This is a genomic window from Kribbella sp. NPDC051620 (assembly GCF_044453825.1).
Lineage (GTDB): Bacteria > Actinomycetota > Actinomycetes > Propionibacteriales > Kribbellaceae > Kribbella.
The window spans coordinates 229,586-285,848 of record NZ_JBITDB010000003.1 but is presented as its reverse complement, the minus strand read 5'-3'; the positions used below and the strand labels follow the sequence as shown (position 1 = coordinate 285,848).

Annotated in this window: 56 protein-coding genes and 2 pseudogenes (2 of these 58 cut by a window edge); 32 read left to right on the top strand and 26 right to left on the bottom strand. The window is 61.2% G+C overall.

Annotation, left to right across the window (positions count from 1 at the left end; all coding sequences use genetic code 11):
* A protein-coding gene (locus tag ACIA12_RS14360) for a helix-turn-helix domain-containing protein (RefSeq protein ID WP_396367420.1) crosses the window boundary here: on the bottom strand, positions 1 to 375 show its 5' portion. Its footprint begins 12 nt before the window's first position; 375 of the gene's 387 nt are visible here — the first part of the coding sequence; its start codon is at positions 373 to 375; the stop codon falls past the left edge of the window.
* Between the two features lie 231 nt (positions 376 to 606).
* The gene (locus ACIA12_RS14355) at positions 607 to 1,113 is read right to left on the bottom strand and encodes a hypothetical protein (RefSeq protein WP_396367419.1); all 507 of its coding nucleotides are present in this window, start codon (positions 1,111 to 1,113) and stop codon (positions 607 to 609) included.
* A gap of 97 nt (positions 1,114 to 1,210) precedes the next feature.
* Between ACIA12_RS14355 and ACIA12_RS14350 the strand changes: the two genes are divergently transcribed.
* On the top strand, positions 1,211 to 1,528 hold the full coding sequence (locus tag ACIA12_RS14350; protein ID WP_396367418.1) for a hypothetical protein: 318 nt from the start codon (positions 1,211 to 1,213) through the stop codon (positions 1,526 to 1,528).
* 82 nt (positions 1,529 to 1,610) lie between these two features.
* Here ACIA12_RS14350 and ACIA12_RS14345 read toward each other — a convergent pair whose 3' ends face one another.
* The 9 genes and pseudogenes from ACIA12_RS14345 to ACIA12_RS14305 all read right to left on the bottom strand — a co-directional run bounded on the left by ACIA12_RS14345 (position 1,611) and on the right by ACIA12_RS14305 (position 10,483).
* On the bottom strand, positions 1,611 to 2,432 hold the full coding sequence (locus tag ACIA12_RS14345; protein WP_396367417.1) for an antirestriction protein ArdA: 822 nt from the start codon (positions 2,430 to 2,432) through the stop codon (positions 1,611 to 1,613).
* Positions 2,425 to 3,189, bottom strand: coding sequence for an antirestriction protein ArdA (locus ACIA12_RS14340; protein WP_396367416.1), 765 nt, complete (start codon positions 3,187 to 3,189; stop codon positions 2,425 to 2,427). Before ACIA12_RS14340 ends, ACIA12_RS14345 begins: the two co-directional genes overlap by 8 nt.
* A gap of 50 nt (positions 3,190 to 3,239) precedes the next feature.
* A pseudogene (locus ACIA12_RS14335) lies at positions 3,240 to 4,165 on the bottom strand (DNA-methyltransferase).
* A 77-nt stretch (positions 4,166 to 4,242) separates the two neighbouring features.
* Positions 4,243 to 5,184: pseudogene (locus tag ACIA12_RS14330) on the bottom strand (replication-relaxation family protein).
* A 14-nt stretch (positions 5,185 to 5,198) separates the two neighbouring features.
* Complete coding sequence (locus ACIA12_RS14325; RefSeq protein WP_396367415.1) at positions 5,199 to 7,352, bottom strand: hypothetical protein; 2,154 nt, start codon at positions 7,350 to 7,352, stop codon at positions 5,199 to 5,201.
* 374 nt (positions 7,353 to 7,726) lie between these two features.
* Positions 7,727 to 7,930 carry a hypothetical protein gene (locus ACIA12_RS14320; RefSeq protein ID WP_396367414.1) on the bottom strand — a complete coding sequence of 68 codons (204 nt, stop codon included), beginning with the start codon at positions 7,928 to 7,930 and terminating at the stop codon, positions 7,727 to 7,729.
* Entirely contained in the window at positions 7,927 to 8,628 is a 702-nt protein-coding gene (locus ACIA12_RS14315; protein ID WP_396367413.1) for a hypothetical protein, read from the bottom strand. Before ACIA12_RS14315 ends, ACIA12_RS14320 begins: the two co-directional genes overlap by 4 nt.
* Positions 8,625 to 9,689: a hypothetical protein gene (locus ACIA12_RS14310; protein WP_396367412.1), complete on the bottom strand. Its 1,065-nt coding sequence runs from the start codon at positions 9,687 to 9,689 to the stop codon at positions 8,625 to 8,627. Before ACIA12_RS14310 ends, ACIA12_RS14315 begins: the two co-directional genes overlap by 4 nt.
* A 5-nt stretch (positions 9,690 to 9,694) precedes the next feature.
* Positions 9,695 to 10,483, bottom strand: coding sequence for a hypothetical protein (locus tag ACIA12_RS14305; RefSeq protein WP_396367411.1), 789 nt, complete (start codon positions 10,481 to 10,483; stop codon positions 9,695 to 9,697).
* Positions 10,484 to 10,636: 153 nt separating this feature from the next.
* On the opposite strand from ACIA12_RS14305, the gene ACIA12_RS14300 reads away from it, so the two are divergent.
* The 5 genes from ACIA12_RS14300 (at position 10,637) to ACIA12_RS14280 (ending at position 15,913) form a co-directional block, all read left to right on the top strand.
* A complete protein-coding gene (locus tag ACIA12_RS14300) occupies positions 10,637 to 11,836 on the top strand; it encodes a hypothetical protein (RefSeq protein WP_396367410.1) in 1,200 nt (399 codons plus the stop codon).
* Positions 11,837 to 11,987: 151 nt separating this feature from the next.
* Positions 11,988 to 12,614, top strand: coding sequence for a hypothetical protein (locus tag ACIA12_RS14295; protein ID WP_396367409.1), 627 nt, complete (start codon positions 11,988 to 11,990; stop codon positions 12,612 to 12,614).
* A gap of 668 nt (positions 12,615 to 13,282) precedes the next feature.
* Complete coding sequence (locus ACIA12_RS14290) at positions 13,283 to 13,813, top strand: VWA domain-containing protein (RefSeq protein ID WP_396367408.1); 531 nt, start codon at positions 13,283 to 13,285, stop codon at positions 13,811 to 13,813.
* 34 nt (positions 13,814 to 13,847) lie between these two features.
* Complete coding sequence (locus ACIA12_RS14285; RefSeq protein WP_396367407.1) at positions 13,848 to 14,846, top strand: hypothetical protein; 999 nt, start codon at positions 13,848 to 13,850, stop codon at positions 14,844 to 14,846.
* Positions 14,843 to 15,913 (top strand): protein kinase, encoded by a 1,071-nt coding sequence (locus tag ACIA12_RS14280; RefSeq protein ID WP_396367406.1) that lies wholly within the window; start codon positions 14,843 to 14,845, stop codon positions 15,911 to 15,913. Before ACIA12_RS14285 ends, ACIA12_RS14280 begins: the two co-directional genes overlap by 4 nt.
* Before the next feature lie 783 nt (positions 15,914 to 16,696).
* Here ACIA12_RS14280 and ACIA12_RS14275 read toward each other — a convergent pair.
* Positions 16,697 to 17,602 carry a hypothetical protein gene (locus ACIA12_RS14275; protein ID WP_396367405.1) on the bottom strand — a complete coding sequence of 302 codons (906 nt, stop codon included), beginning with the start codon at positions 17,600 to 17,602 and terminating at the stop codon, positions 16,697 to 16,699.
* Positions 17,603 to 17,848: 246 nt separating this feature from the next.
* Between ACIA12_RS14275 and ACIA12_RS14270 the strand changes: the two genes are divergently transcribed.
* The 7 genes from ACIA12_RS14270 (at position 17,849) to ACIA12_RS14240 (ending at position 24,544) form a co-directional block, all read left to right on the top strand.
* Positions 17,849 to 20,224: a helicase-related protein gene (locus ACIA12_RS14270; RefSeq protein WP_396367404.1), complete on the top strand. Its 2,376-nt coding sequence runs from the start codon at positions 17,849 to 17,851 to the stop codon at positions 20,222 to 20,224.
* A gap of 45 nt (positions 20,225 to 20,269) precedes the next feature.
* Entirely contained in the window at positions 20,270 to 21,088 is an 819-nt protein-coding gene (locus ACIA12_RS14265; protein ID WP_396367403.1) for a hypothetical protein, read from the top strand.
* 15 nt (positions 21,089 to 21,103) lie between these two features.
* Positions 21,104 to 21,925, top strand: coding sequence for a hypothetical protein (locus tag ACIA12_RS14260; protein WP_396367402.1), 822 nt, complete (start codon positions 21,104 to 21,106; stop codon positions 21,923 to 21,925).
* A 92-nt stretch (positions 21,926 to 22,017) separates the two neighbouring features.
* The gene (locus tag ACIA12_RS14255; protein ID WP_396367401.1) at positions 22,018 to 22,350 is read left to right on the top strand and encodes an Lsr2 family protein; all 333 of its coding nucleotides are present in this window, start codon (positions 22,018 to 22,020) and stop codon (positions 22,348 to 22,350) included.
* 40 nt (positions 22,351 to 22,390) lie between these two features.
* Positions 22,391 to 22,831 carry a hypothetical protein gene (locus ACIA12_RS14250; RefSeq protein WP_396367400.1) on the top strand — a complete coding sequence of 147 codons (441 nt, stop codon included), beginning with the start codon at positions 22,391 to 22,393 and terminating at the stop codon, positions 22,829 to 22,831.
* Positions 22,832 to 22,953: 122 nt separating this feature from the next.
* On the top strand, positions 22,954 to 24,102 hold the full coding sequence (locus ACIA12_RS14245) for a hypothetical protein (RefSeq protein ID WP_396367399.1): 1,149 nt from the start codon (positions 22,954 to 22,956) through the stop codon (positions 24,100 to 24,102).
* Between the two features lie 172 nt (positions 24,103 to 24,274).
* Entirely contained in the window at positions 24,275 to 24,544 is a 270-nt protein-coding gene (locus ACIA12_RS14240) for a helix-turn-helix domain-containing protein (protein ID WP_396367398.1), read from the top strand.
* Positions 24,545 to 24,550: 6 nt separating this feature from the next.
* Here the strand turns inward: ACIA12_RS14240 and ACIA12_RS14235 are convergent, their stop codons facing one another.
* Positions 24,551 to 25,222 (bottom strand): EcsC family protein, encoded by a 672-nt coding sequence (locus tag ACIA12_RS14235; protein ID WP_396367397.1) that lies wholly within the window; start codon positions 25,220 to 25,222, stop codon positions 24,551 to 24,553.
* 441 nt (positions 25,223 to 25,663) lie between these two features.
* Between ACIA12_RS14235 and ACIA12_RS14230 the strand changes: the two genes are divergently transcribed.
* Positions 25,664 to 26,041 (top strand): hypothetical protein, encoded by a 378-nt coding sequence (locus tag ACIA12_RS14230; protein ID WP_396367396.1) that lies wholly within the window; start codon positions 25,664 to 25,666, stop codon positions 26,039 to 26,041.
* A gap of 6 nt (positions 26,042 to 26,047) precedes the next feature.
* On the opposite strand, the gene ACIA12_RS14225 is transcribed toward ACIA12_RS14230, so the two are convergent.
* Positions 26,048 to 27,763, bottom strand: coding sequence for a bis-aminopropyl spermidine synthase family protein (locus ACIA12_RS14225; RefSeq protein ID WP_396367395.1), 1,716 nt, complete (start codon positions 27,761 to 27,763; stop codon positions 26,048 to 26,050).
* 179 nt (positions 27,764 to 27,942) lie between these two features.
* On the opposite strand from ACIA12_RS14225, the gene ACIA12_RS14220 reads away from it, so the two are divergent.
* From ACIA12_RS14220 to ACIA12_RS14205, 4 genes are all read left to right on the top strand, one after another.
* A complete protein-coding gene (locus ACIA12_RS14220; protein ID WP_396367394.1) occupies positions 27,943 to 28,347 on the top strand; it encodes a GNAT family N-acetyltransferase in 405 nt (134 codons plus the stop codon).
* Between the two features lie 62 nt (positions 28,348 to 28,409).
* Positions 28,410 to 28,559 (top strand): hypothetical protein, encoded by a 150-nt coding sequence (locus ACIA12_RS14215; protein ID WP_396367392.1) that lies wholly within the window; start codon positions 28,410 to 28,412, stop codon positions 28,557 to 28,559.
* Positions 28,560 to 28,941: 382 nt separating this feature from the next.
* A complete protein-coding gene (locus ACIA12_RS14210; RefSeq protein WP_396367391.1) occupies positions 28,942 to 29,091 on the top strand; it encodes a hypothetical protein in 150 nt (49 codons plus the stop codon).
* 13 nt (positions 29,092 to 29,104) lie between these two features.
* Positions 29,105 to 30,391 (top strand): asparagine synthase-related protein, encoded by a 1,287-nt coding sequence (locus ACIA12_RS14205; protein ID WP_396367390.1) that lies wholly within the window; start codon positions 29,105 to 29,107, stop codon positions 30,389 to 30,391.
* 78 nt (positions 30,392 to 30,469) lie between these two features.
* On the opposite strand, the gene ACIA12_RS14200 is transcribed toward ACIA12_RS14205, so the two are convergent.
* From ACIA12_RS14200 to ACIA12_RS14190, 3 genes are all read right to left on the bottom strand, one after another.
* Positions 30,470 to 30,628: a hypothetical protein gene (locus ACIA12_RS14200; protein ID WP_396367389.1), complete on the bottom strand. Its 159-nt coding sequence runs from the start codon at positions 30,626 to 30,628 to the stop codon at positions 30,470 to 30,472.
* 318 nt (positions 30,629 to 30,946) lie between these two features.
* Positions 30,947 to 31,273 (bottom strand): hypothetical protein, encoded by a 327-nt coding sequence (locus ACIA12_RS14195; protein WP_396367388.1) that lies wholly within the window; start codon positions 31,271 to 31,273, stop codon positions 30,947 to 30,949.
* An 82-nt stretch (positions 31,274 to 31,355) separates the two neighbouring features.
* On the bottom strand, positions 31,356 to 31,550 hold the full coding sequence (locus tag ACIA12_RS14190; RefSeq protein ID WP_396367387.1) for a hypothetical protein: 195 nt from the start codon (positions 31,548 to 31,550) through the stop codon (positions 31,356 to 31,358).
* Between the two features lie 455 nt (positions 31,551 to 32,005).
* Here ACIA12_RS14190 and ACIA12_RS14185 point away from each other — a divergent pair, with 455 nt between their 5' ends.
* Positions 32,006 to 33,025, top strand: coding sequence for a hypothetical protein (locus ACIA12_RS14185; RefSeq protein ID WP_396367386.1), 1,020 nt, complete (start codon positions 32,006 to 32,008; stop codon positions 33,023 to 33,025).
* Between the two features lie 300 nt (positions 33,026 to 33,325).
* The gene (locus tag ACIA12_RS14180; RefSeq protein ID WP_396367385.1) at positions 33,326 to 33,805 is read left to right on the top strand and encodes a GNAT family N-acetyltransferase; all 480 of its coding nucleotides are present in this window, start codon (positions 33,326 to 33,328) and stop codon (positions 33,803 to 33,805) included.
* Between the two features lie 66 nt (positions 33,806 to 33,871).
* On the opposite strand, the gene ACIA12_RS14175 is transcribed toward ACIA12_RS14180, so the two are convergent.
* The 3 genes from ACIA12_RS14175 to ACIA12_RS14165 are packed head-to-tail and all read right to left on the bottom strand — an operon-like array spanning position 33,872 to position 35,473.
* Positions 33,872 to 34,813: an NAD-dependent epimerase/dehydratase family protein gene (locus ACIA12_RS14175; protein WP_396367384.1), complete on the bottom strand. Its 942-nt coding sequence runs from the start codon at positions 34,811 to 34,813 to the stop codon at positions 33,872 to 33,874.
* 43 nt (positions 34,814 to 34,856) lie between these two features.
* Complete coding sequence (locus ACIA12_RS14170; RefSeq protein WP_396367383.1) at positions 34,857 to 35,291, bottom strand: hypothetical protein; 435 nt, start codon at positions 35,289 to 35,291, stop codon at positions 34,857 to 34,859.
* On the bottom strand, positions 35,291 to 35,473 hold the full coding sequence (locus ACIA12_RS14165) for a hypothetical protein (protein ID WP_396367382.1): 183 nt from the start codon (positions 35,471 to 35,473) through the stop codon (positions 35,291 to 35,293). Before ACIA12_RS14165 ends, ACIA12_RS14170 begins: the two co-directional genes overlap by 1 nt.
* Before the next feature lie 511 nt (positions 35,474 to 35,984).
* On the opposite strand from ACIA12_RS14165, the gene ACIA12_RS14160 reads away from it, so the two are divergent.
* From ACIA12_RS14160 to ACIA12_RS14120, 9 genes are all read left to right on the top strand, one after another.
* Positions 35,985 to 38,354 carry a DUF262 domain-containing protein gene (locus tag ACIA12_RS14160; protein ID WP_396367381.1) on the top strand — a complete coding sequence of 790 codons (2,370 nt, stop codon included), beginning with the start codon at positions 35,985 to 35,987 and terminating at the stop codon, positions 38,352 to 38,354.
* A 217-nt stretch (positions 38,355 to 38,571) separates the two neighbouring features.
* Positions 38,572 to 38,847 carry a helix-turn-helix domain-containing protein gene (locus tag ACIA12_RS14155; RefSeq protein ID WP_396367380.1) on the top strand — a complete coding sequence of 92 codons (276 nt, stop codon included), beginning with the start codon at positions 38,572 to 38,574 and terminating at the stop codon, positions 38,845 to 38,847.
* Complete coding sequence (locus ACIA12_RS14150; protein WP_396367379.1) at positions 38,844 to 40,010, top strand: cysteine desulfurase family protein; 1,167 nt, start codon at positions 38,844 to 38,846, stop codon at positions 40,008 to 40,010. The genes ACIA12_RS14155 and ACIA12_RS14150 overlap by 4 nt, the downstream gene beginning before the upstream one ends.
* On the top strand, positions 40,007 to 40,966 hold the full coding sequence (locus tag ACIA12_RS14145) for a DUF4007 family protein (RefSeq protein WP_396367378.1): 960 nt from the start codon (positions 40,007 to 40,009) through the stop codon (positions 40,964 to 40,966). Before ACIA12_RS14150 ends, ACIA12_RS14145 begins: the two co-directional genes overlap by 4 nt.
* A complete protein-coding gene (locus ACIA12_RS14140) occupies positions 40,963 to 44,466 on the top strand; it encodes a hypothetical protein (protein WP_396367377.1) in 3,504 nt (1,167 codons plus the stop codon). The genes ACIA12_RS14145 and ACIA12_RS14140 overlap by 4 nt, the downstream gene beginning before the upstream one ends.
* Positions 44,459 to 45,310 carry a phosphoadenosine phosphosulfate reductase family protein gene (locus tag ACIA12_RS14135; RefSeq protein ID WP_396367376.1) on the top strand — a complete coding sequence of 284 codons (852 nt, stop codon included), beginning with the start codon at positions 44,459 to 44,461 and terminating at the stop codon, positions 45,308 to 45,310. The genes ACIA12_RS14140 and ACIA12_RS14135 overlap by 8 nt, the downstream gene beginning before the upstream one ends.
* A gap of 25 nt (positions 45,311 to 45,335) precedes the next feature.
* Positions 45,336 to 45,953, top strand: a complete 618-nt coding sequence (locus ACIA12_RS14130; protein ID WP_396367375.1) for a hypothetical protein — start codon at positions 45,336 to 45,338, stop codon at positions 45,951 to 45,953.
* Positions 45,954 to 45,977: 24 nt separating this feature from the next.
* The gene (locus tag ACIA12_RS14125; protein WP_396367374.1) at positions 45,978 to 47,390 is read left to right on the top strand and encodes a DNA sulfur modification protein DndB; all 1,413 of its coding nucleotides are present in this window, start codon (positions 45,978 to 45,980) and stop codon (positions 47,388 to 47,390) included.
* Between the two features lie 743 nt (positions 47,391 to 48,133).
* A complete protein-coding gene (locus ACIA12_RS14120; RefSeq protein WP_396367373.1) occupies positions 48,134 to 48,544 on the top strand; it encodes a hypothetical protein in 411 nt (136 codons plus the stop codon).
* Positions 48,545 to 48,658: 114 nt separating this feature from the next.
* Here ACIA12_RS14120 and ACIA12_RS14115 read toward each other — a convergent pair whose 3' ends face one another.
* From ACIA12_RS14115 to ACIA12_RS14100, 4 genes are all read right to left on the bottom strand, one after another.
* Positions 48,659 to 49,123, bottom strand: a complete 465-nt coding sequence (locus tag ACIA12_RS14115) for a helix-turn-helix domain-containing protein (protein ID WP_396367372.1) — start codon at positions 49,121 to 49,123, stop codon at positions 48,659 to 48,661.
* A gap of 266 nt (positions 49,124 to 49,389) precedes the next feature.
* The gene (locus tag ACIA12_RS14110; protein WP_396367371.1) at positions 49,390 to 49,836 is read right to left on the bottom strand and encodes an Imm1 family immunity protein; all 447 of its coding nucleotides are present in this window, start codon (positions 49,834 to 49,836) and stop codon (positions 49,390 to 49,392) included.
* Between the two features lie 16 nt (positions 49,837 to 49,852).
* Positions 49,853 to 50,677, bottom strand: coding sequence for a DddA-like double-stranded DNA deaminase toxin (locus tag ACIA12_RS14105; RefSeq protein ID WP_396367370.1), 825 nt, complete (start codon positions 50,675 to 50,677; stop codon positions 49,853 to 49,855).
* Between the two features lie 18 nt (positions 50,678 to 50,695).
* Positions 50,696 to 50,956 (bottom strand): hypothetical protein, encoded by a 261-nt coding sequence (locus ACIA12_RS14100; protein ID WP_396367369.1) that lies wholly within the window; start codon positions 50,954 to 50,956, stop codon positions 50,696 to 50,698.
* An 873-nt stretch (positions 50,957 to 51,829) separates the two neighbouring features.
* Here ACIA12_RS14100 and ACIA12_RS14095 point away from each other — a divergent pair.
* Both ACIA12_RS14095 and ACIA12_RS14090 read left to right on the top strand, forming a co-directional pair.
* Positions 51,830 to 53,206, top strand: coding sequence for a hypothetical protein (locus ACIA12_RS14095; protein ID WP_396367368.1), 1,377 nt, complete (start codon positions 51,830 to 51,832; stop codon positions 53,204 to 53,206).
* The gene (locus ACIA12_RS14090) at positions 53,203 to 53,784 is read left to right on the top strand and encodes an NUDIX domain-containing protein (RefSeq protein ID WP_396367367.1); all 582 of its coding nucleotides are present in this window, start codon (positions 53,203 to 53,205) and stop codon (positions 53,782 to 53,784) included. Before ACIA12_RS14095 ends, ACIA12_RS14090 begins: the two co-directional genes overlap by 4 nt.
* Before the next feature lie 35 nt (positions 53,785 to 53,819).
* Here ACIA12_RS14090 and ACIA12_RS14085 read toward each other — a convergent pair whose 3' ends face one another.
* The gene (locus ACIA12_RS14085; protein ID WP_396367366.1) at positions 53,820 to 53,954 is read right to left on the bottom strand and encodes a hypothetical protein; all 135 of its coding nucleotides are present in this window, start codon (positions 53,952 to 53,954) and stop codon (positions 53,820 to 53,822) included.
* 93 nt (positions 53,955 to 54,047) lie between these two features.
* Entirely contained in the window at positions 54,048 to 54,593 is a 546-nt protein-coding gene (locus ACIA12_RS14080) for an AAA family ATPase (RefSeq protein WP_396367365.1), read from the bottom strand.
* Positions 54,594 to 54,802: 209 nt separating this feature from the next.
* Between ACIA12_RS14080 and ACIA12_RS14075 the strand changes: the two genes are divergently transcribed.
* On the top strand, positions 54,803 to 56,263 hold the 5' portion of the coding sequence (locus tag ACIA12_RS14075) for a hypothetical protein (protein ID WP_396367364.1). Its footprint extends 876 nt past the window's final position; 1,461 of the gene's 2,337 nt are visible here — the first part of the coding sequence; it begins with the start codon at positions 54,803 to 54,805; its stop codon lies off the right edge, out of view.

Sequence of the window (56,263 nt, the reverse complement as noted above, 5' to 3'; positions counted from 1 at the left end):
TTCTTTCCCAGATTTTGGCGCTTCACATTCGTAGCCGTCTCGTTGGGCGACTTGGAGAAACTGGCCCTCAAGCTTCGCCACGTCTTCGGCCGGGATATCCCCATACTTCGCTCGAAGATACGGAGCGAAGCGCGGCAGTTGTTCCTTCGGCATCCAGTCCAGGCACACATAGAGATCCGATGCAGGTAAGTTGAGAACGCGCCCAATCGCAACGAGTGTCTCGGGGAGCGGGTGCTGGAGTTGGGCAGCCTCAAGCCGAGTGACTGTGCTTGGCTGCAAGCCCGCACGGCGGGCGAGTTCGCTCGCCGAGTACCCCTTTTCCCGGCGTGCGTTCTTGATGATGACTGCTAAGTGTAAATGTTCCTCTGCGCTCATATGAAACTCCCTGACTTGAATTGAAATTCATTACATCCCAATTATCCGTCTGTCGTTGCATGCATGTCAATTCCACAACAAGAGTTGACGAAGTAAGGAAAGCCTTTCCTGCTATTGATTCTGAGTGGTAATTGGATGGGAGGCGAGGCGCGTCGTGCGCTCTCGCCTCCCATCCGTGGGTGGTGTCCCGCTCAACCCGTCAGGGGAGTGGATCGGTGGTTACCGAGGAGCTCAGCTCTTCGGAGTGGACGCCCGTCGTCGGGTCGTCTTCTTGGCTTCCGGATCGGCCGATTGCTCGGTCGCCTCGTCGTCGGACGAAGCAACGTCGCTGGCATGGTCGTCCGATATAGCATCGGCTTCCACGGTGGAAACCTCAGCTGCCAATTCGGCCGCCTGTTCGCCTAGGCTGATCGCAGCCTCTAGCTGCTCAATGCTGGCACCCTCGTCTGGGGTGGGCGCAGCATCCGGTGTAACGGCGTCGAGCAGTGAAGAGATTGCAAGCACCTGCGCTTCGGCTTCGCGCTTGATCCGTTCGGATCGGGCGGAGACCTTCGCCTGGAACTTCGGATCGGTCCGCCTGGACTCGATCAGGAGTTTTGCGCCCCTGACGAGTGCTACCTGCAACGGAATGTCGTCGATCTCAGTGACAGCATTCAGCTGAGCGTGGATTGGGTGTTGGAGTTTCACCCCGATCGTCTTGTAGCTCTGCGGCCTGGTCGGGTTCTCTTCCTCGCTCATAGCGAGTTCCTCCTCGATGTTGGTGCAGCCGGCCATCCCGTATGGGATGACAGGACGGCTGCATGGCAGCGAGGAGACGGCATGACAGACTGGTGTCATGACTTATGTGCTGTGGCAGGCAGGTCCGGGTGAACAGCGCCGCGATGTGAGTGTTCGCGGCGCTGCCGATCTGGGACTTCCTCAGGAACTCACCATTCTCGCTGCAGTCAGCGATCAGCAAGACCTTCGTACGCAAGCGCGCTCCTATATTCAACTCGCTGTTCCCGGCGTCGGCCCAAGTCTGGCTTGGGTCGGCGTGCCAGGTGGCGGTCAGCGGGACGGGTGTTTTGTCCACCCGGCGACGGGAAAGACATGGCCTTGGGGCGAGCTGCGGCCCGCGGTCCAGCACGCGATCGACTTCGCCAAGCCGGTGTGACAGGAGGCTGCCGCCTGCAGCGTCACCGCTACGTCAGGCGAGATGACGAACCTCTATTGAGTTGTCAAAGTGCGGCGGATTGCTAGATTCGACCGTTGAACACCCACACCCCGCCGGGGTGATCTGCGAAGCGGACATCACCGCTGGTCCACATCTCGTGGACCATGTGCGCGTAGTCCGCTCGGACGATGTCGCGCATCCACTTAGGCAAGGCCTCTAGCTCGTGCTCGCCGTTCATGCCGTCGAACACATGCTTGGCATACGCCTCGCGGTCCTCGAACTCGCCTTCGTAGGCATCCTTGAACCGCTCTAGCGTGTAGATGTCGTGGTCGTCGTTGATCTCGGCCCAAGCTGCGAAGGCCATACCGTGCTCGTGGATGCCTCGGCCGAGTGCGCACACGATGTCCAGCGACTCGGACTCAGACAAGACGACTTCACCGAAGCCTTCCTGGCTGGTGATGGCCCACTCTTCGGCTGGTTCCTTGGTGAAGTGGGTATGCAGGGACCGGGCGAGGATCTTCTTGATGTCCGCATGGATGTCATCGAGATCTTGGCTGACGTCGATCCAGTCGCCGATGTCGTGGCCCTCGGTGTAGTCGATGACAGACCGGACGTAGATCCGTGGCCGGATGCGCTTGTCTGCTTCGCCTGCCTCGGGTTTGCCGGCCGCGATGGCGGCCCGGCGATCATTGAGCATCTGTTCGTGCTCGATGAGCCCTTGGGCGTCTTCTTCGTTGAGTCCGTAGCTGACGTAGCGCTCCAGCTTCTCGCGGTTGGCCCGCCGTTCTTCGGCTGCAGCCGTGCGAGCGGCCTCGATCTCGGCTTGCTTCTCTGGATCGTCGGTGCCGTAACTGTTGGCGCCTTGTTGTTCTGGGTTTGGTGGTGCGGGAAAGTCTTCACGCATGTTCACCTCCTTTCGTGTCTTGGTGGTTAGTAGGTGCGAGGGTCGACCGACTGTCGAAGACCCAGATGCCGTTGTCGTGATCGACGACATGGATGTCGCCGTTCCACTCGATGTGCTGGATCAGCCCGTGCCAGTCCAGACGCGTGATGTGTTGCAGCCACTCGGGAAGCTGTTCGATTGCTTCGACGGCGCCGCGTTGGACGATCACGTGCTCGGCATAGGTCTGGATGCTGGCGAAGTCGCCGATGTACGCATCGGGGAAGCGCTGCATGATCGCTACGTCGTAGTGACCCTGGAGTTCGTGGCCGATGCTGGCCCATGCGGCGAAGGCGGGGCCGTATTGCGCGATGCCCTTTGCAAGTGCAGAGACAACCGGGAGCGATTCGTGTTTGTCGGGCTCGGCCTGCTCGAAGTCTTCGGAGCCACCGATCTCCCATTCGCCGACTGCGGTGCCGGTCCGTCTGGTGGCGAGCGACCGGGATAGGACCGCCAGGATGTCAGCCGTCATGGTGTCAGCGTCCCGGGCGGCGGCGATCCACCCGCCAACCTCATCCCCGCGACTCTGGTCGATGGTCGAGCGGATATAGAGGCGGGGGTGAAGCGGTTGCTGGCGTTCCCGTCGTTCGAGGGCGATGCGCTCCAGCTCCCCCACGTTGTAAGCCTCTGCTTCACTGGCGCCGAGATTGACGTAGCGCTCGACTCGTTTGGCATCGGTCGGCCGCTCGGGACCTTCATGGCCGGAGAAACGTTCGGTCATAGTGGTACCTCCTTTCGTCTTATTGGTTGGTGTTCGGGAGGATGGAGTCGTCATGCGGCTTTGTCCTCCGGCGTACCGCGGGCCATATGGATGCGGTTGTTTGCCAGCTCGGCGAACTCAGGGTTCAGCTCAACGCCCAGCCAGTCCCGTCCGTGTTTCTCGGCAGCAACCGCAGTCGTGCCAGCACCCATGAACGGATCGAGGACGATGGCCTTCTCGCTAGGCGCCTGACAGAGACAGGTCACCAGTAGCGCCCCGCGGATAGCGGTAGCACCGAGACGCCTAGTCACCCGGTGATGCGGCTTGAAACAGTTCGAGCAACGAGCCTCTGGACTGCCGGCAAGGATGGCCCTCTCGGCTAGTCGCTCGGGGAAGGTGGCGAAGTGTGCTCCCGGTAGCTGCTGGTCGGCAGTTGCCAGACATCCCCGGGGTTCTTGCCGAGCGGGTGCCCGACGATGCCGCGTTGTTTGAGCGAGACCAGACCGCGGATGTTGTCGGTCGAACGAGCTCGCCACTGCTGAGGGATGGAGTCCTTGGCCGAGGCTTGAGGAGCTGTCGGCTTACTCGTGTGTGGAACTCGGATGGCGTCAAGATCGAAGAAGTAGCTGCGCTGTTTGGTGAGCAGGAAGACGACTTCGTAGGTAGTGGTCAACCTGTCCGGCACGCTCGAGGGCATGGGGTTGGTCTTGCTCCAGATGATCTGGTTACGTACCAACCAGCCGTCTGCCGCGAGCGCTGCTGACAACCGCGCCGGCCCCAGGAGCAGGCTCTTCCTCGGAGAGCCTTCCTTGTCGTGGATGGAGTAGCGGTCCGCAACGTTCAGCCAGAAGGTGCCCATTGGGGTGAGGACTCGTCCGACATCGGCGGCAACCGCGGTGAGATTGCTGACCCACTCTTGAATGTTGGATTCTTGGCCGAGTTGTCCGCCGACCTGGTAGTTCCGGAGGTTGTAGTACGGCGGGCTGGTGAGCGTCATGTCGACCGACTCGCTTGGCAGTCGGCGGAGTTGTTCCAGGGCGTCGCCGACGAGGATGGTGTTTCGAGGCGGTTGGGTCATGCCGCACCCCCGATCACGGCTGGTACCAGTTGCTCGACGGTGGTCACTCTGAACAGGTCTTGATCAAGCCGGGCGCTACGAATTGCGGCGGTTAGCTTGTCGGCGCGCTGCAGGTTCGTGACGACCCAGAGCACGCGGGGAAAGACGCCGTGGGTCTCTTGCTCGACACCACTCGCGCGGTAGTCCTCGTACAGCTGGCATTTACGGACGATGGTTGGTGGATGCTCGGTGCCGAGGTCGACCTCGAGGAACCAATGGTCTTCGTACTATCCTTGAGCAGTGACGACGGCTAGATCGGGACGAAGAAGTCGGTGTTCGCCACCGAGGCCGAGGAATCGTCGCCAGCTTCCGGGTTCGACCTGCACCGTGACGAGTTCGAGGCCGTCACTGCTCGCGGCCTGGTAGAGCGCCACATGGGTGTCTGCGATGGCCAGGGTGTGGGCGAGTAGTCGTTGCGACGGCTCGCGGTAGCGGCGTGAGACTTCCTCGCTGTCTTCGTTCTGGAGCATCCGGTGAGCGGCAGCCGTGACGCGCATGACGTACCCAGCCGATCCAGCTCGGACACCACCTACGCGTCGGTCGAGCGAGGAGATCAGGTCGTCGCGGCACAGTCGGCGAAGAACGCGATTACTGCTACGGGTCGCGCTGAGCTCGGAGGCATGGTCGTTGAAGTGCAATGCACGGATGTGCCTGGTAGTCAGGAATCGATGGGCTGAGATCGATCGCAAAATTTCGAGATCGCGAGAGCTGAGGTTGCGTCGGATAGTAGTAATATCGAGGCGGCCAAGTCGCTGCTTGGCGGACCGGGCGGCCGGGAGTTGAGCATCGGCGATGGGCGAACTATTCCGGACACTTAATTGGCGCTCTTCGGCGTCTGACCTGCGGGTATGCGGATCGTTGCTCGACGCGACAGGAAGACCGACAGGACGCCTTGGCATCTCCTGTGAGTCGGTCATGATGACCTCCGTTTCCGGCCACTACCGCCAGTCGCAGCGTTGTCGCTTGTGGCTCCGACTTCGACCAGTTCAGCCAGATCCTTCTCAACGGTGTCCAGTGATTGGCCGTACCGCTCTTGGCTGATCCGACGTAATGCGTCGGGATCGCGGCTAGGCGGCGAGAGCGCAACTGTTCGGCCGGAGGCGTACGGCGTCACTTGGCCGTTACTGGTTGCCAAGCTCGCATAGACGTGGAACGCCGGCAGGGTCGCGAAGTCGTCAGCCGTGATCTCCGGATGTCCCTTGGCGAGCAACGTTGCGTCGTCGTAGGCGAGCTGGAATGCGATTCGGGACCGGATGTTGCCGACGAATCCGGCACGCATCGTGTTCGACAGCTGGGAGGCATATTGGTGCGCCAGAGTGAACCCGGCGCCAAGTCCCCGAGCTTGGGCGAGTGCGTCAGCTAGGTCGGTCGGAAGGTGCAAGTAGTCCTGCACCTCGTCGATGTAGACCATGACGGGTCGACGGCTGGCCGCTGGCACACTCAGTCGGTTCTGGATCGCTTGCCACAGTTCCGCGACGGCAAGTGATCCGGTCAGGCGGGCGGCCTCCGCTCCGATGATCTGCTTCCGGAGAGGGATGAGCAGGATCTTGCCATCGGTCAGAATCTGGCTCATCGTTATCCGAGGCTTGCGCTGTCCGATGACGGCGCGAAGTCCAGGGTTGAGCAGGAACGGCCGCATCTTGTTCATGATTGGCGCGATGACGGTGGCCCGTTCTCCGTCCGACAACGCTTCGTACCAGGCCCAGAATGGGCCGAGCGCAACGGGATCAGCAGCGGCGACACGGCGAACGACAGAGCGACGAAAGCCAGTGTTGGTGAGGAGCAGCGGCACCATCGCTACGGACGCGTCACCGCGACGGGCAAGCGTCAGGAGCGACGAGTGCACGATGTCTTGGGTGCGCGGTCCCCAGGAGTCGGCGTACAGGGATCGGAATACGCTAAGGAGTCCTTCGACGCGGGTCTCCTCCCGGCCGCGGCCACTGAGCGGATTAAGACCGACTGGTGCATCGTCAGTGGGGTCGAGGATGACGAGGTCATCGATTCGATTGGCCGGCATTCGTTCGAGAATGTCTCTTACGAGGTCGCCCTTTGGCTCGATGACCACAACACCGGACCCTGCAGCGATGTCCTGTACGACCAAGTTGGCAAGCAATGTGGACTTGCCGGTGCCGTTCGGGCCAAGTACCCAGGTGTGTCGGAGCGACCCATCAACGTCCAGGCCGACCGGGCTCGTATGACCGGGAGCAGTCGGTATTGCTACCACGCGATCTGGGGCAGCAGATAGCAAGTTCGATGGCGGCAGTAACCGGGGATGGATGCCGGGGACTCCGGGGTAGTCGGCATCGCCAATTGGCCAGCCGAGCAGCCCGACGAGTTCACCGCTGTTCAAGGCAGTCGGCCACCACCACGGACTCGTCGCGTGGTTGAGTCTGCGAGAGGCTTCCCGGATGAGGCGGAAGCGGACGCCTGGTGTCTCAGCAGTACGCAGTCCAGTGAGAAAACCCGCGACAAGTGTCCGTCGTCGTCGTGGACTTTGGGCGGTGACACCGATACGGATGATGCAGTCGAAGCCGGGCAGCTTCTGTTTGGCGCGTAGGGCGCTGCGGGCATCGCTGTCGGTTCGATCGGCCGGCAACGGCCCGAGCAGTCCTGAACCGTGTGCAGAAGGTCGGGCTGCAACTGCTTTTGCGGCTTTACGCGGTCCGAGGACGATCTGAAGCACTAACTCTTCGGTGTCGAACACCCTGCCGAGTGCAGCCAGGATGGCTCTGGTTGATGGTTCAGGATCGTCGGTGCGCAGCGCCCTCGTACGGCTGCTGAGCCGGATAGAGGCACTGTGCGAGACCGCAGGACGATGCACGTCATCTGCGGTGAATCGAGTTCCGGTGATCACGGATTGAACGCTGGCCTTCACGCTGCTCTCTGCTCGACGTGGAACGCCAAGCAGGAGCTGCAAGGTTCGGCCTGAGCGTGCTTCCAGTACGAGCCGCGGGTTGCGCGGATCACCAGTCCAGAGCTGGAGCAGTTCAAGTATGCGAACCGGCGAGACGGGCCGCTGGAAGTGCAGTTGCACCCAGACAAGTTCATCGAGAGACCTTCTAGTCATCGGCGCTCCTCGACGCACCATCAGACTGCTTCTCTCCGTCGGCTTGGGGCTTGTCTTCCCCTTGTGCTTCCGCCTCCGCCTGGGCCATGGCCAGGTCGATGATGGCTCGAGCCAGCTTGTTGACATCCGGTGTTTCACGTCGGACGGCCCTCACTGACAGCCGATACTCACGTCTGTCACGTGGATTCTTACTAATCTTTCTTTTCCTGCTCATATGTATCCTCCTTTCCGTTGTGTGCGTGCAACGTTCTGCAACTAGTTATAGGTTGCACGCGCGCAACGGCCAATAGCCTTTTAAGATTCCACAACACCGATAGGAACAATTCGTAACCTGTTTTAAAGCCGTTGTTTTGCTGCAAAATTTCGTTGTCGATTTACCAACGAGACCGATGCCACCGGATGACGGAGACGATGACCCACAGCACCAGGGCGAGAACCGCAGCGCCGACGAGCCACGGCAGGATCGGTTGGAGGTAGGCGACGGCGAGATTGAGCAGGACCACTGAGCCGAAGATGAACAAGCAGGCCTGCCAGATCCAGCGAAACGGGTCGCGGCTGCGGGTGGGGTCGTTCGTCATCGGGTGGCCACCCAACTACCCGGACGGCGTGCCGTCAGACCGCCGAAAACGGCCCGTGCGACGGTTCCGGGCGCGTCGTCGTAGTTCGCTGGGGTGACGCGGATTCGGTCGTGGAGAACGTCGTTCATCGGCGTTCCACCAAGAACGACGGCGTGGACATCGCCGGGAAACTTGGCCAGATCATCGATTACGTTGCCGATGTTGTCGTCGAAAAGCTCGAAGTCGCTGAGGACAACGAGCGTGGCCTCGTGATTCGTGTAGTGGTTCGCCATGGCGGTTGCCGCGTTGAGAGAAGGCCCGAGGTAGCTGGTGCCGGCGGCGTCGCGTGGAACGTGCAGCCCGGAGCGCAGCCGTTGCAGTCCGCCTGTCGTCAGTGGCGTCGGCCCAATGTCGCCGCTGGTAGGGGTGTCGAAGTGCAGCACCGCGCCGAGCTCGTGCCTGCTGCCGCGTCGACCGATCGCTTGGAAGGCGCGCCAAGCTTCTTCGTAGCGGTTGGAGACCGGGTCAGCTCCGGCCGGACCAATGACTGAGCCGGAGTCGTCGGTGATGACGATCGTGATGGTCGGCTCCGGCGACGGCCGGCCGGGGTTGCCAAGCTGGTAGGAGACCTTGGGCCGGTTGGTCCTGGTGCTGCCGGAGGCCCAGCGCAGTTCGGCTGCCAGCAGGTGGGCTGGTCGGATTTGAACCGTGCGGATCATGCGGCATCACCGCGGAACCGTCGCCCGATGATCTCGGGCTGCTCAGCGGCCACACCGTGCCCAGCGACGCCGGGGTTACGGCGCAAGATCCTCTGCGACAGCGCGTGAAGCTGCCACCAGGCAGCCCGCCCGCGGTGCGTGTGCTCAGTCTTGATCGAGGCTGCATCGGCCAGCGCCTCGGCACGGTGCCGGATGCTGGGATCGGCAGCCAGCTTGCGGTGCGCTTTGATCGCCTTAGTGCACATGCGTTCGGTCCGCGCGAGATAGTCGGCGATCTCATCGGCGTAGCTGTAGTTCGCCAGGAACGAGCCGAGCGCCGTCGCGGCGGCCAGCATGCCAAAAGCGATGCCCGACGTCAGGCCCTCGACAGACAGCCGCAAGCAGAAGATGCCGACGCTGATGATCGCGACGATCGTCCCGCTCAAAGCCCCGACCAGCTTCATGGTGGAAACGCCGGCCTCGGCGCCGGTGAAGAACTGCCGGTAGCGCTGCTCGTCGTTGGTCAGGTCCTCGAGGTCGCGTTGCCGGATGCGAGCAAGCCGAAGGTCTTTGAGATCGGCCCCAGCCTGGCCCGCGGTGATTGCGGCTACTCCGGTGGCGACAGCCTGCCCGAGTGCGACCAGTGGGATCTCGCCCAAGGTGATCGCTGCGCCTAGGATTCCGGCCGTATCACCGAGGCAGAGCGCGATGAGGCAGATCCAGTAGCGGACCTTGATCGGTAGGTCCCGCCGGGCGAGATGGCCAAGAGTCCGCACGGCGTGGGCCGACTGGTCCTGTGCAGCCTCGATGCTCGATGCCGCACCGGTGATGAGCTCTGTTGCAGCGCTGGCAGGCAACTCCAGGCCAGCCGCAGTGATCGTTGCATTACGGGCTGCGGCCTCGCCCTCCGCCGCGTACGTCTCGGTCTGCGTCTGGGCCTTGGCGTGGTACTCCCGCTCGGAGTGGAAGTCGCCGATGTCGTCTGGGCGCGGAACAGCTCCGGCCCGGTCGATATGCGGCAGGATCACCGCGTCGGCTTCCGCGGTCACCTCGCTTAGCGGGTTGACACGGTTGCGATTCACCGCGCTCACCGCCCCGCGATGTAGTCGGTGACGATGGTGCACTGCGTGGCCTGAGATCGGCGACAGACGCCGTCCCAGAACCCGATAAGGGCGTTGGTCATCCCCGAGCTGGGTGCCGACCCAGCCGCAACCTTGCCGATCCCGGCGACGGTCACGGAGGCATCCGGCAAGCGCGGCACGTTGACGGTCATGCCGACTGCACGGGCGTCCGCGATCTCGACAGGCGTCGTGACTCGCCGTCCGACGGTCTGGAAGCCGTCGGTGAGGATGACGAGACGCAGGCGGTACGTCGAACCGAGCTGGTTGCGGTACTCGGCGGCCAGCCGGAACTGTGCGGTGATGTCGCTCTGAGCTGGCGACACCTTCTTGACGGCCGGCGGATAGGCCGCGGTGACCTTGTTGCTGATGTCGTCGACCAGCTTGGAGACGCGGCGAAGTCGAGCGTTGTCCGTTGCGCCGTCGAGCTTCAGCTCTTCGTCGTACAGAGCCACAGTTGCCGCGCTGGTGGCGGAGAAGGTGGTGACGAGCAGATGTCCGCCGCAGATCGCGGTTGTGCGGGCCTGCTCCTTGATGACGTTGAGACGTTCGTTGTCGAGCTCTGACGTCCGGCCAGAGCCGCTGACGTCCAAGTCGACCTTCGTGGCGTACTTGCTGTCTTTCGGGCAGGCCTTGAGAATCTGCTTGTCGTCGGCGAGCTGGCCGATCTCTGGCTTAGGGCCGCAGCCGACGAGCAGTACGAGCGCCACCAGAACGGCGACGATGCGTGCATGCACGCTTAGCGTTGTGGTCTTCACGAACGGGTCCTTCCAGGTTGGTCGGAGCCCGAGCCCGTGAAGCGAGTCATTCAAGTGAGTGACCCTGTGCTTTTCTTCCGGGCTGGGCGTGTCACCACAGGGCAACACCCGGATCCGGACACCAAAGCGGCATGTCTGCGGCAAAATCGGGGGATGGGCGGCAAAACCGAGGCACCACCGCACGGAGCGGTCGTTGAGGATCTGAAAGCTCTTAGAGAAGCAGGGCTGGCGAGGCTGCGCCATCAGCAGCTGGATGCGCTTGAGGATGTTGCAACGGTCGCGATGTCCGAGCGGGGGTTGACGGCCGGACCTGCTATCGAACAAGCTTTGCGTGAGTCAATCGCCGCGCTCGATTCTGGGGAGTACGGTGATGCGGCGTTGGCGCTTTTTGGTCTCGCACCAGGGTTGCGGGCGCGCTCGTCCCGGGAGCGACGGGAGTATGCGGCCGCCGCGATTGACCGCTCAGCCGACACCTTTGCGCGGCGCTACGAGGCAGATCTCCTGGCAAGCGTCGCTGACCAAATGCTCATCATGTATGCCGATCAGCGGTTGCGAGAGGCACGAACGAAGCTCGAACGCCGACACCCGGCTGAGTCGCGATTGGCCGTTCAGTGGGTCGAACGGTTTGAGGCCTACCACCGGATGTGGACACCGGCCTGGGCACTGGGAGCTGACCTCACGGCCTACCGACTCACGATGATCGAGCCCGACCGTCCATACGATTGGGCGCCGGGCACACATGGCCCCGACGATCTGGGGCATACGCAGGAGCGACAAGCTGAGGGATACGCGCACGATGCGCTCTATCGGTGGGCGTGGTTCCAGTGGCACCTTCGGCAGTTCACGTTGCGCCACGGTGGGATGTGGCTCCTATCGAGTAGTGCAGCGGAGACGGCCGCGTCGGACGCTGTGTACGCCATCGATTGGCATGTCACGGTCTTCAACGAAACCGACCAGTCATGGCTTCGCAACGCGGTCGCCCAGTCGCGCGACCAGGAGAGCAGTCACTTCCACAACCTCCTAAGCAGCACCAGTACCGGCGCCGCCCGCCTGAAAGAGTGGCTTGGCTGGTGTCAGGAGTGCCAGTGTGTGTGGGACATCAACGAGGTTGACACCGAAGATGCTCACTTTCCGACAGCGGCCACACACGCCGGGGTGCTCGAATCGTGTCAGTTGCACGCGGTTGTTGCAGCATGCTCTCTGTACTGTGATCTGATCGAAGCCGAGTGGGGCAAGATCGCCGATTGGTACCACCTGAGTGAAGCACGTGAGCGCGGCAGGAGCTCCGCCGATCACTACAAGAGCTGGCGATCAAGTCTGGCTCGATCAGAGGGTGGATCAGATGACGCCTAGGCCCCCCGCGGCCGCTGACGACGCTAGCGCGAAGCACTTCCTGGACGCTGCGGCCCAGCTCATTGACGCCATGTTCACGACATCCCCAACGGACCGCCCGCGCCGGCTAAGCGCGATCGACTTCCCGGCAACTCTTGAATGGTTGCGCAAAGTGGACATCATCAAGCTCGCTCAGGACGGCGGCTATCCGGGAGCCAGCCGCAAGGCCTTCGACAACCGCTGGGCAACCAAGGAAGACTTCGTCAACGACGCGATCATCCACACGATGCTGTACCGCGACGCACCTAACGCAGATCCCGCACTGCAGCGTGCGCACCTGGCCAGCGTAGAGACTGCTGGCGATGTGGGCAAGGCAATCTCGCTGTTTTGCGATGCGATGCTCGACAGCCTTCTGTCGTACCCACGGTCGTTCTTGCTACTCCATATTGGGCCGCTTCTTGAACAGCACCCGAAGCTGAAGGCCGCGATCGTGCAAGACATGAATCGGTCGTTCGCACCATGGCATGAGGGCTACGCGCGACTCTTCGCCGCTTTCAAGATAGAGATGCGACCGGGGTGGACGATCGAGCGCTACGGCCTCACACTTCAGTCGATGCTCGACGGATTCCTCCTTCGATCCCGTGTGCAGAGCGAGCAGATGGAGGAGTGTCGGTCGGACGGTGCGTCACTCTTCGCGGATGCAGTGGTCGCGTTCACTCTCGGTGTGATCGACATCGACAAGGACGGGCGGAGCTCGCGAGATGCCTTGGGCTTCAGTGTTGCCCCGCCTCGAAACTAGCCGTTACGACGGCGGGTAGTCGGCAGCGCGGTCCACGCTGCGCCTCGTAGGGGGACTCATGTTGCGCTCTAAGGAAGTTGACTCAGCGTGACAGTCGCTTGATGCTTGCTTCGAAGCGACGGTCGTCCGGGGGGACGCTAATTCTTGGCGCAGCGGTGGGCCGATGCGCCACTGCCGGTATGGAGTAGTCGTCCAATGCTGACCTATAGGTGCTGGCCGATGTGGGAGGGAGTAGTGCAATGCGTAAAGCATTGAGGGGGCGCAGTGGCTAACGGACTGACTTGCCGTGTCTGCGGCTACATGTATGCCGAACGCGAAGAGGACCAGCCAGAGGGTCGATGGGTCTACTACGTCTGCCAGAACAGGCAGAAGCAGTGCCGCAACCGTCAAAAGGTATTCGAAAAGTATGCGGATGCGCGCTAGCTGCACGCCCCGACGCCGCTCCAATGGTCTACCTCAGAAATCCTACTAGCAGCGGCCTCGACAGGCACGCTGTATAACGCTCGCGAGCTGGAGGAATAGTGTCACAAGGTCTTACTTACGCCGTCGACATGGTGCTGTGTATCGACCAGACAGGCAGTATGGGATCTATCATTGAGCGCTGCAAATCTCACGCTCTTACTTTCGGCGCTGACCTCCGAAAAGCGATGGCGGATCATGGTCGGCCGATGGATATTCTGCGCGTCCGGGTAATCGGATTTCGAGACTATCTATTCGATGGCGACGGATCGATGGTGACTTCGGACTTTTTCACACTGCCAGAGCAGAGCGCAGAGTTTGAGTCGTTCGTTCGTGAGTTGAAGGCTGACGGTGGAGGTGACGAGCCTGAGTCGGGTTTGGAGGCTCTCGCTCTTGCAATCAAGTCACCCTGGAAGCGCGCAGGTGACAAGAATAGGCAGGTCATTGTCTTCTGGACAGATGCTAGTGCGCATCCACTGGAGGCGGGTGCATCGAGTGGTACAGCGTCTTACCCTGATGGGCTTCCGGCCAACTTTGATGAGTTGACAGATTGGTGGGAAGGTCAGTCGTATGTCAACAAGAATGACAAGCGGCTGATTCTATTCACACCGAGTGCCGCAGGTTGGTCTGAAATAGTGACTCATTGGGAGCAGACCATTCATCTCGCCTCCCAAGCGGGCGCTGGTCTGGCTGAGCATGAATATTCGACCATCCTCGGTGCGATAGCGAACAGTGTCTAAGCGAAACCTTGTGGCTGCTTTGCCAGTGGTCGAGATGACTATTGATGCGCCGATAGGGCCGACAGGTGAGGATGCGCCTGCTGTGGCGATCGTTCGAGAGCATTCGGCCTGGGCAGGAGTCTTTGACGGTATGGGGGGAGCAGGCGGAACCCTGTACGAGGTCGACGGCATCGAGCGAACGGGTGCATACATCGGTGCGCGAACTGCTGCCTCTGCTTATCGAGACTGGGTGGATCAGACCGAATGGGATGCGGGTCAGGAAGGAAGTCTCGCCTCCTCGCTGCGGACGGCTGAGGCGCAGGCGCTCAGCGAGCAGTATCGGAAGTTGTGTGTTCCCACCTCACGCCTGACGAGCAAGCTACTCAAGGCACTGCCAACAACCATCGCAGTTGCTGGGGTCTCTGCCGTAGAAGGTGCACGAGGTGTGTATCGAGTCATCACCATGTGGGCTGGGGATTCTCGAATCTACGTACTGACGCCAGATTTCGGTTTGGCTCAATTGACCAGGGATCATCTGACGTCAGGCGGTGACGCGCAAGAAAACCTCGGTGACGACAGTCCCATGAGCAACTGCGCGTCAGCAGACTCTCCCTTCTTTCTTGAGGAACTTCATCTCCATGTCTGGACGCCGTTTGTGATAATCGCGGCTACCGACGGCTGCTTTGGGTATGTAGAAGCGCCCGTCTGTTTCGAGAATCTTCTGCTGGCGACGATGGTCTCAGCGGAGAACATGGAGAGCTGGGAGTCGTCGCTGACTGCCGAGATTGTTCAGCAGACAGGTGATGACGCGAGCCTCGCGATGCTTGTCGTCGGTTGGCGAGACTTCACCGAGGTAAGGGCTGCTTTCGGCGCGAGAGCAGTACAAGCGAAGGCGATGGTCGAGCAGATCAATATTGCCAGTCGATCGGTCCTACATGCTAAGTCCGAACTCTCCAGACTCGAAGCTGAGCGCCATCGAGTTATAAACCAGAGCTGGGAGGACTATCGCCGCACGTATGAGCCATCCTTTAAGACTTCAAGGCATGGTGAATGATGCGCATTGGTCGATACGATCTGGTGACGGAGTTCTGCAATACGGGCGCTGGTCAGTGCCGGTGGGCTTTCGCCACGTGCGATGGTGAAGACTACTTTTTGAAAGAGTTCTTGCGGCCGACCTACCCAATCGTTGGTGGTCCCGGTTCTGCGGCGACCAGGTCCCGGAAGCTTCTAGAATGTGAAGAGTTTGAAAAGCGTCACCGGGGAATGATGAGAGAACTCAAAAAGCTCTCCGTGGCCGGCGGCAACCTGATAGTGGCGCGGGAATTCTTCCGAAGTGGAGCTAAATTCTACAAAGTTACTGAGAAGATCAACGTCAGTGGTGTCCAGACCGAGGAAATCCATCTGATCCCCTTTGATAATCAGGTGGTATTAGCCGTGGCTGTAGCTCACAGCGTTCATGTGCTGCACCGGATTAACCTCGTGCACGGCGACCTCAAGCCGCAGAACGTCCTGCTCAAGGAGACAGTGAAGGGCTACCAAACTGCGAAACTGATCGACTTTGACGATTCTTTCCGCGCCGGGAACCCTCCGCCTCCAGACGACCTGGTTGGCGATGTCGTGTACTACTCGCCGGAGACTTACTCGTACGTCGCCGAGGCGGTCGGCAGTGAAACATTGCGTGAGCCCGCTGACGTGTTTGCGCTTGGAATCCTTTTCGGGGAGTACTTCACTGGTCGACGCCCGGAGGTTTACGACAGCACGGGTCGGCAGTTCGCGACCTGTGCGGCCGGTGTAGTCGAGGGCGGCACGGTCCGCACTGGCCTTGAGGTGAGCCGGCCTGATCTGGACGCGCTACTTAAGGACATGCTCGCAAAGGATCCTGACGCTCGGCCTGACATAGGGCAGGTCATGCACCGCCTGAAGGAAGCGAAGAGGAATGCCACACATCCTGCGAGCTCAGTCGTGACCCCGGGGCCACGGTTAAACGGTTCTCTGCTGGTCCCATCCTCGGATAGGAGCAGCAGAGTGTCAGGCCGCCCTGTGGATCATCCGACTGGAGCGCCTCGGTTGCGAGGGAGCCTTGCCCCTGACCGTCGAGGACGGATTGACGGCGAGGCGTAGCCCCTCATGAGCCTCAGGCCACCTTGTGAGGTGTGCGAAAACCTCAACTCTATCGAGACGATTATCTGTGCATGGTGTGAAACGCCTCTGCCGCTGTTGACAGCGCCAGCTAAACCAGCCTCCACAGCGGTCACCCCTCGGGTACCCCAAGCAGGCAGACCGTTGGCGCCTCGCCGCAGACGGCGGCCTGTCTTGACTGTTCTCCTGACGGCGCTTGCCCTCCTTGTGGCCTACGGCGTACTCAAGTCGGTGCACGGTGACAGTCCGGGGACGTCGGCTCCAGGTGCGGCGTCACTGCCGGCCGAATTCTTCAGCGCACCGGTCGGAAGCTGCTTCTCTCAGTTCACATGGAGATCCGAACTGAACTCGAATCCGCTTCGGGTGGTGAGCTGCAAATCCGGTGTTGCCCGACTCAAGTTGTACCAAATAACGACGATTACAAAGGCTCGGGCCGTATGCAAGGACAGCGTACGCTTCTGGGAGTCTCATGATCAGAAGGGATACTGCTTCCACACGATCCTGAGACCAGGGATGTGTGTACCGACAACATTCCGCCGTACTCGGGTCCTTGGCTATTTTTCCACTGGACTTTCTTGTCGAGATAAGATTCCCGCGAATGTTCTTTCTGACGCCTCTGAACCCGGCTGGACGGCGGGTCGGATCAAGATAAAGACTATTGGCACTTTGCCCGCTGCAAAGAAGTGTAGTGTTGGTGATCAGGAGTTCGTCCTGAAGGAGACCAAGACCCGCATTTGCGCAGTCACCGTCAAATAAAGAGAGTCATCAGAGTGTGAGCTTCGACGGGCGAATAGCAATCAAGGTTGCATCGTCCGGCTTGCCGCGACCAACAACCCGATCCTGAAACTCATATCCCGTACGAGGCGGGTCTCTCAGAATTTCAAGTGGAGATGTCTCGCTGAAGTAGTCACTACCGATGATGACGGTTGAATCTAAGGGTATGTCGAGTACCTGATCAACAATCATTCGAGCATCGAGGGTTGAAGTTGCACGTTCTTGCGGTGAGATTGCCCGACCGGAGCCATCGATACCGAGTTTGTACGCAAGCGGACTGTCTACGGTGCCTAGTTGGGCATCTTCACCATACTGCGCCATGTGTGTTTGAGTTCCATCAACGACGAACGCTGGCGAATCACCGATAGTGACGAGTCGGACTTGTGTAGGGGAGAGCACTTCTGCAAACGTCAGCGTGGAACCGACTGTTCCGACCATTTTCCCTATCATCCGTGGGCGTTGAAAAGGTCGGCCCGCTACCTTGCTAAATTCATCCTCAGCACGTTGGCAGATTTCTTCAAGGCGCCCAAGGTCAAAGACACTGTCAATACCGTTTTGAACAACATGGTCACTAATGAACTTGGCGAAGAACTGTGTCCCGATCTTGTCTGTTCCGTAGCCACCCATGCCATCAGCAACTGCGAATCGTGTGCGATCGCCACTGATTGCGAAAGCATCTTGACCGGAAGAATGGTTTGAGTTCCATGCCTGGTAGCCGTCTAACTCTAGATCTCCGACGGATGTTGGCCCAGTAGAGAATTCGAGATCCCATGTAGGAGAGTGTTCAAGGCTTGTTGGTAAAGCTCGCTCTGTGGCTTGCTCGGCGTTTGCAATGCGTAAAAGGCTTCCTCTAAGGCGGGAAGATTCTGGATTTGAATTACCGGTTTTTGATTTCATGCATAACGCTTACTGTCGTCATTATTAAACAAAATTTAGATTTGTACAAGACGAATATGAGTGCGCAGCTCCGGGCAGTGGTTACGGGATGTAACGCTTCACCGTGAGTCACGATGTACTGAGCGGGGGCGCGCTCGGTACGTGAGCGGAGGGGATGGATGTGTTTCAGTCAGCGACTTACCGGGGCTTGGACCTCGTGGATCGTGTATGGCCGTTGCGGTGTTTGGTCTATATAGGTGAGTCGCGGTGAGCTTGCCGCGCTACGAGATGCCGGCCAGTCCGCGGTTCATGCTTGGGCGTACGCCCGTGCACCTCTCGAAGGTGGTCGATTTTCTTACATATGTGATTGAGCGGGATCGACTAACGATCTCTGATCACTTGGGCGCGATGGGGCAGGAGCCCTTTTTCCTGGTTGCGGCGACCGGCCTGGGGAAAACCGTGGCGGTGCCCGTACATGTTCTGATCCGGCTCATGCAATCGCTAGGTACCAGCAGCGGTGCCGTGCCTCGGGTTTGGGTAGTAGAGCCGCGGATCCCGATTGCCGTGGACCAGATGAAGTTCATGAACTCACTGTGGGGCGAGTACCTGCAGGCGAGGAAGGAACGCAAGCTGCCACCGCTGTTCGGATGCATCAGTTCTGCCTCAGGCAAGGTCAACCGAGATGCGCCGATCAAGTTCGTAACCACCGGCATCTTCGAGCTGATGACTAGGGCAGGCGACCTGACTCCTAGCCAGGACCGCGTCATCATCGATGAAGCTCATGTGACGATCGAGCAGAACCCCGGCGTCGAGCTCGGTATCGCGCTTGCACGCAAGGCCGGCGTGCCGGTCGACTACATGTCCGCGACTGTGGATACAGCAGGGTTGGCTGACGATCTCGGCATCGACAACATCATCCGAGCTGATACGCAACGCCAGGTGATCTGGAAGCACAACCTCATGCGGCCTCTCTATGACGCCCTGCCGGACATCGTTCGATCTGTCCTCGTGACGCCCGACCCCAGCTCTGAGTACTTTCCCAAGAACAGCTTCCGCGAGGCCCGGACGGTGATCGATGCCGTGACGTCGCGAGGTCAGTCCCATGGCCTGCTGGCGGTCGTGAACTCCTTTGCCGGTGACCACAGCGACATTCGACGCCTCGCCGATGTTGTGCGCCACAGTCATCCGGGGCTCGTGGTCCTCGAGTTGGCGAGTGAAGTGGTGCGCGATGCGAAGCGGAGCAAGGAGTTCGAGCGAAGGCTGAAGGCGGTCGAAGCTGCGAAGCAGAACTATGTGGTCCTGGCGACCAGCGTCGTCGAGATGGGCATCACGTTCCCCTCGATCGACTTTGTCGTGACGATGGACAGTGGTTATGAACAAGAGACCATCGGTGACGTCTCCTTCCCGGTGGTTGCGCCGCTAGGCGTGAACTCGCTCCTCCAGCGGATCGGGCGCGTGGGGCGGCGTCGTCCGGGCATCGCTTACATCAGCTTGGAGGTGGGTGCTGAGTACTCCGAACTCGAAGACGAGCCCCTCAATCGCGGTGTCTTGAAGTATGAGCCGATCCGGTTCCCGATGACACGCGCTCCGTTGATGGCCCTGGCCTACTACGGCTGCCAACAGGAGTGGGACGACCTTGGTGAGTGGGTTACTAGCCTCAGGCTTCCGTCGAAGCTACAGGCCGACGCCGAGCGTATGGAGTACCTCGGTGAACAGATCGCGATGCTGGAGCAGCTGGGGCTTGCACAGAACCATCGGTTGACCGAGCTCGGGCGGCGGATGGAGCAATGGATTGGCCAGGCGGACCTCGCCTACTCCGTGCAGCTACAGAAGCGATTCAACGAGGGCGCCGGTCTTTCCGAGCTGATGTTCTGGGTGGTTGCGACAGCCCTCAGCAACACGCCGCTAGCGACGTTGCGCGCCCAGCATGACTTCTTCGTCGACTACGAGGACAGCCACAGTGCGATCGCGCACGAAGTCGACGTCTGGCGAGGATACGAGCACGAAGATATGGCAGCTTTTGCCTTCGTATCACTCGCCGCGACGATGGCCCCACGCCTCCTGTTCGCCGGGAATCGGGCTGATAACTGGGACCGATCTGAACTCGGACGATGGTGTCAGCAGTCGGGTGTGGACGGCCGCAAGCTGCTCAAGGCTGGCTCAGCAATCGCTGACCTGTGGCAGTTGTTCTGCAAGATCAACTCGTCGACTGAGACCTTCAAGGAGCGATTCGGCGGAGTCGCAGGCGCGGATCTGGAGTGCATTGCCTGGTCCCACCTCGCCGATGATCTTGATAACGACGCACTTCATGAACAGCTCCTAGCGCTCCCCGGTGTGACTCACGTCGAGGTGTTCGAATCCGAGGCTGGTGGCCTGGAGTGGCGCGATCTGAAGCACGGTCACGCTGGCCGGATTGGACAAGATGACACCCCGATCAAGCTCGTAACAGGAAACTACGCCGCTCGCCTAGTCCCCAGTAGGGAGTCGAAGGCAGCGGCAGCGAGTTGGCGCCTCGCGCATCTGGGCACGCTCCGATCTCGCTCGAGGCTGACCATCAATCTTGCCAAGCCGGCGACCAGTACCTCCCCGTCAGCCGAGAAGAGCCGGTGGGGGCGCCTTCGCGGGGCGCTCCTGGGGCGATAACTGTAAGCGAAGTTTCGTTTCACGGGCGTCGAGGAGGAGAGTCTGATGGCAGACCAGCCGAGTGAGATCTATTCGTGCCAGTGCCAAGGCTGCCCCAACGGCTTCGGTTCGAGCTTCTCCGCTGCTCCAGAATCGTGGTGGGCAGAGAAGGGGATGACGCCGCCAAAGAACTGCCCTGACTGCCGTGCCTGGGTAAAGGAGCAGGCAGACGAAGCCTTGCGCTGCCAGGGGTGTGGAAGCGTGATCCGGGTCCCTGCTCGCTACAAGATCAGCCATCATAAGAGGATCGGCCAATATGTAAACCCGAGGGAATGTCGGGAATGCGAACGAGGAGAGCGGCCAACCAAGGGGGTGGCGCCTAGGCCTGATCTCGACCGTGCAGCTCAGAGAGAGGCGCAGATCAGCGAGCTGCCGAAGATTCATAACTGCGCAAGCTACCTACTGGACACGAATCCGGAAAATTATCAGCACCCTGTACATGACGCTCCGAGCAGACAAGAGCATATCGAGCGGCATACCGCCTGGTCACCCTTCTCGGAAGTCAGCGAAGGCAAGTCAGCTACAGCATTGGGCGAGACTGCTGCCGACTTCCGCAGCCTATTGCGGTCTGTCGGGATCATAGCCCAGAGCGAGAATGCTGATCGGATCAGAGAGTATCGGACTATAACTGGTCGCATCGTCAAAGTATTTCTCACTGATAGCGCCAGGATTGAGATCAGCATCATCGAACCAACGGCTGGACCCGGTGGGCATGAGCTCGTCACTACTTACGACGGTTTCACGGTGGAAAAGGTTCTCGGAAAGCTAAAAAAGGGTGAAAAGCAATCGGCTGGCGAAGACCCCAAAAGGGATGGATGGGTTTAATGTGTTATTCTGAGAGTGAAAATGATTCGCGGCGATAATCCTCTAGCTCAATGGCGGTTGGCTAACAAACCGGACCGTCAGACCGACCTCGGGATCTCCCGGTGGCTGGAGGCTGCCGTTGCGCCTGCGGATGCGGTATGGATTGAAACTGAGTTCGAGAAGTGGCTTGCTGACCGTTCGCGGACTGTACCTGACCTCGTGGAGTGTGTCGGGCGATATGGCTACACGCGTCTGCTGATCCAGGGGTGGACGAAAGTTCCCATCGATATAGAGCCGGCTGACTTCGACCGCTGGCGCGCGGCCAACTATCTGCCCACGATTGAAGATTTCCATGACCAGCTGGCAGGTGTGGCGGGTGGATTTCTTGAGTTGGCTGGTCAGGCGCCAGTGCTCACGTCCGACATTATTCGACGGCAGATCGATGAGAAACTGAGCCGCTTGGATTCGATATTACTGCTTCCTCTAAGCGATTTTACGCCACGCGAGATGTCTGATGCCGAGTTGGAAGATGGCGATGATTCGGCCGAGCAGGATCGTTTCGACCGGCCCTTTGTGGTCCGTCAGCAACTTGAGTGTTTCGAGTGGGCGATGGAGCGAATTCGCATGCTAGCTGTCAGCGAACATAATGAGGAGTTGGGCCTTCCAAATCACAGCCTGTACGAGGCTCTGATGACGATCGACCTCAATGCATTATTGGTGCGACTGCGTCGATCCGATGATGGCCTGAGACGGATACTCCAGCACCTAGCGAAGTTTCAATATTATCAACTGGACTCCGACATTGCCCCCGAGTCCTTTTGGTGGCGGCACTGGAAATCTAGCCGGCCGAAGCGGTAGCCCAACCCACGGGGTGTCCTTCGCGATCTGGCTCTGCGCCGTCTGATACTGAGCTTCTCAGCTACCGCATCCAACCCGCCAGGGGTAGCCCGATGGTCCAGCGAACTCAGATACTTCTCACCGACGATCTCGACGGTACGGACATCCCCGCAGGCAAGGGGCAGACTGTCCCGTTCGCTCTCGACGGCCAGACCTACGAAATCGACCTGACTAACAAGAACGCTGGCGCGCTCCGGAAGGTGCTCGCGCCATACGTCGCCGCTGGCCGGCGCGTGACTACTGCGCGAGGCGTCAAAATGAAGCGCACGCAGGTTGGCCCCGATGCCCGCACCGTGAAGGAGTGGGCGCGAGCCAACGGGTACGAGGTCAACGACCGCGGCCGCGTGCCCCACGAGATCCGTGAGGCGTTCGAAGCAGCTAACTAGTCGCTGGGTATGGCCTCTCCTCTCGGTGTGGTCCACCCTGATGACTTCGGTGGTCAGCTCGAGGGGGCGCGACGTGCGGTACGGGCGAGACGATGAGACATGGGACCGGATGGTCGAAGAAGGAACGCTCTACCTGGAGGACGTGGCCCGGGATGCGGACCTGACCAGCTACAGCGCGCTAAATGCTGAACTGGTCCACGGGCCCGGTTGTCGGCCGTTCGATTTTGAGCAGGCTGCCGACCGCGCCGCGGTGGGCTACCTGCTCGGGCGCATCGTGGACCACAACTACTCGCGGATTGGCCTGATGCTCTCAGCTCTCGTGCGCCATATCGATGCGAACGAGGCAGGACCAGGGTTTTCTCAGCTAGCTCAGCAAATGAACCTTCTGGACAAGAACGCTAGTCGCGCAGCCAAGCGCGAGTTCTGGATCGGGCATGTAGCGCAGCTACATGCGCTCTATCGTGGTCCGTCTGCCTCCTAGGCGTCTCGCTCCCGATGGCTGCGAAGAGAGGCCTGAGCGAACTCGCACGTCAGACGTGTGGCCGTCCTGGAGCAGCTAATTTTGGCTCGATTTACTAACTATTTGGTACAATTAGATAGTTAATGCGTGATCCACTCCAACGGCTCTATCAGACAAAACTCGCCCTTCTTGCGGTGATCTTCGTCGTCGTTGGAGCCGCGCTCCTGGTCGTTGTCCACTGGCCCGACCTGCTACCCGCGTGGACGTCTGGGCTCCCGCTGACGGACCTTGGTTCGGCGCTCTTCACGACGGGGCTCGTCGTCATCGCCTTTGAGTATGTCGACGGCAGGGACAGTGAAGAGAGAGCAGATGCTCGACTGCGAGCGACCATCAGATCCGAAGCGCCGGCCATCCGGGAAGCCGTCATTCGCGGATTCGCAGTGGAGACGGACGATCTCAAGCGAGTAGCGACACCGCAACTCCTTGACCAGATTGCCGAGAACAGCATCGGCCTACGGTTCGGTGGTCATCAGTTCGCCAGCGAGGTCTACGGCGACATCCGCCATCAGGCGATCAATGCTGAGGAGCGTTGGTATGACGCGCGAGTGCAGATCGACATTGGGGATCCCGTCAAGTCGAGTGCGGCAAGCGTGCCGACCTTTGATGTCACGGTTCGGTGGCAGTATCGAGTTGTCCCGCATCACAGGTTCCGTCGCTTCGTGGTGGTTGGTGACCGGCGGCGGTATGACGAGCTCTCGACTTACTCCGGTGAGACGTCTGCCTGGTTCAAGTCGCCGATCTCCGGCTTGCCGCTGAGTGATCCAGCTACCTTCCGACTCCTTCAGTTCACCCTTGATGGCGAGGAGCGCCAGATCGATCGTCACGTCGACGACGGTTCGCAGACGTACTCAGTCGATGTCGGAGCCGAGGCGGTCGCCGCAGGTGAACCAGTAGTGATCTCGTTTACCTACGTGACCCGTACCGTGAAGGACGGTCACGTCCTGCGCTTCGACGTTGATCGACCGACGCGAGGTCTTGAAGTCGAACTGAACTACGAAGGCTGTGGCATCAGCCGAATGCGGATGTTCGATTACGTCTCACGCGCAGGGGCAGCCCGCACATTCCCAGAGGTGCCAGCATCGAACGGCCGCCAACTTCGCTTCGCGTACGACGGGTGGCTGTTCCCGCGATCAGGCCTGATTTTCACCTGGACTCTCGACTCCGAACGTCTCGTGCCAGCACGGGCGGACGACAACGCCCGCCACACCGTGAGGCGTGACGGGCGTCGGTAGACCCGTGGGGTCAACGTCGAATAGATCAGTCGCCGCCCCTCTCGATCTCCTCTCCCCAGGGCCGCCCGGTGGGCGGCAGAGAGACCAAATAAGACGTATGGTCATCAGGACGCAAGGTCATGGGACGTAAGATCTCTGGATGTAAAGACATGGGATACATGATCTTTAAACCGTGCCCAGTCCCAAAGGCAAGGCTCCCCTTTCGCCGACGACCGCCGAGTTCGGTCGTCGCGTGCGCGAGCGACGCAACGAGCTGGGTCTCAGTCAGGAAGCTCTGGCCGACGCAGTTGGGCTGCACTGGACCTTTATCGGGCAGGTTGAGCGCGGACAGCGGAACCTGGCACTTCACAACATCGTGAAGGTGGCAGCCGGGCTGGCGATCGACGCCGGCAATCTCGTCACCGGATTACCCGTGCCCACAGAGCGTGAGTCGGAGGCCTAGGTCATGCTACGAATCTGCGGGATGCTGAAGGTTCGGAGGCATCGTTAGGCCGTACTTCTGCGACAGAAGGCTCGTCTGCGCGTACAGAGTGGCTTGCTTTGCGACATCACCGAGAACGTACGCGTTGGTCCCCGCGCCAGCTACTACGGCGACGACTGGCATGAACTTCGTGACCTTCTCGACCGGCACACGCTGTCCGTTGGCAAACTGCTTAAGCAGCTTCTCGACCGCCGCCATCAGGCGATGGTCCTCTCGAAGTTTCTTGCTCCAGTTCTTGCGACCAAGGCCGGCGTTGAAGGCCGACGACGCTTCGCGGACGGCACCGGCCTTCAGCGCCTGTTCCTTATACGCCCGCAGCACCATCCGATCGATGAGGTGTCGTTGATCGGGATCCATCGCGTCGAACCCGTAAGCATACGCCACGCGAGTTGCGATAGCTGTACTGAGCACCTGCATGACGACGACATCGAGCCCGATTGCGGTGACGCCGCCGGCAAATGGCACCAGCGCAAGCACGCCCATGGCGCTGCCCTCCGCAGCTCCGGCAGTCCGCCACTGAAGCGCCATCCGACGAGTGACCTCGTCAAGCTCCTTCAGATCGAGCGCCCGTAGATCTGCCAGGCTCGACACCTCGCGCCCCTTCGCACGGTGATGCTCCAGGACCTTCTCTGGGTCCATGAGTTCGGTCGTCCAGTCGGTGACGAGCTCGAGGAGGGAACGGCACCCTTGAGTACTGGAATAAGGGCGCTGTCGAAGGCGAACTCGGTAGCGTCCTTCACCGGCTGCGGCGTCACATCGCTGATCTTCCGTCCGGCCTTGCTCGCTACCTCACGTGCCGACGTTCCGGCCGCACCTATCGCTGAGCGGACCTTGGGTGGGAGCAGGGAGTTTGGCTCGGACTTCTTCGTCCAGTGTGCTTGTAACTCCATCCAACGCTTGCGCTCGTAGTCCGACATCTCCTGCGGCAAGTCCCCCTGTTGGCTCACCACGACGACGCTAGGGCAATCCCCCTGCATGTCAAGGCCGGGGTAGGGCTTGGAGACTGGGGCCGATGGCTACTCGTTTGCCAGGGCGGCTTCGCTTAGGCTTCTGCAGACCCATCGTGTGGGAGGGAGCGTTGTGGCCACTCAGAAGACGTTTCAAGAGGCCATCATGTCAGCGATTGACTCGGCGACGGTCGATCGCAGCAAGGCTGAGTCGGAGCGGGTTCAATTTGAGCCGGGCAGTCTTACGCGCGTGACAGACCTCTTCCAGGAGCCCGGCGGTGATGAGAAGACGAAACAGGCTTGGCGAGAAGTGATGAACGATGCTCTTGCCGACCCGATCGATCCAGACACTGCGATAGCCCTGTATTCCCTGAAAGATCGTCTGACGGGATCGAGGGGCCGGGTCTATGAGGCGTCGTCCGATGGTCTACGGCGGCGCTTCGAGCAGCCACTGACGGCCGATCAGGAGCAAGAAGAAGATCTCAGCTGGTTCTGGCCGCCAGGCGTGTAATGGAGTTCACTCTGCGACCGCTGTTAACGATGCGGCGACGTAGATCAGAACCGATCGAATCTGGTGTTCAGGCAGCTCGATCAGGCTCCCCGCCAGCGTTTCAGGTGCCACGCCAGTATCTGCAATGCGCTCACGCGCCTGATTCTTGGTCAGCGGCACGCCGTCGAGGCGTCGACTCGCCTTGACGAGAGCATCGCGCCAGGCATTCTCTAGTTTCCGGTGAGCGCCGTCGAGGACATACCGCTGTGCGGCAAGACGGGGCGTCAGACCGGCTACGTCGACCTCGGTTCCTTCAATGATGGCGTGCGTCGAGTCCGGTGTACTGCGCCGGAAACGAAGGCGCCACTTCGAGCCCACGAGGTCCCGTAGCGCTTCCTGTGAGACCTGGCTCGTGATGTCAGGGTGCTTGTTGTGCACCGAGATCGCCAAACGCTGCACGTTGAGGCCGACGAGCGTCCTGGTGAGCCATGAGCCCGGATCCCCGAAGAGGTCGACCGCTGCCGCTGAGGTGCGGGCGTTCTTGATCGAGGCGAGGCCGGTGCCGTCGAAGATTTCCGACAGGCTGAGACCAACCATCTCGCCGTCTGTCTTCGGCCGCTCCATCCCGATGAGCGCGCTGACGGGGAGGTCACCCGGGCCGGCAGCGGCCTCGATCAACGCAGCGTTGAGCATGTCGGATAGCTGTTGCTTTTCGCCCTCGAGGGACTGGGCGCCGTGGGTGTAGATGTTGACGGCGTCGCTGGCGGTGCGGTCGAGCGCTTTCCATGTAACGGTGGTCGGTCGGCAGACGTAGAGATCACTGGCGCTGCCGACCGCCTGGGCCCCGACGTAGCGATTGAAGTGGGGCAAGATTGCCTCATAGACAATCGAGAGGCTTTGAACCGCTTGTTGAACCTTCAGCCCAAGCGTGGGCTGGTGGCTGCCGTAGCCATACGCCATCAGCAGCCGGCCATTGGCGCGGTCGCGGAGTCCTTGCAGCCCACGAGCAAGGAACAGCCGGACGCCCTCAGGTGTGTAAGGGGGATCAGTGAAGACGAGATCCGCCGACTCAAGCGCAATGCTGGGGATGCCGAGTCGGAAGTCGGCGTAGGCCGTCTGGATGTTCAGTCCGCGGCGGGATGCTTCTTTGTCGATGAAGCTCAGCAGGTTCTCGTCAATGTCGACGACGATTGCCTTCACCTTCGGGTTGACCAGACAGGTTGCAATCGAGGTTAGATCGTGGTCGCCGATGCAGAGCAGCGTCGAGCCCGCGAGATCGAATGATCCGTCCATCCACAGAGCGCGGCGAACCGCGGTTGTCGGCGTCGCCGGCACATGGTCGAGCGCGCGCACGGGCTTCGGTCCGGCCGCAATGATGTCGGCCATGAGCTTGACGAGGTCGTCCGAACCGTCGAGGCGATCGTCTGCCGGGTCAAGCAGATGCGTCTGGTGCAGCTGGTCCAAGGCGAATCGCTGGCGGTACACCCCAATGCGACTCGGGCGGATGCTCAGGACGTCGTTTGACGACAGCAGGTCATCACCAAGCTGACGGAGTAACGCCTCAACCACCCGTCGAGGTAGCGCCGACTCACGGACCAGGACGTCAAGTGAGGTGTTGCCGTCGGCCAAGACCGCCAATACCTGCCGGTGGGACCGGGCATGAGCGCCGAACTCGGCCAGGTGCGCGGCGACGAGATCGATGGGTTCAGGCGACTTGGCGGTCGTCAGGTCGTCGTTCTGCACGGTGATGGCCTCTCGCGGTCGTTCTCGGTCTAACGGGCAAATCTACGCCACTGTCTCGACCGGCGATTCTATCGGGTCGAATACCGGCGTCATTTACTGAATCGACATAATTTAATATAATTAAGAAAATGAAAGTCTGACTTAACCTAATAAAGCCTGAAGACAACGCGTCGGCCGCATTGATTGCCGGTTGGGTTCGAGGCGACCCGGAAGGTCACCGGTGGATCTCAGAGTATGCAGACCCTCAGTCGTGGACAGCACTCTTCTCATCCACCCGATGGGGGTTCGTCGCGTTCGACGGCCAGACGCCTATCGGCTTCGCCGACATTGAGTTCGACCAAGCTACTCGCACCGCTTACTTCACCTACTATGTCGCTCCTAGCTGGCGTGGTCGAGGCTACAGTCGCCCTCTGCTCGATTCGATCCGCCGCCACGTGCTGGAGCAGACCGACGCGGACACGCTGGAGGGTTCTGTCGAGCCACAGAACATCGCCAGTAGTCGTGCTCTAGTGACTGCCGGGTTCAAGTCGACAACCACTGACAGCGATGGGTTGATCTCCTATGCCCTCAAGCTGGAACGCTAGACGCTCCCAGGTATCGCTGCTACCGTCACAGCCTGTAATGGCTGGCTAAAGGGGAGGAAGTCATGTCGAAGAAGAGCAAGCCGGGGGACGGAACGCAGGGCAACGGAGTCAAGGGTGGGAATCTCTACGCATCGGTGCGGCCGGTGCGCATCGCGGGAGCACTCGGCCGACTGCACTCGGTCGCTGTAGCCGCGCGTACTGCATCCCGTTAATGGAGTAGCGAGGTGGCCAACGGCAAGATCTCGCGTCGGGCCCATGGCCACCTGGCTATCTTGGCCATCCGTGGCCGGTGAGTTTCGCGCTGAGCCGCTGGCTGGCGCGGGCATAAGCCCGGAGCCGTTCCAGGTGTCAGCTGGCCGCTCCTTGAGCGATCAGCAGCTATCTCCGCGGGGAGACTGACGCACGGAGATGCAAGGTTCTGTCGATCTACAGAACGCAGCCAGCGGCCGGGTACTGGTGGCCGCGGGCGTTCACGCCTATGTCCGTCGACAGCGACGATTTGACCGCGTATGAGCTTCACCTAGATCGCTAGACGGTCGCAGGGATGGCTGCTACCGTCACGGGCGGTAACGGCTGACCAACTGGGAGGAAGCTATGGCGAAGAAGAGCAAGCCGGGCGACGGGTCACAGGCCAAGGGGAAGAAGGGTTCGCTGCTGTACGAGCCCGCTGAGTCTCCGCAGTTCTCGAAGGTGTTTGGTCGCCTTCAGACAGTCGTGATGGCTGCCCGTCCGACCTCCCGCTGACCGGGAGTAGACATTGGTTAAGAGCGCGATCTCGCGCCAGGCCGTAGCCACGTGGCTGTCTTGGCCGTCCGTGCTCGGTGAGTTTCACGCAGAGCCGCTGGCCGGCGTTGGTATAGGTCCGGAGCCATTCCAGGCGCCGCCGTGCCAGCCAGCGGCTCAAGCCCCCGATCTGGCAGCAATCTTCCGAAGCAGCGTCGGAGACCTCGTCTCGCCGTACTCCAGCGTGGCCCTCTCGATATCCGGCGGCCTAGACTCAGCGGCCGTCTTGGCCCATCTTCATGAGATCTGCGCCGACAAGGGTATTCAGCTGCACCTGATCACGGCCGAACTCACCGGCGACGACGGTGCGACCAATATCCACCACATTGACCGGCTCCTTAAGGGCGTCGGCGTCGACCAGCCGGTGCATCGCATCGAGGCGCACCCCGAGGACAACGGTAAGCAGTACTTCTGGTCGCCGCGTGGTCCGCGACTCGACTCATCCGCGGCGGTCAATGACGCGATGGTCGACACGGCCATCGGTCTCGGCGCTCAAGCCGTCTTCACCGGGGCTGGCTCGGACGAGCTGACCGGCGTCGTCAGGTACATGCTCGGTTCCTTCCTCGCGCAGCGTCGTGTCGACCTCTTTCGCGCCTACTGGAGCGACACAATCTCGGTCAGCAAGCAGGCCGGGCTCATGGAATCGTTTGCTGTTCTCGCAAGAGCACTTCCGCGGCGCTGGCGAGCGATCGCCTTCTACGCGGTCACCGAGGATCCGCCGATTGACCTGACGGCCCCTCGGATCGTCGGTGTGCCGTTTCGCTCGCACGTCGAAGAGTGGTCTCGTGCATGGATGAACCGGCGACTGCGGTTCCAGGCGGAGTCCCACAAGTCGTGGTCCGCGATGGAGGCATGGGAGTCGCTAGATCCTGTGTGCCCGCCGATCATCTCCGACGACCCGATCCCGTTCTTGCATCCATTCATGAACCGCGAGTTCGTGACGGCGGTCATGCAGACGAGACTCAGCGACCGATACGGGATCCATCACCCGAACGCGTACTGGCGGCAGAAGTCGATCGTGCTCGATCTCATCGGCAAGCAGCATTGGGACTATCTACCGAGAGAGAAGCAGATCTTCAGCAACTGGATGCGCGAGGATGAGGTGAAGAATCGGCAGACGGCTCCTCACCTGGTCGAGCTCGGCGTGGTCGATGCCGCCGCCCTGGCCGGGACCGACGACACGATGCTGTTACACCGCGTGGCTGAACTCGAAGCCTGGACTGCCGTCGCGGTCGGTCGCGGCTACGACTTCGTCGACTGATCGCATCGCTAAACACAGAACGGCTGGCCACCCAGGTGCGATGGCCAGCCGTTCGTTATGTGCGCTGCAACTGGTTGGTCAGCCGCGGCTGAGCTTCACCGTCCGGTCGATGAGCGACTTGACCTTCTCGACCACCGGAGTATCGCAGGTGTCGGTCTCGGCGTAGGCCGCGTCGAGCTTGCCGCCCTTGACACCCTTGCCGTGCGAGCCGTCGCCGGGCTTGTTCTTCTTCGACATCAGTTCTCCTCGGGTTGTTGTGATCCGCTTGAACTACTGACGGGTGGCCGGATGGTTGTTCGCCAAGGCGCATCGCGCCCAACCATCCGGCCGCCCTACCGAGGACTCCGTCCGGGCCTCGGTGCTTGGTGCGGCTGCCCCGGCGCTGACTCGCTCTCAAACGCCGGGGCCGCCGGCTAGTAGGGATCTGTGACCGAGCCCTCCACAGGGGAGGGAGGGAAGGCTCGGGCACAGACCAGTAGTGACGGGACCGATGGGTGTGCAGGTTGATCCGCTGCACCGAGTGGCTGACGACGACTCTCCACCGATCCCGTCAGTTCATGGGCCGGGGTTGTAGAGGATCAAGCGAGCCCCCGTGACTCGCTCGAACTCTTGCCTCACCCGCTCGGGGTCGCCAATCAGCTCTAGCTGTTGCCAACCAGGGATGACAACCGCGGACAGCTCGTAGCGGTTGAGCGACTCGACGAGCGCGTTGAGGGCAGCCGGTGCGAGGTTGCGTCGCTCGACGTAGATCGAGCCCATGGCGAATCCTTCGACCGCCGCGAACCTCGTCAACTCAACTCTCAGCCGCTCAATGTCCTCATCTGACGGGTACAGGTCGTGTCGGGCGTACCCAAGAAGCAGCGGCCGGGTGTAGTCGGTCACCGTTCTTCGTCCATCCAGCGGCGGAACGTGGCGATGAGCCGATCCCAGAGCCGGGACCACCAACCGCGTCGGTGCTGGCCGTTCACGAGTCAGCAGCATTTGAATCCACCACTGCGGGCGCCGGCTCGCTGGTGATCCGCAGACTCGCGAACCGCTGTTGCATCCCCGCTTCGTACGAGGCTGCGCTCTCGGCTGGTCCGATGAACGTTGCGATGGGGTGTTCACCGAACCAGACCCGCACCCGGTGATTCGGCGGGACGAACCCGAAGTCGGCCATCACGCGTCTCGCACCTCCCGGGCGATGTCGCGGAACATCAATACGTATAACCCGACGGCCACGGCGTATCCGATGATGACCGGCCATGGACTGGCGATCAGACCCACCATGTCCGCCTCCCTCACTAGGTCGATGTGCTGGCCAAATCAGTGGAACACCGACCGTTGCCGCCCGTAACCGGATGAATCGGTGAAGGGCGCGAACCCCTTGGCAGGGGGCGTGAAGGTCGTGAACATTCGTGAAACCGGCGGTTCCGGCGCGCCGTGGCCCGGTCGACCGACCCATCCCGGGCGTAAATTGTCAAGATGAGTAGTGGACGGGGGACACCGGGTAACGGCGACGAATCGCGCCCAGGAGCCCTACCTGAAGTCCTGCAAGCCCTCGGCTGGGGGCCGCGCGACCTGGCTCGGGCGGTCAACACATGGCTCACCCGTCGGGGGCGCGCCTCTGAGCGAGTGGACATCACAGCGGCGTACCCCTGGGTGCGCGCCAACTACTGCCCGCACGGTTCAATTCCCGAGGTCGTCGCCACCGTCCTCACCGATGAGCTCGGCGTGTATGTCTCTGCCGAGCAGCTCTGGCCGGGGCACGCCCGCGCCCGGCGAACGACAACCAAGGTGGCCGAACTCGCCACGACTACAAGCCTGGACCATGTTGTCCGCTCGCTTGAACAGCTGGTCAACGGCTCTCGACCGCTTCCCACTGGCAGACGGGACCTGATCGCCGCCGTTCTGGAGGGCATCCAGACCACCGTCACGTCTATCCCTGCCCAGACCAGCCGAGATCGCGTCCGGCAGCCGCAGACCGAGCTCATCGCCTCACACGTCAAGGCGCTCCGGCATCTCGATGACCGGCAAGGCGGCGGAGCGCTCAGCCTCCGTTACGTGACACATGAACTGGCCGGCGTTCTCGACCTGGTGCGCAGCGCCAGCTATGAGCCTGAGGTCGGGCGCGACCTCCTCATGATCGTCGCTGACCTCGCGCAGTTGGCGGGTTGGATGCAGTTCGACGCTGGGGAAACGGCCATCGCTCAGAGGTACCTCTTACTGGCAATCCGCCTCGCACGAGCGGCGGGCGATGACGGCCGGATGGTCAACAACATCGGCATGCTGGCCTACGTCGCCTCGTACACCGGCCAAGGTTCGGACGCCCTGCGGATCTTCGATGCCGCCAACAGCGTGCAGACCTCGAGCCAGTTGCTACAGGCCCGCACCACCGGTCGTGCTGCAACCGCCTATGCCAGCGTGGGTGACCTCGGCGCGTTTCGGATAGCGGCCGACCGCTCGCAGGAACTGCTGGCATCCGCGGCTCGTGATGAGCTGTCGTCGTACCTGTATTACCTGAGCCCAGACCAACTGTCGGCCGAGGCAGGCTACGGGTTACTGAACCATTGCCGAACGCACCGATCTCTACCGACAGCCCCTACTGAAGCAATCCATCGAGCTGCTGACCCCACTCTCCAGCATCGGGGATGATCCGGCATACCAGCGCTCGGCACTGCTCCACGGCTGCCAACTGGCACGGGCTTACATGCTGCGTCGCGACCTCGATGGGCCTGTTGCCACGATGCGGACTGCTCTTGCTCGTGTTCCCGAGGTGCAATCAGGGCGCTGTATGGCCACGCTCCGGGAACTACGAAAGAGCCTGGCCCAGCGCCGGAGGGCGACCGTCGTGGCTGACTTCCTGCCAGAGCTCGACGCGGTGCTGGAGGGGCGGTGACCACGACCTGGACCTCGGGTAAGGAGCGCCCAAACCGCGCGACTAATGTCCTGTCAATGATCCGGCTCGTTGTCCGCCCATACGAGGACTCAGACGCACAGCGACTCATCCAATCGCTCTACGCCGAGCAGTTGGATACCTACGGCTTCGCCGATCCGCCGGACCGCGATGTGGCCGACGACTACGTCGAGCCTTCCGGCATGCTGCTTGTGGCCTACACCGCTGATGACGAGCCGGTTGGCTGTGGTGGCTACCGAACTTACGACGCGGCGGCGCAGACTGCCGAGATCCGCAAGATGTACGTCGACCCCTCAGCGCGTGGTCAGAGGCTCGGGTACCAGATCCTGAGCAAGCTCGAACGCGAGGCCGCGGCCCGCGGCGCCAAGCAGATGGTGCTCGAAACCGGTGCCCTCAACATCGCGGCGATCGGGCTCTATACCTCGAGCGGGTATGAGGTGATTCCGTCGTACGTCGAGGGGCGGCGGGAGACCAACAGGGCCTTTGCTAAGACCCTGTCAGCTGATCAGGGCTGCTGAGGCCGGTCCCATGCGGCCAGCAACTCGGCTTCCCGCTGCGTGGTGATGCCGTGTTCCGCGGTGCGCTCATGGTTCACTGCGCGGCCTCCAGCCTGCAACCACGCCCACGTATCCGCCACAGTCTCTCGGAGCGGTCGGCATCGAAACCCGGCTGCTTTCGGCACGGTTCGTTGCCATCGACCAGGCGGTTGGTAGTGCTCGCCACAGCGGCAGTTCGGTCCACTGCGTCACGCCCTGGTCGATGAGCCACTGCTCTTCGACCCACACTGATTCGACGTCCCCGCCCGTCACCTCACGGCAGGCGTCGAGAAGTCCGCTGAAGATGTCTCGTCCTGGGGGAGCGGCGACGTTGTAGACGCCAACGTCACGGGCTTCGGCTCGGTCGAGAGCGAACGCCGCCAGGTCGCGGACGTCGACCGGCTGAATGCTGCGGTCAGGCGCCGGCACAATCACGCGCCCGCCACGTTCGACTCGGGCGAGCCACCACGGCAGCCGACCGACGTACTCCCGCGGGCCTAGAACGACATGAGGCCGGAGGACCAACGCCCGGTCTGCGCCGAACTCTCGGGCCACGGCCAGTTCGCAGCCGACCTTGAGCGGCCCGTAGGCATCGGGATCCCATGAGCGGGTGCCGGGGTCGTAATCAGGATCGGCCTCCCAAAGTGGCGAGCTCTCGTCAACCGCCTTGTACGGCCAATCCCGGTAAGCCGAGATGGTCGACATGAACACGTAGCGGTCGGCCACCGGCGCGAGGGCACGCGCGCAGCGTTTCACCAGGCTCGGGATGACGCCGGCAACGTCAATCACGGCATCCCAGGGACCGAGCGAAGCAAGATGGAAGACATCGGCCTCTGATTCCCAATCGCCTCGGAAATGCTCGACGCCCGTCGGGTAGGTATCCACTGAGCGACCGCGGTTGAAGACGGTGAGCTCGTGTCCGGCATCAGCGGCGGCTGCGATCAGGGCGCTGCCGACGAACCATGAACCGCCGAGGATCAAGAGTCGCATGAGAGCATCGTGCCCGACCGCCAGTCAGCTACCAAGAAGCCTCCTACTCTGCTGGGCCGCTCTGAGGGTCGTCGGCGACTTCTGCGAAGAGACGGTCGAACGGTGTGCGGACGACCTCGAGCTTGACGAAGTTGCTGAGGTTGCGGTTGTTCAGCCAGCGAATCTGGATCTGTTCCGGAAGCGGGGTCTGGGGGTGTCTGCTCAGCCAGGCGTACAGCACTGCGGGGTATGGGGCCATCTCACCGAGGGTCGTACCGCCGATTTGGCCGACTGAGCGGATCCAGATCTCGTCTCCGCTGTTCGTGAACGCCAGGCCGTACCGGTTGCCGATCCACATTGCCACGATCGGCGGGTAGTACGACCGGGGGTTGCGCTGAACGTCGGCGGGACTGGCCGTGCGGTAGCCGGGCACCTCGCGCAACCAGTCCAGGTCGACGTGGGTGGGTTCGTCGTACTGGACGACACGGACGGCGAGCATCACGCTTCTGCCGAAGTCGAAGCGGTCCGAGAAGAGGACCCGTCCTGCCACGGCGAGGACCGCGAGATGTCCTCGTAGATGGAGACGACGTCGGCTGTGATCATGTCTGGTTCGGCGAGGCCACGACCCAGCACGACCGCGAGCATGGGAGGCATCCACGCCGGCCAGTCGGCACGAGTCATGCCAGCAGCGTAACTGGATCGCCACTGTGCGACGCGGTTCGTTCGCGGTGTTCAGGTGATCACCGATGCAGATGCCACCTGCATCATTCCTCAACTCCCTGGTGCGGCCAGTCCTGATGTACCAGATAGTTGACATGAATACATAGCCCTCGGTCACCGGCGCGAAGGCACGCGCGCAGCGTTGCACCAGGCTGGAAGATGATGCCGGCGACTCGATCACGGCATCCCAGGGCTAAGCGCGTCAAGTTCGCAGCCCTCCGGCAGGGGGCGTCACGACGCTCTGTTGGCGTGCCGGGATGACGACACGTAGTGATATCAGGCAGGATGACTGAGTAGCAAGGCTGGCCTCACCCAGACGGCCATACTGCTGCAAACTGATCGTTCGTCTGAATCCATTACCGCTGAGGGCCTTCAGACAGCAGACGAGTTCTCATGCATGCACGATGGCTGAGGCAAGGATGCTGGCTGGCAATGTGGTCACGCAAGCTGAGCAATCGTTGAGGAGCTAGTGGTGCCCACAGAAGCAAAGGACATCTTCGAAGCAACAAGCAAGAGTCTGCGGGAGTTGCTCAGCGAAAACGGACTGGGGCTCTACCTGCCTCCGTATCAACGGCCGTATGGATGGAGCAAGGACAAGGTCGAAAAGCTCATCGACGATACGCTGCATGGATTGAAGCACCTTGGCCAAGCCAACGACAGCTTTACGTTCCTCGGGACCGTTATAACGATCCATGACACTAATCATGTCACGATTCAGCCGATGGTGCGCAACGAGGTGCCCGCAAAGGTGCTGACGGTGATTGATGGTCAGCAGCGGCTTTCCAGTCTGATCTTATTGACCGTGTCACTGCACAGTCAGATTCGGCTTCGGCATTGGCAATTATTCAAAGGCAATCAACCCAATCAGGACGATGTCGCGCTCACGTTTCTTCATGAGCAAACTCTGTACCTCATGAAGCAACTTGGATTGACGTTCTATGAGACGCAACCATATGGCGATTCTCCTCTGTATCCTCGGCTTATTAGAGCCTTCGACGATCAGTGGGCACGCAAAGTTCCTCAGGCGATATACCACTCGCCTATCGCTAATCTCATCTTTACCTATAGCAAACGGGTAGAGGATGAGGCGGCAGCGAAGGTAAAGCCGACAGATTTTAGGCCGAAGGCTCGCGATGGCGTCGGAGAGGGCGAGCCAGACCTAGTCAAGCGTTTTGCAGAGATGCGAACGATCCTGGTTGATCTCGCGAAGGGCAAGTTTCGCGAGGAAGTCGAAGGATTGCCTGGCCTCTCTGTGCTGGCGGAGAACAAGCAATTTCAGCGGGCGCTCTTGAATCATGAGCTTGGCGACGAAGTCGTCGAATATTTGGATGGTCTTGAGGAAGGTCCCGCAGCCGAACTGTTTCGGTTGGTCATGCTTGCATCATACGTCCTGAATCGTATCGCGTTGACTGTGGTCAAGGGTAAGGATGAGGACTACGCTTTCACTATCTTTGAGTCGCTGAACACTACTGGTGAACCCCTAACTGCCTTTGAGACCTTCCGTCCTCGTGTGGTCATGGCGGAAGGTCTAGCGGAGTATCAGGATTCAGTCGCCCGTAAGTACATGGATGGCGTCGCCGAGTACCTTTCGACGTTCACGGTGGGCGATCAGCTGCAAAATGCGACTCGTGATTTGCTCATATCTTTCGCCCTGGCCGAGACAGGATCTAGGCTGTCGAAGCGCCTTGCCGACCAGCGCGCATATATGAAAGACGAGTTTGAGCGACACTCTAAGGAGACCGCGACGCGCGAGGCGTTCCTGAGTCATTTTGTGAATACGGCAAATTTCATTTCCGAGGCCTGGGCGCCAAGTGAGCAACGTCAGTTCCCGGGGCTGCCGGCCAACGCTACGACGGACTCAGTCCGGCTGTGTGTGGCATTCTTCAAGAAGCTGAACCACAGTATCGTCATCGCTCCGATGGTCCGATTCTACTCTGAGGCTTTAGCGGCGAGCCCTGAAACCAAGAATGAGGCCATCGCATCTCTTGAAGCAGCGATGAAAGCAATGGCCGCTTTCACGGTCCTATGGCGAGCCTCTCGGCGTACGACCGCAAACATCGACCGCGAGTACCGCGACATGATGACCGGCCTTAACAGCTTGACAGGTATGGGCCCCTTAGCGCGCACGCAGAAAAATTCTTCCGGCGTCGGTCAGGCTGCGCCAGTGGTCGATGTCGAGGCTCTGCGTGCCGAGTTGCGGGCTCGACTGGAGTCGAATGCGCATGGCGATGTAAAGGGCGAAGCGAACTGGGTCACCCAAGCATCGACCGTACCGCTCTATACAACTAGCGCTCCTCTAACGCGATTCGTGTTGCTTGCGGCATATCACGACACAGTCGAAGACACCGCGCAGCCAGGATTGATTCGAGCTGGCAAAGAGGACTCTGGCCCGTGCTTGACATATCAAGGATGGGCTGACGAGGCGCACCTCACGGTTGAGCACGTGGCGCCTCAGTCGAACACGGGCGGTTGGTCACAAGACTTCTACGCTGAGAAGGAGCTCGTACATCGCATTGGCAATCTCGTCCTCGTTCCCCAGGCAGCCAACAGCTCTCTGAGCTACAGGCCGTGGGCAGAGAAGCGCATTTTGTACGCAGCGCTCGGAGCGCGCTCGATTGAGGATGCGAGAGCTGCGCTGGAGGAGGCGGCGCTGCAGAAGGGTATTACCTTCCAGCAGTCCACAGAGGACCTCGTGCACCTTTCGAAGCACATGCCGCATCTTCTCTCGCTGGGCACCAAGACAGAGGACTGGGATCCAGAATTTGCTGCTCGGCGGTCAGAGCAGCTGCTGCGGCTCTGCTATAGGCGACTCATGCCGTGGCTGGGTGGCGCGACGCCGTAACGCTGCGGCAGGGTGTGCCCGAGGTCCTTCTTCAGCGGCTCGGGCACGCCGGGCCTGCGTGCGGAGCTGTCGCCTAGTCGATGGCCTAGTCCGGTTTCAAGGGGCGTCGACTGTGGCAGTCCTGGCAGCTAGCACATAGGTCGCGCTGTGGCAAGTGATCGGGTGAAAGACGGCGTGCCTCCCAAGACTGTCGGAGGGACGGCATAGCGTGTTCGCTATGACCGCAGACGGACCCTCCCACCGCCTACTTTGGCAGTGCTCCAACGGTGGCGGGATGACAACGGACAGCAGCTTCGGCGGCCTCCTTAAGCAGCTTCGGGTTCAGGCCTGCCTGAGTCAGCAACAGTTAGCCGATCAGCTTGGGACGACTCAGTCGGCTGTCGCCCGGCTTGAGGCTGGGAGTGCTCGCCCCTCGTTCGTGACTCTCGAAAAGCTGGCCGAGGCACTAGGAGAGGATCTTCTGGTGCGTGTCAGTGGTCGGGAGTCAGCATGAGTGAGATCGTCTACTTCGATAACAACGCTTCAACCAGGCTGGACGAGACTGTCCTGGAGGCGATGCTCCCGGCTCTGCGGCACGCCGGCAATGCGGCGAGCGGTCATGCTCCCGGAGACTGGGCTCGGAGCGCGGTCGAGACCGCTCGCGAGCAGGTTGCTGAGCTGTTAGCGGCGAACCGAAACGAGATCATCTTCACGAGCGGATCGACCGAAGCCAACAACCTCGCTATTAAGGGAGTGGCCTCGCAGGCAACGGACAGGACTGAGATCGTCAGCTGTGTCACCGAGCACCCGGCGGTGCTCGGTCCGCTTGAGAATTTGAAGAAGCAGGGGCATCCAGTCACGCTCGTGCGAGTAGGCGCCGATGGCCTCGTTGATCTCGCCGAGCTCGAGGATGCTGTCACCGAACGTACTTTGCTCGTGACCGTCATGGCAGTGAACAATGAGACTGGTGTTGTCGCTCCAATGGCCGAGGTTGTGCGCATCGCGCATGCGCAAGGCGCCCTCGTCCACACGGACGCCACCCAGGCCATGGCGTGGGGTGGGTTTGACACGACAGCGATCCCGGTCGACCTGTTGTCCCTCTCATCGCATAAGTTCCACGGCCCGCAAGGTTCTGGAGCACTCTTCGTCCGACGCCAGACTCAGGCTGCACTCAGACCCATCGCCGAAGGCGGCGGACATGAGCGAGGCCTTCGGAGTGGCACATTGAACACTGCCGGCATCGTTGGGCTGGGTGCAGCTGCCGAGCTTGCGAAGCGACATGGACTGGAGGCTGCGGAGACGGTCCGGAGCCGGCGAAATGTTCTGCACCAGCTGCTTCTTGAGGATCTCAGCGCCGTTGGATTAGCTCTGAACGGACACCTGACCGAGCGAGCCCCGGGAACTTTGAACGTAAGCGTTCCAGGGATGGAAGCTGATGCGGTCATCGCGGCGACGCCGAGTGTGGCGATGTCGACAGGCAGCGCGTGCAGTACCGGTGTCCCCGGCCCGTCGCACGTCCTCACGGCCATGGGTCTCTCAACGTTGCGAGCCGAAGGATCACTGCGGCTCAGTTTGTCCAGGTACACCACCGATGACGAGATTGAAGTAGGAGCAAGAGCAATTATCACTGGGGTTGGCCGTGTACTCGGCCGTACTAACTTGGTCGGTGCCCGATGAGCGGATTGATGCTCGCCAACGTCGCTGAACCGGCCTTTGCTCGCCACGAGACGTTCCACCCGCGGTTCGGCTGGCTCCGCAAAGCGGTGAGTCAAGCCGGTGACGGAACGGTGTTTGCGGATGCAGAGGCGACAGTCAAGCTCGGCGTCGGCAAGAACATGGTCAATGCGATTCGCTACTGGGGTCTCGCATACAAGGTCCTTGAGCAACGACCAAACCCGGCCAACTCGCGACTCGCGTTGGTCATGCCCTCCGCCTTCGGTGAGGCGCTACTAGGTGACGACGGATGGGACCCCTATCTGGAGGATCCCGCAAGCTTGTGGCTACTCCATTGGAAGCTGCTTGAATCTCGTTGCACTGCACCGACTTGGTGGGTTGCCTTCAACGACTTCACCGCACTTCAGTTCACTGAGGCCCAGCTCACGAGCCACATCATGCAGCTCACCGCTGCGGCTGGCTGGCCAACCGTTGTGGAGGCATCAGTCAAGAAGGATGTCGACTGCATGATTCGGACCTACACCGTCCGCCATCACGGTCGGCAAGCCATCGACGATGTACTGGACTGCCCCTTCCGCGAGCTCGGACTGATGGAGAGCGCCATCGGAGACGAGGGGCGCGCTTGGAGGTTTGTCGTTGGCGACAAGCTCACCTTGCCTGACGATCTCGTTGCGTATGCGGCTCTTGAGTTCGCCAAGGGAGCCAGCGAGGACGCCCGATCGATCAGCATCGCCCGCCTTGCGCATGATCCTGGCAGCCCCGGATCGGCGTTCCGTCTCACAGAAACAGGACTGTTTGATGCGCTGGGACGTTTCAGCGAAACGCATCCCGATCTAGCCGTGGCGGAGCCTGCCGGACTTCGACAACTGCTCTTCGAGAAAGATCCGGGAGCCATATCTGCAGACATCCTGAAGGCCTACTACTCGGCGAGTGCCACAGAGGAAGTTAAGTCAGCATGACAAGCAAGAGCTCGGTGTTGCGTACCGAACTAGACGTTCGTCAGCACTACCTGCGTGCCGCGCACATCGAACACCACGAAGGTCAGTCCGGCTACATCCCGACGGCCCGCGGCCTTGAGGTGCTTCACCGCATCACCCGGGCTATGACGAGCAACGACGCGGGCCGCGCCTGGTCATTGACAGGTCCCTACGGTGCGGGCAAGAGCAGCTTTGCCCTCTTCCTGCACGCTCTTCTTGGCCCGGCGAAGGATCCGACCCGTGTAGCGGCGGTTGCAACGCTGGCGGAGGCCGAACCGGCTCTGGCCGATCTGATGGAGGACGGACGCCGCGCCATTGGGGCCGATGGTTCCGGTTTCATCAGAGCAGCAGCGACAGCTCAGCGGGAACCGATTGTCGATACTGTCTTGCGCGCGCTCCAGGCCGGAGTTCGGTCCAAGTGGAAGACGCGGCCGCCGGCCGCCGTCAAAGCAGCACTAGCTGAAGCCGAGCAAGACCGTACGCCGCGGTCTATCCGACTGTTACTGGAAGGTCTGGCCGAGTACTCGCCTGTTCTTCTGGTGATCGACGAGTTCGGCAAGAATCTCGAACACTTTGCCGACGATCCCCACACGTCGGACTTGTTCGTCTTGCAGGAGCTCGCCGAGCGATCGACCGGTGATTCAGGCATCCCGGTCTTCGTGGTGACGTTGCAACACCTGGCCTTTGACGACTACGTGCGCGGAGCGAACGGTGCCCAGCGTCGCGAGTGGGGAAAGGTCCAGGGACGGTTCGAGGACATCCCCTTCATCGAAGGTGCCGAACAGTCGGCGCGATTGGTGGCGGGCGCTCTAACCTCTTCCAGCCCGACGCCCCGCTTCGTCAAATGGCGCAAGGCCTGGGCTGCGGAGCAGACCGCTGCTTGCGACGAGCTAGGGCTACTGCGCCTGATCCCGGGCGGTGGCGAAACCATCGCAAGCTGTTACCCGGTCCACCCGATCACGCTGCTCAGCCTGCCGGTCATGTGTTCCCGATTCGGCCAGCACGGACGAACGCTTTTCAGCTTCCTGACTGGACGCGAGCCTCACTCGGTCGTGGACTTCTTAGATGAGACTCCGGTACAGGCGGCGCTTGCTAGCGTCGGCGTCGACCAACTGTTCGACTTCTTTGTCAGCTCGGGTGGTGGTGCGAACGGGCAGCACGATGCGCGGCTGACGGAAATCAACGTGACCATCCGAGAGGCCACTGGTCTCACTGCTGATGAGCTTCGTCTCCTCAAAGTCGTAGGGGTGTTGAACCTCCTCTCTCAAGGTGGCCCGTTGCGGGCATCCGCTTCAGTCCTGCGGTTCGCGTTGGGCGCCTCTGGCACGACCAAACCCATGAATGTCGAGAAGACGCTCAAGTCGCTGGAGCAGCGAGGTCTGCTGACCTACCGTGCATTCGCGGATGAGTACCGGATTTGGCGAGGAAGCGATCTCGATCTTCCGATGATCGTCGGACAGGCGCGCGAGATGATCAGTTCGGCGTCGCCTGCAGCGCTGTTGGCTGCGGAGCATAAGATGCCGCCGGCCATCGCCGGTAGGCACAGCCAGCGTGTGGGGATGCTGCGGTACTTCGAGACGACGTTTGCCGACGCCTCCACCCGGTCGATCACTAGGCCGACGACGGGCGATGCGGCGGATGGGCTGGTTGTCTACTACATCGGTGCTCCGGAAGATGCCAAGCTTCTGACAGTCACCGACGGAGATAAGCCGGTGCTGGTGGCAACCACTGAGCACTATGCGTCCCTGACTGATGCGGTGTTCGAACTCGTGGCAGTGCAGCATGCAATCCGGCGGGATGACGTTCAGAACGACCACGTAGCGCGCCGAGAGCTTCAAGATCGGGCGGCTGACGCCCAGCGACGGCTTACGGATCGAGTCACGACCCATCTCCGCCCCAACGCAGCAGGGGTGCAGTTCAAGTTGCTCGGGTCTGATCTGCAACTGCCTGCTACCCGTGGCCTGTCGCCGCTTCTGTCAGTAATTTGTGATGATGTCTACTTCTCCAGCCCTGAGATCCGCAACGAGATGTTGGGTCGTCGACAGCTGACTTCCCAGGCCGCAAAGGCTCGTCGCGAGCTGCTTGAAGCGATGGTGACGCACGGGCAATCTGAGTGGCTTAATTTCTCAGGGTTCGGTCCCGAGAAGGCGATGTATGCCGCGCTCCTGCGCCATACCGAGATCCACGAGAACACGGACGACGGCTTCGTCTTCCAGCCGCCGCGTGCGAATCACGTGGGATTGCTAGCCGCGTGGCGTGCAGCTGAGGAGATCATTACGTCTGCCTCGGAAGTGCCCGTCACTCTGGACAAGATCTACACCGCGCTGATGGAGCCTCCGATCGGGCTCAAGGATGGACCGATCCCAGTTCTCATCACAGCTCTTCTGCTTCATCACGGCGAGGATGTAGCGATCTACCAGGAGGGCACCTACCAGCCCGCAATCACACCCGATCTGCTCGAGCGACTAGTGAAGAGTCCGGCCCGATTCTCGGTGAAGCACTTCGGCGTCGCGGGCGAACATCGGCGGGTCATCGAGGCTGTTGCGAGTGTGGTCGGGCAGGTTACAGGCCGAGAGATCGCAGCCACTGCTAATCGGTCGGGTGGCCGTCGGAACCTCGCGCTCCTGGCGGTTGCCGGCCCTCTCCTCAACTTCATGAGGCGGCTCCCTGAGTACACGCTGAAGACCAAGCGGCTCTCGACGGATACCGAAGCCGTGCGCGATGCGCTCCTCAATACACGTGAACCGGAAACGTTGCTCTTCGAGTCGTTGCCCGCAGCCTGCGGTCTCAAGCCATTCGTCGGCAGTCTGCGCAATCGCAAAGACGACATCGAACTGTATGAGAACCGGCTTGCGGCAGCACTCGATGAGCTCAAGGCCGCATACGATGAATTGCTCATCGAGTGCTGCGAGACCCTTGCGGCAGATCTACGCTTGAGCGAGGAGCTGAGTGCGCTTCGCGTCGAGTTCCGCGGGCAAGCCGCTTCGTTGACGCACAACCTGCTGGAACCTCGCTTGCGTTCTTTCGTCCTCCTCGCGGCACAGGCCGAATTGGACGACACGGCGTGGTTGGAAGCGATTGCTAACAATATCGCAACCAAGCCCGCCACGACTTGGCGCGATGATGACCTGGCCCGGTTCGAAGTAGAGACACGAGCTTTGGCCGGTGCGTATCGACGAGTGTTGTCACTCCAGTACGAGGCCCTGGCGGCTGAGCGTGCGGGGTTTGATGCGCACCGCGTCACGATGACTAACCCAGATGGTAGCGAGCACAGCACCGTGGTTTGGGTCGACCACACGACGAAGAGTCGGGTCGAGCAAGTGGTTCAAGAAGCCCAATCCAAAGTTGAGAAGTTCCTCGGTGCACGCGGCGGCGAGGCGCTGCTCGCACTTCTGGCCGATAGCGTCCTTGGGCAGCACGACGAGGCTGCCGAAGGCGATCATGCTGATTCCCTTGAGCGCAAGGATGTGGGATATGTCTGAGACAGCTAGCAATTCGACCATTGATGCCCCCGAGCCGGCGGTTCGGCATGTAATGGGTATCTCGGGCGGTAAGGACAGTTCGGCGCTCGCGATCTACATGCGCAACCGGGTTCCAGAGATGGAGTATTTCTTCTGCGACACCGGTAGCGAGCTTCCTGAGACGTATGAGTACCTTGACCGCCTAGAAACGGCACTTGGGAAGCCGATCGCGAGGTTGAACAACGATCGAGACTTCGATCACTGGCTGTGGGTATACCAGGGCGCCCTACCGAGTCCGCAGATGCGCTGGTGCACGAAGACTCTGAAGATCAAGCCGCTCGAGGAGTGGATTGGTGATGCCGAGACTCTCAGCTACGTTGCGATTCGCGCAGACGAGCACCGCGATGGGTATATCTCGCACAAGCCGAACATCCACGCGGTCTACCCGTTCAAGGAGGATGGCATCGACAAAGAGGGCGTGATGCGCATTCTCGACGAGGCGGGTGTCGGCCTACCGAAGTACTACGACTGGCGGACGCGTTCAGGATGCTACTTCTGCTTCTTCCAGCGCAAGGCTGAGTGGGTCGGGCTGGCAGATAGGCATCCAGATCTCTTCGAGAAGGCCGTCGCCTACGAGGACAAGGTGAACTACGAAGCGCAGGCCATGGAGGGCCGTCAGTACACTTGGACGGCTAAAGAAACGCTTCGCGAACTGATCGGTCGGCGCGAAGAGATCATGGAGAAGCACAGAGAGTCAATGGAGAAGGCGGCCTCGCGGCGGAAGAACCTTCCGCTGATCGACGTGCTAGGAGACGCCCTAGACGACGATGACGACACTGCTGCCTGCATGGTCTGCACCCTCTAGCCGAATGACGGGACCCGCCGACCCCATGACCGATGCCCTCTCCCGCCTCGTCCAGCGCCACCGGGACGAGCCGAGTCCGGTGTTATCCACAGACTGGGCCTTTCTCCGCCTCCTCGATCAGTCCGGTATGAGTATGCTCAGTGATGACTTGAGCACCGCTGGTAGTCCTTGGGAGGTTTACGAGGCGACCGAGCGGTTGTGGGAGATGCTGCCAGATAAGCCTGGTCTCTATATGTTCGTCTGGCGTCCGTGGTTTCGGTTCGACGTTGTCGAGCCGAGCCCGGACGCCGGTCAGCCAAAACCAGATAGTGTGTCGCAGATTTTGTACATTGGCCAGGCGGGGGCGTCTGTCGGGCAAGAGGGCAATAGCACTCTGAAACAGAGGTACAAAAGCTATCGTCGTCATATTCGAGCGGATCCGAGAGTGCTGTGGACACCCGAACGGCCGATGACGCGACCGCAGCTCTCTCGCTACCTGGCGCTTCGGCCTCTTGAATATTGGTTCACTGTCATAGAGGACCGCAGTGAAATTAAGAGTCTTGAATCGAGGCTCTTAGCTGTCTTTAACCCGCCAATGAACAAGAATGAACGACCGAAGATCAGGGCGCAGTATAAAGATCCTGTTCCCGCTTTCACCAAATAGGCACCTGCTAGCAAAGGATTGATCATGCCGTCGAAAACGTTTGTTCCGGCATTTAAGGCGCATGTCGGAGACTGGGAATATTATCTGTGCCTCATGAGCTACGCCCAGGTCGGCCGCGAGATCAACTTTGCATACGAGCTCGGCGGCAATAAAGACCTGGGGACGATGATTCAGCGCGGCATCGGAGATCGAACCGAACAGATCACGCAGTATCTGCTCACTAACGAGCACCGCTTCCTTGGGTCGCTGGTTGTTGCTGCATGGGGTGGCCATCCTGAATATATCCCGCTTGAGATGGACGACACGGCGGAGCAGGGAATGCTCTCTGGTGTCGATCGCGAGTTCGGGGTCCTTACCTTTGATGGAACGCATCAGTTCTTCGCTCTGGATGGACAGCATCGGTTGAGAGCTATCAAGGACGCGATCAAGAAAAACCCCGACCTGGGTAGTGAAGATATCGGTGTCATCGTGGTGCCGCACTTCAATAATGAGAAGGGCCGCGTGGCGACGCGACGTCTCTTCACGAACATCAACCGAAATGCAGTAAAGACTAGCCAGCAAGAGAACATTGCACTGGATGAGGATGACGGCTACGCAATCCTGACGCGTCGCTTTGTTGACGAACATCCTTTTGTTGGTCAGGAAGGCGTCGTTCAGGTATTCAGTAAGCGTGGGACCGAGGGTGAGCTGAAGCTTGCTACCCGGCAGGTGCCTGTCGGCGGCTCTGCCTGGACGACGATCGGCGTGCTGTACGACATTCTGAGGACACTTGGCTACGACCTCGATGGCACGATGCAGAAGCTGACGCAGCGTGCGACAGATGATGTTTTGGATAGCAGCTACGAGATCCTTACGAAGCGTCTGGATAGTCTGCTCGCCGCGACCGGTAACCTTCAGGTTCGCTATAACGGCGCGGCCAGCCCGAAGGAGCTTCGCGCTCCCAAGGGGCATGAGGGTGACGGGCATCCGTTCATGCGGCCTGTGGTCCAAATCCAGGTTGCCCGGGTCGTCGCGCACGTCATTCAGCAAGGCCTGCTCACCTGGGACGAGGCGCTGGAGCGCCTCGGCGCGCTGGATTGGCGCCTAGCGGCAGCCCCCTTCTTGTCAGTCTGGACCGAAACCCCAGAGGGCCGCAGCAAAGGCAAGATGGCGACAGGCAAGGATAACGCCACTACCCTGCACAACCTTCTGGTCGCTCATCTCGCGCCGACGAGCCGGGCTGAGATCGACCGCGCGGTGAAGGGGTATAGGGCGCTGAAGGGTAAGCCATATCCCTTCAAGGTTGATGACCTTGCTGGTCGGATCACGCAACCGCATCCGGTTTCTCCGCCGGTCATGAGTGATGCGACGTCCGCGGAGGATGTCCAGCCGGAGCCGGACCCTGACGACCCGGACTTGATTGCAGACGTCGAGCCAGGTGACGCAGAAGATGAGTAAACGGGATTTTATAAGCCTGACGTCGTGCTTGCCTACCAGCCTCAAGAGCCCCGCGAAGGCTGGTAGGCGGCATCTCTGTGGTCGCCGATGCTGAGCGCAGCATGCTCACATGCCGTTAAAGGACTACTGCCCGGCAAACAGCCGCCGTCACTATCGGACGGCCGAGGCCTGACACGAGAGAAGCTGTCCAAGTCAGAGCTTGCTCCGATCGGCGATGACAGCAGTCAAGACCGCGGCCTGTGTCTAGCCGGCGGCCGCGGGGTGGGTGCCCCTTAGAACTCCTTCGACTGTTGCTCTAGTCCCGGTGCCCGTGACCTTCGGAAGCGTTAGCGGAGCCTTACCGGTGCGTGTCAGGAGCCCACGCGCCCACATCGCGTCGCTGAAGGGGGTAGAGAGCCAGACGGCTCGAACCTGCAGTTCACCCTTCGTGAAGATGTCGCGAACGATCTGACCATCGTCAAACTGCGCTTCGTCATGGGTCCATCCGTACTCCGAGGCCCAGTCGAGGACATCGGGACGCCGGTCTACGTGGGCTGCTGGCATAGCTCACTCCTGGTGACGAATGTGATGCGTCATCTGATGATGCATCAGGCTCTTCATAGCATGAGTTGCCCAACGAGGGATAGCAAGGCGTGCTGCCTACCGCGCGGGAGGACAGTTCTGATCCAGCTCTTGACGCGGATCATTCTAAAAGATAATTTTAGATCAAGATTTTTCTTTCGATTCTAAGTGGGGTGGCGGTCATGGCGGCGGCAGTCGAGGCTGAGCAGGAGTGGGAGTACAAGTACAAGAGTTGGGAAGCGCTGAAGAAGGCCGTTGACGCAGGTGGCGGCGTCCTGCGAGTGATGATGTGGGACCTTCGCTTCCTCGAGGATGCCGGACGCCTTGGCGTGCATGTCCGCGCCAGCATCAGCCGGAAGTTGCTGGGACTGGGGCTCGCCCACCTGGCTGAGGATTTGCCCTCGTATCAAGAGCAGTCGGTCGTCCTCTACAGGCTGGGTACGCCGGCCGCCGCCGTTATCGATGCGATCAGTGGAGACGGTACGGAAGAGGCTGAGGCTGCGCTGAGACGACTGAACACCTCGCGTGACTCGGAGAAGCTGCAGGCCGTAACGGAGAAGTTCGCCGAGCTGAGAGAGATCCTTGAAAGCTGACAGACGTAGTGGCTACAGCTCCTCACGATCCAGGATGCGTGGAATAGCAGCAACAGCTTTCCGTGGAGCCCGACCGCATCCTGGATCACGGGGAACCGGCCTATAGGCGGCGCATCACGGCCGACCGTGCGAATCTCGCATCCTCACTCCGGCTCGCTGTAGTGCCTTATGAATGGTCGAGTGATCCCGTCCGAGTCGGTTGCCGACCTCCACAAGCGAAGATCCGCTGTTGTAGAGCATCGTCGCTCGTCTGAGCTCTGCCTCGGTCATGCGGGGGTACCGGACCTTGACACCTGCCTCACGGAGGATCTTGATGACGCTTCTCTTGCTCAAGCAGAAGAGTGTGCCGATCGACTCCGACGATCCGCCAGCCTCGTACTCACCTACGATCCGGGCCATCGTCTCGCTATCGAGCCGTTCGTCCAGCTTGTGCACGCGCGGAGGCTCTGCGGGATCGATGGGCCTTCCGGCTTCTATGTCAAGTGCGACGGATTGAGCGAGCTTCTGAAGCTTGTCTAACAGGGGTGGGGCATGGTTCGAGTAACGGGACATAACCTCCACAAACAGCAGGCCGGTCACCAAGGTGACCGGCCTTTTGTGTTGCCACCCGAGGTTCGAACTGGTCGACCTCTACAACCCGATCCGCGCCCTCGAGGAGCGCGTTGCCGGAGCCGAACAACCCCCGCTACGCCTCCACAGGACTGAGCGCCGAAGTCGGCGTACAGACCAGCAATTCTCGGACCTCAGACGCCGTGCACCGGCCAGGCCCGCCATTCAACCAAGGCCGTCGGTAGCTGTGCCGCGTTGGCCATATCGGGTGCTACTCCACGCAGATGGGGCGAGGGCTACGCGGTGCCTTCCGGCCAGTTCTTCCATTCGAAGCCTGCGGGGCGCTCGCCGGCCGTCTGTATGAACTCCCGGACTGCTTGCCGGACCTGGTCGATGGTGACCTCGGAGTCTTGGGGCCAGCCCTGGTCGTGGCCTTGGTAGTAGTAGAAGACTTCCTCGCGCCGGCTGGGTTGTCCGGGGACGTACCAGCTGCCTTCGGTGGTGCCGTCGTCGCCGGCGTAGCGGATGCCACCTACTTTGGCTTCGGCGAAGATCGCTATCCGCATCTCGTGGTCGGGCACGCCGGATTCCATCAGGGTGCGAGCGGTGCTGTAGAGGGTGATGACCGAGTTCTCGAAGGGTTCAGCCAGTACGGCGTCGATCAGGGCATCGACGTCTGCCGGAGTGTCGATGAGGGTTGGTCCCTCGCCGTTCTTGTAGAACGCTCGCACGGTGTTCGCCATCGTCAGTCGTCCGTTCTCACTTGGATTTGGGGTAAGTCCGCTTGAAGCCGGCAGGTCCGAAGACCGTCAAGGTACCGCCTTGGGGGAGGAACCTGTCCAGCAACGTGTCGCATCCGAAGTCGCCGTCGCACGGGATCTTGTTGACCACGATCGTCTCGTGCATCAGGCCGCGTTCGCGCATGAAGAGGGCGAACTTCGCCTCCACATGCGAGGCGACCATTGGGTCGGCGTCCTGGCGGCCGATCCGATGTTGTCGCATGAAATCGACAACTTGCTGATAGTAAGGGTCGTCGGCCTGGCCGTCGCTGCCCAGCCGGCCGCTGGTGAGGGGATGTTCCTTGCCGTCGGCATCCTTCCAGATACCGCGCGTCTTTGGCCGTGAGACGGGAGACGTCACTCGGTTGGGTAACTTGCCGAACAGTCGCCATCCCTCTTCATCGCTGGGCACCGCGGTCTCGCGGGGCTTCTTTGCTTCCGGTTCCGCTGGTCGGTCTTTGCGACGCTCCGCGAGTGGAGTGTCTCCGCCGGAGACGGCCAGTCTCCTGGCGGCCGACCCTCCGCCCGGTTCCGCCGTGTGCACCCCGCTCACCATCTGCTCGACCCAACTGCGAGCTCTGAGAGGAGCCTGGGAGAGATAATGTGCCGCCTCTTCGCAACGTCGGGCGGCCTCCTCCAACTGCGCCGCGGCCATGCGGGCATTGGGGTTGTTGCTCATGCTGCCGACCCACCCAGCGGACTCGCGGCACTTAATGGCGCGATCGTGCAGGTAGCCGACCACACGAGGGACTTCGTCGAAGGTAGCGAGTAACTGCTGGGCGACCCGTTGCAGCTCCGAAGTCACGTTTGGCGCCTGAATCGACTAGATCTGGTCGGCATAGCTGCGACAGCCGGCCTCAGCGATCTGGAGTGCCTGGACGGCCTGCTCAACCGACCTACCCGCCGCCTCGAGCACGGTCGCGATGTCGCGGTCCGCGCCAGTCGCCGATCCGCGGATCAGGGCCTGCACCTGCACACTCGATTGCTCGAAGCGTTGCTTGAACCCAGCCAGGCTGGCAGCGCCCTGACGGGACTGGTCGGCCAGGCCGTGGAGCTGCATCTTCATCTGTTCGACTTGGGACATATCTGCCTCACTTCCCGAAAATGATCGGTGAACAAGCCACGCGCCGTCCCTCGTCAGGCGCATGCGACGAGGGACGGCGGGGCTCTCCAAGGTCTCCGTCCTGAGCCTTGGAGTTGGAACGGCCGGCGCGGAGCGGCCTCGCCCTCCACGCCGCGCCAGCCGGCTAATAGGTCCCTGTCTGAGCCGTCAAGATTTCAGGGCCTCGGAACTCAGACAGGGACATGACTCGGGCGCCGGTTGCCCGTTCGAAGGTGTCCTTGACGTCGTGTGTCATCGCGAGCGCCGCGAAGTGCAGACGGCTTGGAATGACCACCGTGGTCAATTCGTAGCGATTGACTGCGTCGATCAGGGCCCCGAATGCCGCCGGGGTTGTCTCGGTCTCCTCGACGTAGACCGTGCCAGCGCGAAGCCCTCCACCCTGGCGAATTGCTCCATCTGCTCTCTGATGTCGGCCAGCTCGCCGTCGGTCATGAGTAAGTGCTTGAGGATGTAGCCGAGAGGCAGAGGTCGGGTGTAGTCCACGTTCCCTAACCTCCCTGTTCCGCAATCGCACAACGATGTCGTCTACCAGGTCCCGAAGCTCCCCTCTCCGATAGCCTGATGTGGTGGCGGTCAAGCGCGGGCACTCGCAGACCCACCAGGCGATCGGCGGCGATGCCGCGTCGCTCGGTCGTGACGAGCAGGGGAGAGTTAACGGGCGACTGCCGGTTCTGAAGGACTGGGCCGAACCGTGTGCTCCTGTCCGGAATCACAGCTTCCGGCTTCGCTCGCTGGAATCTCATACCAACAAGTCAACGGGTGATCCGGACGTCAGACCATGAAAGAACACCTGCAACTTGTCTGCATCTTTCCTGCAGGATCGAAGGCAACTGAATGACCGCCCGTGAGGAGATCTGGACTCCAGCAACAGTCCAAGTGCTCCAGAACGCCTATCGGTCGGTCTTCCCGCTGATGACAGACGAAGAGTTCGCCCAAGATGTCTTGCGGATCGCCCCGCGCACCCTCTACAACTGGCGCAGCCGCCCCGAGACGAAGCTGAGGAGCGTCGTGCAACGGGAGCTGAGCCGGGCTCTCATTGCCGCGCCGCCCGAGGTCGTTGAGCGCTTCCGTGCTATGCAGTACCCGACTGATGGCCGGTCAGGGTCGGTGACGCTGGCCGCCAATGCCGGCCAAAATCCAACCGTCTATCCAGCTGCACTTGAGGGCGCGATTTCGGTACTGGGAAGCCTTGCTGATCCGGCTGCCGAACACATGACCTATCGTCCGGGCGATCTCGCCGCCACGGTGCTCGATTGGCTCACGTCGTCTACAGGGCAGGCGATGGCAGGTGCCGATGGCAGCCGGGTAACGGCGGGGAATGTGGTTCAGATCCGGACCATGATCTCGGCTATCGACACCATCGAACGCACAGTCGGTGGCGCAGAATGCCGGGCCACCGCGCGGCGCTACCTGCACGCTGTCGCCCTGCCGATGCTGCACCGAGAGGTTGAGAGCCATGCACGTACTGACCTGTTCTCGGCAGTCGCTGAGCTGTGTGAGGTGGTCGGCTGGATGTACTACGACGCTGGTCGGCATGGCGTCGGCCAGTCGTACTTCACTCAGGCGCTGCGACTAACGCGGGAGGTTGGCGACGATGCGCTGTCGGCGTATCTGATGACCAGCATCGCCCACCAGGCGCTACACCTGGGGGAGTCCGCCGAAGCTCTACGGGTGGCAAAGATCGGCCGCAACGTCGCTGAATACGCGAATAGCCCCCACGTCTTGGTTGAGGCGGATCTCCTGGTCGCGCGATCACATGCGGCACTGGGTCAGGCCGGAGACGCAACGGCAGCCTTGCAGCGAGCAGAGCATTCGTATGAGCGCAGTGAAGCAGGTGGCGCACGTGCCTGGGAACCGCAGTGGGACGAGATCATGTTCGCCAGCCACGCTGGAACCTGCTGGAACGACCTGGGTAACACCAAGGAAGCTAGGAGGCATCTCAGTCAGGTTTGGGAAGGGTCGGGAGGCCGGCCCAGGCGCAGGATCTACAGCGCAGCCGAACTCGGGATAGCGGCCACCCGCGAAGGCGAGCTGGAACTGGCATGTCACTACGGGACGGAAATAGTCGCGCTGACTGACAACGTTGACTCCAGCCGTGCGCATCGCCACCTCGAACGCCTGTCCGTGAAGCTCAAGCCGTTTCTGAATACGCGGGTTGTTCGAGACTTCTTTGACCAATGCGGGCTCAACTCAGAAGGTGCAGGTAGATGAACCACCCCTCCCGCGAAGCCGACCTAGCAGCCGATGGTGAGCCCGAGAAGGAGTTCAACCCCGGGATCGCCGGGCGACTACCCAAGAAGACAACGGCGGCAGGCGCCCTCGTCCGCAACAGCGAGGGCCTGATCCTCTTTTTGGAGGCGGTCTACAAGCCGACGCTTGAGATCCCCGGCGGCGTCACTGAGTTCAATGAATCGCCTCTGGATGCCGTCCGGCGAGAGACTCGAGAAGAGATCGGCATTGACATCGAGATCGGCTCACCGCTCGTTGTGGACTGGATTCCAGCGTCGGGCCCTTGGTGTGACGGGATCATGTTCATCTTCGACGGGGGAGTGCTGACCGACGAGCAGATCGCTCAGATCACCCTCGATGCGACCGAGGTTCGCCGCTTCAAGTTCATGACGCTCGATGAAGCGAGTCCACGCATGCGACCGTCGATGGTCCGGCGGTTGGCCCGGGCGCAGCAGGGGCTTGAGCAGGGTGCTCCGATCTACTCAGAATTTGGCCGACAACCGGAGCCCAGGACGGCCGGGACGGTTTCAGCCAAGAGGAGCGACTCCGTTGGTGAGTGAGTCCGGTGGCGACAGATGCGCGAGTTCCACGAGACCTAGAGTTGGCGCTCCGCGACCTCCTGACGCCACTGACGGCAGACCCGGCCGAGGCGCGACAGCGAATCCTCGATGAGGAAGTGCGTGAGGTCGCCCAGGCTGCACGCAGCGGAGACCTGGTCGAGATTGCGCACTGGTCGATCTCTACGACCGGATCCGCGCCCTCGAGGAGCGCGTGGCGATAGCTGAACACCAACCGCCCACGTCGCCGCAGGTCTGAGTGGCAGCTACGGCTTCAGGTAGGTGTTGACCTTGGGGAGTACTTCGGACAGCGGGCGGTGCATGTCCAGTTGGAGGTAGTTGTCCGGGGGGCGTTGGACGCGCTGTGTCGCGTCGCGGAAGAACGCCTCGCCGTCGACCAGTTCGTCGCCGAGGTCCGTCGGCGGATGGTTCACGCCGCGTCGATGGCTTCTCAGGCTTGGTCGTTGGCGGAGTCGGTCGTCGATGACCTTTAGATCGTGGATCTGGCACTCGATGTATCTGTAGGTCGCGTTGTGCTGGCTGGCGATTTTCATGCCTTCGGTCACGATCCTGGGCCAGAAGCATGGGCTGTCCATGATGACGGGATGGCCTTGAGTCAGTATGTGACGTGCTTGGGCGTACATCACTTCGTACGCCGCCTTGGTGCTGCTGGCCAGGTCGAAGCCGGCGTCGAGGACGGCCGATTTGATGACGTCGTAGTCGACGGCAACCGCGCCGAACGTCTTGACGACGTGCGCCGCGACAGTTGACTTCCCGGCGCCGGGGACCCCCGACATCTGAAGCAGGAACATCCCGTCCCAACCCTTCATCGGCCGCGCTTCGAAGCAACCGCCATCGACTACTGTCGGATCATGCCCAACGCTAGTGAACAAAGGGCCCGAGCTGGTCGCGAGGGGGTCACCTTCAGTCCCGACCGGCATCGGTTCCACACCGCCTCGATCATCTGTCGGCCGCGTACCGGAGTGCAGCGCTTGGCCGTCGGTGCGGATCTACTTCCCGGGTGGGTGGCGTGACGCCGGCGCGAGGGGGGATCTATGACGAGATCTGGCGCGTGGCCGAGGCATTGGTTGCGAAGGCGGAGGTTCGGTCCAGGCTCCATCGGATCGACAAGGTCGGCCTTGACAAGCTCTACAGCCTCCGCGCGGGATCGATAAAGAACGGCGACTACGACAAGGCGATCTCGGTGAGCTTGGAGATCGTCAGGCGCGAGATCGCGGCTGCGCGGAAGGAAGGGCTGGCCAAGGAGCACGCGAAGGTTGTCCTTGCCCTGGTGTTGTTGCTGCGACTGGTTGCGCGCGCGAAGAAGGGTGCGGACGGTGCGGCGCGCTCCATGGCGGCAGGCCTGGTTGTTGGGATCTCCCCTCGCCCCGAGTGGCTCAAGAAGTACGTGGAGAACGCTCCGAAGAAACCACGCGAGGCCGTGCTCGTGGCGCTCACGGGTATGTCCCTGGCGGACTGGAATGCCTTTGTTGTACGGGTGGTCGAGGCTACGGCGGGCCGGATGACCCCTGGGTCAGTGGTCGGTGGGGCCGAGCCAGGAGCGGTCGATCTGGATGTCGCCGCTCGACTGTCCCGGCTTGCAGCCCGTGAAAAGACGAAATCCGTCGACCTGCCCAAATACGATTTGTCGGACCGCAACGTGCGGATCTCGCGAGTGACGGTGAGCGGTTTCAGGGGCTCGTCCGGGACAGTCACCCTCGATCTGAGGAAGAATGACAAACCGGCAGATGTACTTCTCTGGGGTGACAACGGCGTCGGCAAGTCAACACTGATCGACGGCATCGAGTTCGCCCTCCAGCATCGCGTCGATCGTTCGACGGACTTCAACAGCAGCCTCCGAAGCTCCGTCCGCAATCTTTCGGTACCAGCGGCGCACGCTGACGTGGAGCTGAGCGACGGCTCGGTGATCGAGCGGTCGCTGGTCACCAACAAAGCCGGTCGCGATGAGCCGTCGTCGCTCGACGTCCGTCCGGGCTTCCGCATCGCCCCGGTGGTGATTCGGCGGGCAGACATCCTGCGCTTCCTGGACACCGACGCGCTGAACCGCGGGACGGTGTTCTTCGACTACTTCCCTGACCCGTTGGGCACCTTGGGCGTCCGGCCGGATGAAGAGCTCCGCGGCCTGGAGGAAGAGCGGTTCCTCCTCCGGGTGGCGAAGGACGACCTCGCTGCCCAGCTGACGGACATCTACCCGGACGCCGGCGTCGACTTCACGGACAGCACCAAGTTGGAGACCTTCGTCGGCAAGTTGCTCGCCTCGCTCGACACGAGCGAATACGAGCAGCCCATTGACGCGCTGCCTGCCGACGCACGCCAGATCATCACCGAACTGCGCAGTGCCCAGCAACGCTCGTCGGCAATTCGGAAGAAGCTGGCCGGGGGCGTGCAAACCCTGAACCCGATCGCCTACCGCTCCCAGCTCACCCGGATCGTTCCGATCCTTCTCACCGTTACCGGAAAC

What these genes read in the sequence shown, in the direction of transcription:
- ACIA12_RS14355 (WP_396367419.1), bottom strand. Translation starts at nt 1,113, where the DNA reads ATGAGCGAGGAAGAGAACCCGACCAGGCCGCAGAGCTACAAGACGATC.
- ACIA12_RS14350 (WP_396367418.1), top strand. Translation starts at nt 1,211, where the DNA reads ATGACTTATGTGCTGTGGCAGGCAGGTCCGGGTGAACAGCGCCGCGAT.
- ACIA12_RS14345 (WP_396367417.1), bottom strand. Translation starts at nt 2,432, where the DNA reads ATGCGTGAAGACTTTCCCGCACCACCAAACCCAGAACAACAAGGCGCC.
- ACIA12_RS14340 (WP_396367416.1), bottom strand. Translation starts at nt 3,189, where the DNA reads ATGACCGAACGTTTCTCCGGCCATGAAGGTCCCGAGCGGCCGACCGAT.
- ACIA12_RS14325 (WP_396367415.1), bottom strand. Translation starts at nt 7,352, where the DNA reads ATGACTAGAAGGTCTCTCGATGAACTTGTCTGGGTGCAACTGCACTTC.
- ACIA12_RS14320 (WP_396367414.1), bottom strand. Translation starts at nt 7,930, where the DNA reads ATGACGAACGACCCCACCCGCAGCCGCGACCCGTTTCGCTGGATCTGG.
- ACIA12_RS14315 (WP_396367413.1), bottom strand. Translation starts at nt 8,628, where the DNA reads ATGATCCGCACGGTTCAAATCCGACCAGCCCACCTGCTGGCAGCCGAA.
- ACIA12_RS14300 (WP_396367410.1), top strand. Translation starts at nt 10,637, where the DNA reads ATGGGCGGCAAAACCGAGGCACCACCGCACGGAGCGGTCGTTGAGGAT.
- ACIA12_RS14290 (WP_396367408.1), top strand. Translation starts at nt 13,283, where the DNA reads ATGGATATTCTGCGCGTCCGGGTAATCGGATTTCGAGACTATCTATTC.
- ACIA12_RS14285 (WP_396367407.1), top strand. Translation starts at nt 13,848, where the DNA reads ATGACTATTGATGCGCCGATAGGGCCGACAGGTGAGGATGCGCCTGCT.
- ACIA12_RS14280 (WP_396367406.1), top strand. Translation starts at nt 14,843, where the DNA reads ATGATGCGCATTGGTCGATACGATCTGGTGACGGAGTTCTGCAATACG.
- ACIA12_RS14275 (WP_396367405.1), bottom strand. Translation starts at nt 17,602, where the DNA reads ATGAAATCAAAAACCGGTAATTCAAATCCAGAATCTTCCCGCCTTAGA.
- ACIA12_RS14265 (WP_396367403.1), top strand. Translation starts at nt 20,270, where the DNA reads ATGGCAGACCAGCCGAGTGAGATCTATTCGTGCCAGTGCCAAGGCTGC.
- ACIA12_RS14255 (WP_396367401.1), top strand. Translation starts at nt 22,018, where the DNA reads ATGGTCCAGCGAACTCAGATACTTCTCACCGACGATCTCGACGGTACG.
- ACIA12_RS14250 (WP_396367400.1), top strand. Translation starts at nt 22,391, where the DNA reads ATGACTTCGGTGGTCAGCTCGAGGGGGCGCGACGTGCGGTACGGGCGA.
- ACIA12_RS14245 (WP_396367399.1), top strand. Translation starts at nt 22,954, where the DNA reads ATGCGTGATCCACTCCAACGGCTCTATCAGACAAAACTCGCCCTTCTT.
- ACIA12_RS14235 (WP_396367397.1), bottom strand. Translation starts at nt 25,222, where the DNA reads ATGGACCCAGAGAAGGTCCTGGAGCATCACCGTGCGAAGGGGCGCGAG.
- ACIA12_RS14215 (WP_396367392.1), top strand. Translation starts at nt 28,410, where the DNA reads ATGTCGAAGAAGAGCAAGCCGGGGGACGGAACGCAGGGCAACGGAGTC.
- ACIA12_RS14210 (WP_396367391.1), top strand. Translation starts at nt 28,942, where the DNA reads ATGGCGAAGAAGAGCAAGCCGGGCGACGGGTCACAGGCCAAGGGGAAG.
- ACIA12_RS14200 (WP_396367389.1), bottom strand. Translation starts at nt 30,628, where the DNA reads ATGTCGAAGAAGAACAAGCCCGGCGACGGCTCGCACGGCAAGGGTGTC.
- ACIA12_RS14190 (WP_396367387.1), bottom strand. Translation starts at nt 31,550, where the DNA reads ATGGCCGACTTCGGGTTCGTCCCGCCGAATCACCGGGTGCGGGTCTGG.
- ACIA12_RS14180 (WP_396367385.1), top strand. Translation starts at nt 33,326, where the DNA reads ATGATCCGGCTCGTTGTCCGCCCATACGAGGACTCAGACGCACAGCGA.
- ACIA12_RS14175 (WP_396367384.1), bottom strand. Translation starts at nt 34,813, where the DNA reads ATGCGACTCTTGATCCTCGGCGGTTCATGGTTCGTCGGCAGCGCCCTG.
- ACIA12_RS14170 (WP_396367383.1), bottom strand. Translation starts at nt 35,291, where the DNA reads ATGCTCGCCGTCCGTGTCGTCCAGTACGACGAACCCACCCACGTCGAC.
- ACIA12_RS14165 (WP_396367382.1), bottom strand. Translation starts at nt 35,473, where the DNA reads ATGACTCGTGCCGACTGGCCGGCGTGGATGCCTCCCATGCTCGCGGTC.
- ACIA12_RS14155 (WP_396367380.1), top strand. Translation starts at nt 38,572, where the DNA reads ATGACCGCAGACGGACCCTCCCACCGCCTACTTTGGCAGTGCTCCAAC.
- ACIA12_RS14150 (WP_396367379.1), top strand. Translation starts at nt 38,844, where the DNA reads ATGAGTGAGATCGTCTACTTCGATAACAACGCTTCAACCAGGCTGGAC.
- ACIA12_RS14145 (WP_396367378.1), top strand. Translation starts at nt 40,007, where the DNA reads ATGAGCGGATTGATGCTCGCCAACGTCGCTGAACCGGCCTTTGCTCGC.
- ACIA12_RS14140 (WP_396367377.1), top strand. Translation starts at nt 40,963, where the DNA reads ATGACAAGCAAGAGCTCGGTGTTGCGTACCGAACTAGACGTTCGTCAG.
- ACIA12_RS14135 (WP_396367376.1), top strand. Translation starts at nt 44,459, where the DNA reads ATGTCTGAGACAGCTAGCAATTCGACCATTGATGCCCCCGAGCCGGCG.
- ACIA12_RS14130 (WP_396367375.1), top strand. Translation starts at nt 45,336, where the DNA reads ATGACCGATGCCCTCTCCCGCCTCGTCCAGCGCCACCGGGACGAGCCG.
- ACIA12_RS14125 (WP_396367374.1), top strand. Translation starts at nt 45,978, where the DNA reads ATGCCGTCGAAAACGTTTGTTCCGGCATTTAAGGCGCATGTCGGAGAC.
- ACIA12_RS14120 (WP_396367373.1), top strand. Translation starts at nt 48,134, where the DNA reads ATGGCGGCGGCAGTCGAGGCTGAGCAGGAGTGGGAGTACAAGTACAAG.
- ACIA12_RS14110 (WP_396367371.1), bottom strand. Translation starts at nt 49,836, where the DNA reads ATGGCGAACACCGTGCGAGCGTTCTACAAGAACGGCGAGGGACCAACC.
- ACIA12_RS14100 (WP_396367369.1), bottom strand. Translation starts at nt 50,956, where the DNA reads ATGTCCCAAGTCGAACAGATGAAGATGCAGCTCCACGGCCTGGCCGAC.
- ACIA12_RS14095 (WP_396367368.1), top strand. Translation starts at nt 51,830, where the DNA reads ATGACCGCCCGTGAGGAGATCTGGACTCCAGCAACAGTCCAAGTGCTC.
- ACIA12_RS14090 (WP_396367367.1), top strand. Translation starts at nt 53,203, where the DNA reads ATGAACCACCCCTCCCGCGAAGCCGACCTAGCAGCCGATGGTGAGCCC.
- ACIA12_RS14080 (WP_396367365.1), bottom strand. Translation starts at nt 54,593, where the DNA reads ATGTTCCTGCTTCAGATGTCGGGGGTCCCCGGCGCCGGGAAGTCAACT.